Annotated in this window: 45 protein-coding genes, 4 pseudogenes and 2 CRISPR repeat arrays; of the genes and pseudogenes, 21 read left to right on the forward strand and 28 right to left on the reverse strand. The window is 70.9% G+C overall.

What is annotated here, in order from left to right:
• Nucleotides 1-33 precede the first annotated feature (33 nt).
• Entirely contained in the window at nt 34-1473 is a 1440-nt protein-coding gene (locus ACFY9V_RS03590; RefSeq protein WP_391159125.1) for a DUF4041 domain-containing protein, read from the reverse strand.
• Between the two features lie 413 nt (nt 1474-1886).
• Between ACFY9V_RS03590 and ACFY9V_RS03595 the strand changes: the two genes are divergently transcribed.
• Nucleotides 1887-2480 (forward strand): snapalysin family zinc-dependent metalloprotease, encoded by a 594-nt coding sequence (locus ACFY9V_RS03595; RefSeq protein WP_355336457.1) that lies wholly within the window; start codon nt 1887-1889, stop codon nt 2478-2480.
• Between the two features lie 335 nt (nt 2481-2815).
• Nucleotides 2816-5125 carry a YncE family protein gene (locus ACFY9V_RS03600; RefSeq protein WP_391159127.1) on the forward strand — a complete coding sequence of 770 codons (2310 nt, stop codon included), beginning with the start codon at nt 2816-2818 and terminating at the stop codon, nt 5123-5125.
• A gap of 140 nt (nt 5126-5265) precedes the next feature.
• On the opposite strand, the gene ACFY9V_RS03605 is transcribed toward ACFY9V_RS03600, so the two are convergent.
• A complete protein-coding gene (locus ACFY9V_RS03605; RefSeq protein WP_355336455.1) occupies nt 5266-6156 on the reverse strand; it encodes a serine hydrolase in 891 nt (296 codons plus the stop codon).
• 461 nt (nt 6157-6617) lie between these two features.
• Between ACFY9V_RS03605 and ACFY9V_RS03610 the strand changes: the two genes are divergently transcribed.
• On the forward strand, nt 6618-13535 hold the full coding sequence (locus ACFY9V_RS03610) for a glycoside hydrolase domain-containing protein (RefSeq protein WP_391159130.1): 6918 nt from the start codon (nt 6618-6620) through the stop codon (nt 13533-13535).
• A 99-nt stretch (nt 13536-13634) separates the two neighbouring features.
• Here the strand turns inward: ACFY9V_RS03610 and ACFY9V_RS03615 are convergent, their stop codons facing one another.
• The 15 genes and pseudogenes from ACFY9V_RS03615 to ACFY9V_RS03685 all read right to left on the reverse strand — a co-directional run bounded on the left by ACFY9V_RS03615 (nt 13635) and on the right by ACFY9V_RS03685 (nt 29426).
• Nucleotides 13635-14126 carry a hypothetical protein gene (locus ACFY9V_RS03615; protein ID WP_391159133.1) on the reverse strand — a complete coding sequence of 164 codons (492 nt, stop codon included), beginning with the start codon at nt 14124-14126 and terminating at the stop codon, nt 13635-13637.
• Nucleotides 14110-14601 (reverse strand): sigma-70 family RNA polymerase sigma factor, encoded by a 492-nt coding sequence (locus ACFY9V_RS03620; protein WP_391042400.1) that lies wholly within the window; start codon nt 14599-14601, stop codon nt 14110-14112. Before ACFY9V_RS03620 ends, ACFY9V_RS03615 begins: the two co-directional genes overlap by 17 nt.
• A 214-nt stretch (nt 14602-14815) precedes the next feature.
• Nucleotides 14816-15427, reverse strand: a complete 612-nt coding sequence (locus ACFY9V_RS03625) for a class F sortase (RefSeq protein ID WP_391159578.1) — start codon at nt 15425-15427, stop codon at nt 14816-14818.
• A gap of 191 nt (nt 15428-15618) precedes the next feature.
• Nucleotides 15619-15990, reverse strand: a complete 372-nt coding sequence (locus tag ACFY9V_RS03630; RefSeq protein ID WP_355336451.1) for a sortase-dependent protein — start codon at nt 15988-15990, stop codon at nt 15619-15621.
• Nucleotides 15991-16113: 123 nt separating this feature from the next.
• On the reverse strand, nt 16114-16758 hold the full coding sequence (locus tag ACFY9V_RS03635) for a dihydrofolate reductase family protein (RefSeq protein WP_391159134.1): 645 nt from the start codon (nt 16756-16758) through the stop codon (nt 16114-16116).
• A 192-nt stretch (nt 16759-16950) separates the two neighbouring features.
• Nucleotides 16951-18750, reverse strand: a complete 1800-nt coding sequence (locus ACFY9V_RS03640; protein ID WP_391159136.1) for a choice-of-anchor P family protein — start codon at nt 18748-18750, stop codon at nt 16951-16953.
• A 365-nt stretch (nt 18751-19115) separates the two neighbouring features.
• Nucleotides 19116-19172, reverse strand: a pseudogene (locus ACFY9V_RS03645) (hypothetical protein); the annotation flags it as partial.
• Nucleotides 19173-19362: 190 nt separating this feature from the next.
• Nucleotides 19363-20322, reverse strand: a complete 960-nt coding sequence (locus ACFY9V_RS03650) for an SUKH-3 domain-containing protein (RefSeq protein WP_391159139.1) — start codon at nt 20320-20322, stop codon at nt 19363-19365.
• 66 nt (nt 20323-20388) lie between these two features.
• A complete protein-coding gene (locus ACFY9V_RS03655; protein WP_391159141.1) occupies nt 20389-20736 on the reverse strand; it encodes a hypothetical protein in 348 nt (115 codons plus the stop codon).
• A 13-nt stretch (nt 20737-20749) separates the two neighbouring features.
• The gene (locus ACFY9V_RS03660; RefSeq protein WP_391159143.1) at nt 20750-25339 is read right to left on the reverse strand and encodes a DUF6531 domain-containing protein; all 4590 of its coding nucleotides are present in this window, start codon (nt 25337-25339) and stop codon (nt 20750-20752) included.
• A gap of 233 nt (nt 25340-25572) precedes the next feature.
• Complete coding sequence (locus ACFY9V_RS03665) at nt 25573-26076, reverse strand: hypothetical protein (protein WP_391159146.1); 504 nt, start codon at nt 26074-26076, stop codon at nt 25573-25575.
• Entirely contained in the window at nt 26073-26642 is a 570-nt protein-coding gene (locus ACFY9V_RS03670) for a SigE family RNA polymerase sigma factor (protein WP_391043530.1), read from the reverse strand. Before ACFY9V_RS03670 ends, ACFY9V_RS03665 begins: the two co-directional genes overlap by 4 nt.
• Nucleotides 26643-26741: 99 nt before the next feature.
• The gene (locus tag ACFY9V_RS03675; RefSeq protein ID WP_391159149.1) at nt 26742-27257 is read right to left on the reverse strand and encodes a hypothetical protein; all 516 of its coding nucleotides are present in this window, start codon (nt 27255-27257) and stop codon (nt 26742-26744) included.
• Between the two features lie 121 nt (nt 27258-27378).
• The gene (locus ACFY9V_RS03680) at nt 27379-28389 is read right to left on the reverse strand and encodes a serine hydrolase (protein ID WP_391159580.1); all 1011 of its coding nucleotides are present in this window, start codon (nt 28387-28389) and stop codon (nt 27379-27381) included.
• 98 nt (nt 28390-28487) lie between these two features.
• Nucleotides 28488-29426 (reverse strand): IclR family transcriptional regulator C-terminal domain-containing protein, encoded by a 939-nt coding sequence (locus ACFY9V_RS03685; protein ID WP_391159150.1) that lies wholly within the window; start codon nt 29424-29426, stop codon nt 28488-28490.
• 54 nt (nt 29427-29480) lie between these two features.
• On the opposite strand from ACFY9V_RS03685, the gene ACFY9V_RS03690 reads away from it, so the two are divergent.
• Genes ACFY9V_RS03690 through ACFY9V_RS03710 form a run of 5 tightly spaced genes read left to right on the forward strand, consistent with a single transcriptional unit; the run spans nt 29481 to nt 34675 of the window.
• Nucleotides 29481-31055, forward strand: coding sequence for an ABC transporter substrate-binding protein (locus ACFY9V_RS03690; RefSeq protein WP_391159153.1), 1575 nt, complete (start codon nt 29481-29483; stop codon nt 31053-31055).
• Nucleotides 31052-32056 carry an ABC transporter permease gene (locus ACFY9V_RS03695; protein WP_355335820.1) on the forward strand — a complete coding sequence of 335 codons (1005 nt, stop codon included), beginning with the start codon at nt 31052-31054 and terminating at the stop codon, nt 32054-32056. The genes ACFY9V_RS03690 and ACFY9V_RS03695 overlap by 4 nt, the downstream gene beginning before the upstream one ends.
• Nucleotides 32053-32961 carry an ABC transporter permease subunit gene (locus ACFY9V_RS03700; protein ID WP_391126532.1) on the forward strand — a complete coding sequence of 303 codons (909 nt, stop codon included), beginning with the start codon at nt 32053-32055 and terminating at the stop codon, nt 32959-32961. Before ACFY9V_RS03695 ends, ACFY9V_RS03700 begins: the two co-directional genes overlap by 4 nt.
• Nucleotides 32958-33854 carry an ATP-binding cassette domain-containing protein gene (locus ACFY9V_RS03705; protein ID WP_391159155.1) on the forward strand — a complete coding sequence of 299 codons (897 nt, stop codon included), beginning with the start codon at nt 32958-32960 and terminating at the stop codon, nt 33852-33854. The genes ACFY9V_RS03700 and ACFY9V_RS03705 overlap by 4 nt, the downstream gene beginning before the upstream one ends.
• Nucleotides 33851-34675: an ATP-binding cassette domain-containing protein gene (locus tag ACFY9V_RS03710; RefSeq protein WP_391042418.1), complete on the forward strand. Its 825-nt coding sequence runs from the start codon at nt 33851-33853 to the stop codon at nt 34673-34675. Before ACFY9V_RS03705 ends, ACFY9V_RS03710 begins: the two co-directional genes overlap by 4 nt.
• Before the next feature lie 74 nt (nt 34676-34749).
• On the opposite strand, the gene ACFY9V_RS03715 is transcribed toward ACFY9V_RS03710, so the two are convergent.
• Nucleotides 34750-35721, reverse strand: coding sequence for an ROK family protein (locus tag ACFY9V_RS03715; RefSeq protein WP_355335832.1), 972 nt, complete (start codon nt 35719-35721; stop codon nt 34750-34752).
• A gap of 41 nt (nt 35722-35762) precedes the next feature.
• On the opposite strand from ACFY9V_RS03715, the pseudogene ACFY9V_RS03720 reads away from it, so the two are divergent.
• The 3 genes and pseudogenes from ACFY9V_RS03720 to ACFY9V_RS03730 form a co-directional block, all read left to right on the forward strand.
• A pseudogene (locus tag ACFY9V_RS03720) lies at nt 35763-36521 on the forward strand (creatininase family protein); the annotation flags it as partial.
• A gap of 139 nt (nt 36522-36660) precedes the next feature.
• On the forward strand, nt 36661-37788 hold the full coding sequence (locus ACFY9V_RS03725; protein ID WP_355335835.1) for an enolase C-terminal domain-like protein: 1128 nt from the start codon (nt 36661-36663) through the stop codon (nt 37786-37788).
• Nucleotides 37785-38168, forward strand: a complete 384-nt coding sequence (locus ACFY9V_RS03730) for a Rid family hydrolase (RefSeq protein ID WP_391159158.1) — start codon at nt 37785-37787, stop codon at nt 38166-38168. Before ACFY9V_RS03725 ends, ACFY9V_RS03730 begins: the two co-directional genes overlap by 4 nt.
• 418 nt (nt 38169-38586) lie before the next feature.
• Here the strand turns inward: ACFY9V_RS03730 and ACFY9V_RS03735 are convergent, their stop codons facing one another.
• The 3 genes from ACFY9V_RS03735 to ACFY9V_RS03745 form a co-directional block, all read right to left on the reverse strand.
• Nucleotides 38587-39771: an FG-GAP-like repeat-containing protein gene (locus ACFY9V_RS03735; RefSeq protein ID WP_391159160.1), complete on the reverse strand. Its 1185-nt coding sequence runs from the start codon at nt 39769-39771 to the stop codon at nt 38587-38589.
• Nucleotides 39772-39940: 169 nt separating this feature from the next.
• Complete coding sequence (locus ACFY9V_RS03740) at nt 39941-40351, reverse strand: DUF4440 domain-containing protein (RefSeq protein WP_391159163.1); 411 nt, start codon at nt 40349-40351, stop codon at nt 39941-39943.
• 75 nt (nt 40352-40426) lie between these two features.
• A complete protein-coding gene (locus tag ACFY9V_RS03745) occupies nt 40427-40558 on the reverse strand; it encodes a hypothetical protein (RefSeq protein ID WP_391159165.1) in 132 nt (43 codons plus the stop codon).
• A gap of 119 nt (nt 40559-40677) precedes the next feature.
• On the opposite strand from ACFY9V_RS03745, the gene ACFY9V_RS03750 reads away from it, so the two are divergent.
• A complete protein-coding gene (locus tag ACFY9V_RS03750) occupies nt 40678-41106 on the forward strand; it encodes a MarR family transcriptional regulator (RefSeq protein ID WP_391159167.1) in 429 nt (142 codons plus the stop codon).
• A 307-nt stretch (nt 41107-41413) separates the two neighbouring features.
• On the opposite strand, the gene ACFY9V_RS03755 is transcribed toward ACFY9V_RS03750, so the two are convergent.
• The 3 genes from ACFY9V_RS03755 to ACFY9V_RS03765 all read right to left on the reverse strand — a co-directional run bounded on the left by ACFY9V_RS03755 (nt 41414) and on the right by ACFY9V_RS03765 (nt 43274).
• Entirely contained in the window at nt 41414-41812 is a 399-nt protein-coding gene (locus ACFY9V_RS03755) for a DUF4440 domain-containing protein (RefSeq protein WP_391159170.1), read from the reverse strand.
• A gap of 878 nt (nt 41813-42690) precedes the next feature.
• Nucleotides 42691-43089 carry a hypothetical protein gene (locus ACFY9V_RS03760; RefSeq protein ID WP_391159172.1) on the reverse strand — a complete coding sequence of 133 codons (399 nt, stop codon included), beginning with the start codon at nt 43087-43089 and terminating at the stop codon, nt 42691-42693.
• Entirely contained in the window at nt 43068-43274 is a 207-nt protein-coding gene (locus tag ACFY9V_RS03765) for a hypothetical protein (RefSeq protein WP_391159174.1), read from the reverse strand. The genes ACFY9V_RS03760 and ACFY9V_RS03765 overlap by 22 nt, the downstream gene beginning before the upstream one ends.
• A 75-nt stretch (nt 43275-43349) precedes the next feature.
• Here ACFY9V_RS03765 and ACFY9V_RS03770 point away from each other — a divergent pair, with 75 nt between their 5' ends.
• From ACFY9V_RS03770 to ACFY9V_RS03790, 5 genes and pseudogenes are all read left to right on the forward strand, one after another.
• Nucleotides 43350-43757, forward strand: coding sequence for a hypothetical protein (locus ACFY9V_RS03770; protein WP_355335891.1), 408 nt, complete (start codon nt 43350-43352; stop codon nt 43755-43757).
• A gap of 11 nt (nt 43758-43768) precedes the next feature.
• Nucleotides 43769-44260, forward strand: a complete 492-nt coding sequence (locus ACFY9V_RS03775; RefSeq protein WP_391159176.1) for a hypothetical protein — start codon at nt 43769-43771, stop codon at nt 44258-44260.
• A 424-nt stretch (nt 44261-44684) separates the two neighbouring features.
• Nucleotides 44685-44798: pseudogene (locus tag ACFY9V_RS03780) on the forward strand (IS5/IS1182 family transposase); the annotation flags it as partial.
• Nucleotides 44799-45050: 252 nt separating this feature from the next.
• Nucleotides 45051-45800 (forward strand): NPP1 family protein, encoded by a 750-nt coding sequence (locus ACFY9V_RS03785; RefSeq protein WP_391042437.1) that lies wholly within the window; start codon nt 45051-45053, stop codon nt 45798-45800.
• Nucleotides 45801-46167: 367 nt separating this feature from the next.
• On the forward strand, nt 46168-47865 hold the full coding sequence (locus ACFY9V_RS03790) for a protein kinase (RefSeq protein ID WP_391159179.1): 1698 nt from the start codon (nt 46168-46170) through the stop codon (nt 47863-47865).
• 45 nt (nt 47866-47910) lie between these two features.
• Here the strand turns inward: ACFY9V_RS03790 and ACFY9V_RS03795 are convergent, their stop codons facing one another.
• Together ACFY9V_RS03795 and ACFY9V_RS03800 are read right to left on the reverse strand one after the other, a co-directional pair.
• Nucleotides 47911-50772 (reverse strand): hypothetical protein, encoded by a 2862-nt coding sequence (locus ACFY9V_RS03795; protein ID WP_391159182.1) that lies wholly within the window; start codon nt 50770-50772, stop codon nt 47911-47913.
• A 269-nt stretch (nt 50773-51041) separates the two neighbouring features.
• Nucleotides 51042-51344 carry a trypco2 family protein gene (locus tag ACFY9V_RS03800; RefSeq protein WP_355335899.1) on the reverse strand — a complete coding sequence of 101 codons (303 nt, stop codon included), beginning with the start codon at nt 51342-51344 and terminating at the stop codon, nt 51042-51044.
• A 447-nt stretch (nt 51345-51791) separates the two neighbouring features.
• On the opposite strand from ACFY9V_RS03800, the gene ACFY9V_RS03805 reads away from it, so the two are divergent.
• From ACFY9V_RS03805 to ACFY9V_RS03815, 3 genes are all read left to right on the forward strand, one after another.
• A complete protein-coding gene (locus tag ACFY9V_RS03805) occupies nt 51792-52439 on the forward strand; it encodes a winged helix-turn-helix domain-containing protein (RefSeq protein ID WP_391159184.1) in 648 nt (215 codons plus the stop codon).
• A gap of 150 nt (nt 52440-52589) precedes the next feature.
• Nucleotides 52590-52796, forward strand: coding sequence for a hypothetical protein (locus tag ACFY9V_RS03810; RefSeq protein WP_391042443.1), 207 nt, complete (start codon nt 52590-52592; stop codon nt 52794-52796).
• A 473-nt stretch (nt 52797-53269) separates the two neighbouring features.
• On the forward strand, nt 53270-53434 hold the full coding sequence (locus tag ACFY9V_RS03815; RefSeq protein ID WP_391159187.1) for a hypothetical protein: 165 nt from the start codon (nt 53270-53272) through the stop codon (nt 53432-53434).
• Between the two features lie 645 nt (nt 53435-54079).
• A CRISPR array of direct repeats spans nt 54080-54412; the repeat unit is 28 nt; unit sequence CTGCTCCCCGCGCGAGCGGGGATGAACC.
• Between the two features lie 26 nt (nt 54413-54438).
• On the opposite strand, the gene ACFY9V_RS03820 is transcribed toward ACFY9V_RS03815, so the two are convergent.
• Together ACFY9V_RS03820 and ACFY9V_RS03825 are read right to left on the reverse strand one after the other, a co-directional pair.
• Nucleotides 54439-55794, reverse strand: coding sequence for a hypothetical protein (locus ACFY9V_RS03820; protein WP_391159189.1), 1356 nt, complete (start codon nt 55792-55794; stop codon nt 54439-54441).
• A gap of 144 nt (nt 55795-55938) precedes the next feature.
• On the reverse strand, nt 55939-56448 hold the full coding sequence (locus tag ACFY9V_RS03825) for an HAD domain-containing protein (RefSeq protein ID WP_391159192.1): 510 nt from the start codon (nt 56446-56448) through the stop codon (nt 55939-55941).
• A 224-nt stretch (nt 56449-56672) separates the two neighbouring features.
• Nucleotides 56673-57066: direct repeats of the CRISPR family, unit length 28 nt; unit sequence CTGCTCCCCGCGCCCGCGGGGATGGACC.
• Nucleotides 57067-57109: 43 nt separating this feature from the next.
• On the opposite strand from ACFY9V_RS03825, the pseudogene ACFY9V_RS03830 reads away from it, so the two are divergent.
• Nucleotides 57110-57329 (forward strand): annotated as a pseudogene (locus ACFY9V_RS03830) (site-specific integrase); the annotation flags it as partial.
• Nucleotides 57330-57671 lie beyond the last annotated feature (342 nt).

The following is a 57671-nucleotide window of genomic DNA, read 5'->3' on the forward strand; positions in this document are numbered from 1 at the left end:
GCACCCGCGGCGCCCGTCCGCCCCCGGCCGTGGTCACCGGAAGGAGCTGGCCCGCCATTCCAGCGCCTCGGGCTCCTCGGTGAACTCCACCAGGTGCTGTCCCGCGTAGCGTTGGAGGGCGTCCCGCACGTCGGCGGGAGTGACGTAGAAGAACTCCTTGCGGCCGTTGACCTGGTTGACCCTGCGCGAGGCGAAGGTCTGGTGGAGCTGGGCCTCGAGGCCGACGGCGTCCTTGCTGAAGATCAGCGCGTGGACGTCGAAGCGGAACGGGACGGAGGCGCCGCTGAGTTCCTGTACGCGTTCGAGCGGTTCGAGCCGCCGGGTCAGGCCGATCTTGACCATGCGGTCGCCGAAGGCTCCGATGTTGGAGATCACGTAGACGTAGCCCGTGCGGATGTTGGCGGCCCGGCTCTCCACGTCGCGCAGCGCGGCCTCGATCTCGGCCAGCTTGGTCTCCATCTCGCGGACCGCCGCGTGGTCGCCGCGCTCCCGCAGCCGCTGGAGCGCGGCCTCGTAATGGCCCTGCTCCTTGCGCAGCTTCTCCCGCTCGCGGTCGAACTCCCGCTGTGCCGCGGCCTCCTCCTTCTCGCGGGCCCGCAGTTCGCGCTGGGCCTCCTTCTCCTCCTCCTTCTTCTGCAGGAAGTCCGAGGCGAGCTCCAACTCCCGTACGCGGGCGTTGTGGTAGCCGTCCGAGATGCGGATGTGCATCGTCGCGCCGAGCTTCGCGATGGTCTCGCGGCTCTTGTAGAGCCGGTCGACCAGCGAGTTCAGGCGGTGCGGACGCATGGTCCGCACGGCGTAGTCCGCCTCCGCGTTGTAGGCGCGCAGCATGAGCTTGGAGAAGTCGCGGACCATCTTCTGGCCCTCGCGCTTGGAGCCGTTGACGGTCCAGTCGGTGGCGGCGAGGACCGCCCGGTTCGTCCGCGCGAGGTTCTTGATCTCCGCCTGCAAGGAGTCGAGACGGCTGCGATACGCGACGGCGTCGTGCAACTGGTGCCGGTAGGAGTAGATCCCCACCTCCTGGAGCAGCGCCGTCTCGTCGGTGGTGACGATCCTGGCCTGCGTCGCGGCGAGGTGCGCCTGCGCCTCGTACGTCTCGCGGCGGTACCTCTCCGCGTCCTTCTGGAGACGCTGGGTCTCCTTCGCCTGCCTGCGGGCGTCGTCCAGGATCTCCTTCGCCACGTCCCGGGCGTCGCGGTGAACGCCCTCGGCCTCCGCCTCGGCTCGCGCCCTCAACTCCGACGCTTCGGTGCGCACTTGGTGGATGAGCCCGGCCACCTGCTCCGCGTTCGCCCCCTGCGACCTGGCGATCCACGCACGTAACTCCGCGACCTCGGAGGACTCGTCACGTCGGCGGCGGCCGAACAGACCGCCGCGCTGCTGCGGCAGGCTTTCACCGCTCCGCGTGACGTCCGCGTCCGCCTGAGCCCACGAAGGTCTCCTGTTCTCCGGCTGGTTGACAGATCGATCCACCACAAGCCCCTCCGACCCCGCTGCGCGCCGAGGCGCTCACCCTTGACGATCTCCACACCGCCGACACGTACCGGCACCGCCGACACGTACCGGCACGCACCGCTGATACGTACGGTCACGCACCGCTGATACGTACCGTCACGCGACGGCTGCGGAGAGGGGTATCTTCCCGGCCGGCCACCCCCCGATACCGGAAAAGTCCCGGCATTGTGACCTTGTCGTAATTGGTGGGGATGAGCCCGCCCCGAAGCTTGGGCGCGCACCTCGGCCGAGGGCGGAACCTCGCGGTCACGGCCGGGGCTGGGGTGGGATGGCGGAGAAAGGGCGGGAAACGGGTACTTGTGGTGGGGGATGGGGGCGTGGTGCCCTGGGGGACTGCGGGGCAACTGGTTCTGAGGAGGTGGGTGAGTCTCATGATCACGCGAATAGTCGCTGTGGCGGCGCTGATTCCGGCCATGGTGGGCACCGCGTCCGGGGTCGCTTCGGCGCAGGCCGAACCGAAGGCGGCGACGGCGGTCGTCACCTTGACCTATGACGCCAGCCAGGCGGGGCAGTGGGCGGCGGCGATCACGCAGGGGGTGCAGAACTGGAACAGCGCGGTGCACAACGTGCGTCTGCAAGCGGCCAGTTCGGCGGGCTCGGCGAACTTCGTGTACAAGGCGACCAGCGGGTGGCCGCAGACGACGTTGGGGCCGATCGTGCCGGGAGGCAGCAGGGGACAGGTGCAGTTGGGGCAGGAGGCGGTCAACGAGGGGTACGACGTGACCCGGATCGCCGCGCACGAGACGGGGCACATCCTCGGGCTCCTCGACCACTACAGCGGCCCGTGCTCGGAGTTGATGTCGGGGCACGGCCCCGGCACGGCGTGCCTCAACGCCAAGCCGAACGCGGCGGAGGCGGCCCAGGTCGACCGCAACTACGCGGGCCGCGCGGCGGCGGTCCGCCCCGAGCGGCAGCAGATCGTGATCGACATCTGGTCCCCCTCGGCGTCCACCGCTCAGCGCTGACCCGTCACCAGACGCGCGGTACGGGCACGGGCTCCGTACCGCGCGTCCGGCATGTCCTGCCGGAAGGCACGTCCGGCCCCAAGGCACGCGCGGCCGGAAGGTTGTAGGAGCCCAGGGACCGAATCGGGCACGGTACGGCCACCGCGGGGACAAGGCGCCGTGACGGATCGGCGGCCCGCCCCAATACGATGGCCCGCTGTCACAGCCGTGCCCTATCGTGCTCATGGTCAGCGCCGCGAGCAGGCCGGGTCCGCATCGGAACCCGCGCTCGGCGGCGCGCCCGCATCGTGCCGGAGGACGTCCGGCCCCGCACGTGTTCCTGGGGGGAACCCACTTTGCTCACCCGTCATGTGGCGGGCGGGACGGCTCTGTCCGTCCTGCTCGCGACCGCGTCCCTGCTCGGGGTCGCGGCCGAACCGGCCGCCGCCGACAGCGCGGCCACCCTGCCGATCACCTCGTACTCCGACATGGTGGTCGACGGCGCGCACCGGCGCGTCTTCATCAGCACGACCGACAACAAGGTCGTCGTCGCCGACTACAACGGCAAGACCGTCGCTCAGATCACCTCCGAGCCGGGCGCCGCCGGGCTCGTGCTGTCCGCGGACTCCTCGACGGTGTACGTGGCGCTCCCGAAGGCCGACGCGATCTCGGCGATCGACACGGCCACCCTGCGCGAGACGGCCCGCTACCCGCTCGGTGTCGCCCCGCGCCACCTGGCGATGACCAGGCACACGATCTGGTTCGGATACGCGGCGGACGGGTCCGCCGACCTCGGCTCCCTGGACCTCGACCCGGAGACCGACCCGACGACCCCGCCGACGACCCCGCCGACGACTCCGCCGCCGACGACCCCGCCCACGACTCCTCCGACGGACGCCCCGACTCCGACCCCGACGGACCCCGAGTCGACGCCGACCCCCACCCCGACGGACACCACGGCCCCGAGCCCCAGCCCGTCGGACACACCGTCGGACACGCCGACCGATACCCCGACCGACACCCCGACCGACACGCCAACGGACTCACCCTCGGACCCGCCGGTCACCACCTCCCCGGCCCCGGACGCCACCACCCCGGCACCCCCCGCCCCCTTCGCCGCCGACACCCCCACCCGGACCACCAACGGCGCCGTCGTCACCCTCGGCCAGGGCGGCCCCCACACCTGGAGCACCGCCCCGATGCTCGCCTCCTCGCCCGGTAACCCGGACGTGGTGGCGGCCGGGACGCCCGTCCAGAGCCCGATGGAGCTCCAGGTCTACGACGTGTCGTCAGGGCACGCCGAGCCCCAGGCGTACCGGTGGAACGCCAACAACGCGGGGAACATGCAGGACATCGCGCTGTCCGCGGACGGCAAGCAGGTACTGGTCGCCAGCGGCGCCCCGTACTTCCAACAGGCGTACCGGACGTCCGACTTGGCCGACGACGGCCGCTACACCACCGACGCGTACCCGAACGCGGTGGCGGTCGCCCCCGACGGGACGATCGCGGCGGGCATCGACGGCGCCTACGAGCCGGACGTCTACATCTTCCGCCCGCGCTCCGACCACCGCGTCCGCACCTACGACTTCGGCGTCGTCGGAAACCCCGGCACCGCCTCCGCCCTGGTGGCGGGCGGCCTCGCGTGGGCGCCCGACAGCAGCCGCCTGTTCGCGGTCACGGCCGACGTCTACGGCCAGCACCCGACCCTGCGCGTGCTGACCGACCCCACCAAGTCGGTCACCGCCGTCACGGTCAGCGCCCCGTCGACCGCCAAGCGCGCCACGAAGATCACGGTCAGCGGCAAGCTGACCGCCACCACGGCGTTCCCCGCGGGCGCCAAGGTCACGGTGACGCGTACCGACCTCACCTCCCCCAAGGGCACGGTCCTCGGCGCCAAGTCGGTCGCGGCCAACGGCACGTTCAGCTTCACCGACACCCCGACCACCGGCGGCGGCGTCACGTACACCGCCACGTACGCGGGCGACGCCACGCACACCGCCGGCTCCGGCAAGCGCGTCGTCCAGGTCTCGCGCCTGGCCACCGCGGCGAGCGTGAAGACCAACCGCGCCACGTACGCCTACGGGTCCACCGCCACCGTCACCGGGCACCTGGGCAAGACCGGCAAGAGCCGCGTGCTCTCGATCTGGGCCCAACCGGCGGGCGGGCAGAAGAAGTTGGTCAAGTCCGCGAAGGTCAACGCGGCGGGCGACCTGAAGGTGACCTACCGGCTCAGCCGCAACACCACCTTCTGGGCCTCGTTCGCCGGTGACGCCGTCTCCGCGCCGAAGTCGGTGACCCGCTCGGTCGGCACGCAGGTCAGTGTCTCGCTGGCCGTGTCCGGCAACTACCGCAAGGGCAAGGTCGGTTCGACCTCGTACTACTGGTTCCACAAGAAGAAGTCCGCGCTGTTCACCACGCACATGACGTACGCCAACGGCCGCTCGCAGCGCCTGGACCTCCAGGTCTACTACAAGGGCCGCTGGTACTCCTCGGGCAGCGAGTACTTCCGGCTGGCGATCACCGGCACCTCGCGGGTGGGGCTCGCGGGACCGGGCGAGTCCGGCATCCGGGCCCGCGTCCGCGCGGTGTACGTCAAGGGCTCCTCGGGCGACCGCCTGAACACCACGACGTCCACGGGGTGGAAGTACCTGTACTACACCAACTGACGGCGCCCGCCCGCGCCGTACGGCCGAAGGCCCCGCTCACCGGAGACGGCGAGCGGGGCCTTTTCGGCAGAGCGCCCCTTCGTCAGGGGGCCTCTTGATCAGCGGGCCCTTTCGTCAAGGGCTCTCGTCGAACTGGCGCGTCAGCGCTTGAAGGCGTAGTCCATCAGCTTCTTGGCGTCCGTCGCCCGCTGGTTCACCGAGCTGGACGACAGGACGGTCCCGATCACGGTGCGGTTGCCGCGGGTGGCGGCGAAGACGAGGCAGTAGCCGGCCTGCGGGCCCGAGCCCGTCTTGAGGCCGATCGCGCCGCTGTAACTGCCCAGCAGCGTATTGGTGTTGGTCCAGGTGTAGTAGCGGTAGCCGTTGCTCTTGGTGGTGGCCTTGGTCTTGATGGAGCGGGTCTTCACCACCGAGCGGAAGTCGGCGCTCTTCATGGCGGTGCTCGCGAGCTTCGTCAGGTCGCGCGGCGTCGAGTAGTTGTTCCCGTTGCCGATTCCGTCGAAGGAGTCGAAGTGGGTGTTCTTCAGGCCCAGCGCCTTGGCGGTGGAGTTCATCTGGCCGACGAACTGCTTGACCCGCGCGGCGCGCGTGGAGCCCACGCCGTACTTGTCGGCCAGCGCGTACGCCGCGTCGCAGCCGGACGGCAGCATCATCCCGTACAGGAGCTGCCGCACGGTGACCTTGTCGCCGACGATCAGGCGCGCCGAGGAGGCGTTCTTGCTGACGATGTAGTCGCTGTACGCCTTCTGGACGGTGACCTTGGCGTTCAGGTTGAGCTTCTTCTGCCGCAGCACCACCTCGAAGGTCATGATCTTCGTGGTGGAGCCGGTGGACCGCTTGGTGTCGGCGGTCTTGGTGTAGTAGGTCGTGCCCGTCGAGTTGTTCATCACGTAGCCGCCCTTGGCCACGATCGGGGGCGGCGCGGGCGTCGCCGCCTGGGCCGTGGAGCCGAGCGCTCCGACGGTCAGTACGGCGCCCGCGGTGACGGCCACCACGGACGTACGACGAATGGCCTTGCTGCCGGTTATCACGTTGATTGCTCCAAATGCCCCTGCGGCGCGGTCACACGAGAGTGTGCGGCTCGAAGGTGAGACGCGCCACCCGGCCGGATGGATGTGGTGCCCGGCCGGTTCTCACCGAGTCGTTATCCACCGGAGATGTGGCGCCCGGTCCGACTCACCTCACGGCTCCCCTCCAACTCCCGTCCCACACCCCTTCACATCGGCCATGGGGGCCGGTCCGCTCCGGCCGACGGGCCACCGGCCGCATGAGGCGAGGCCACGCCCCGGCCCGTGCGCCCGGAGCGCACCTTCTGTGCGGATTCCGTTTGTCCCCCGTACGCCTTTCCCGTGTCTGATGGTGGACGTCCGTGGGCGCTTGCGGGAATACTCCGGCGTGTCCACCGCCATCTCACTCTGCACGCTCCAGTGTTGGGTTGACAACGTTGTCGTCCCGGGGTCGTGCGTGCGTTCCGCGACTCCGGAGAGGCCACATGCCCATCAGATCCCACGCCCCGACGCCGCGCGTGACGCCACCGGGAGCCGCCCGCGGGCACCACGGCCGCCTGCGCGCCACGGTCGCGGCGCTGCTCACCGGGTCGCTCGCCTTCGCCGCGCTGGCGGGCGCCGGTACGGCCGCGGCGGCACCCTCGGCCAAAGCGTCCAACACGTCCCACACGTCCGGCACGTCCGGCGCGACGAGCGGCACCGACTACACCAAGCTCGTCGACCCCTTCGTCTCCACCGCGGGTGACGACGGCAACGACCTGCCGGGCGCCGAGGCGCCGCACAGCCTCGCCAAGGTCAATCCGCTGACCACACCGGGCCGCAACCACACCGGGTACGACTACAACGAGAGCCGCATCGCCGGGTTCACCGCGACGAATCTCGACGGCGTCGGCGGCTCGGGCGGCGGCGGTGACCTGCTGGTCGTCCCGACGTCCGTGCGCTACGACAAGCGCCCGGCGCCCAGCACGTACGCGCACCAGTACAGCCACAACGACGAGACGGCGACGCCCGGTTACTACCAGGTGGGGCTCGGGTCGGTCTCCGGGACCGCCTCGGCGGTGACGCGGGACGCCGGGACCGTCAAGGCCGAGGTGACGGCGACGACGCGTACGGCCCTGGAGCGCTACAGCTTCCCCGACGGCGCCGAGCCCCAACTCGTCCTCGACCTCGCGAACAACTTCACCAGCCGCACCCGCACGACGATGAAGGCGACGACGCTCCCGAACGGGACGACCTCGATCACCGGCCTCATCGCGGGTTCGTTCAACGGCGCCTCGTACCAGCTCTATTACGCCGCCACGACCAATGTCCCGGTGACGTCGCTGAAGAGCTGGGGCAACGACGGCACGCTGGGTGACGCGACCACGCGGGACGGCTCCGACGCCGGAGCGGTCCTCGGATTCGACACGGCGAACGGGCGCGACGTCGAACTGCGCGTCACGCTCTCGCCGATCAGCGCGGAACAGGCCGTGACCGACCAGCGCAACGAGGTCGGCGACCTCACCTTCGACCAGGCGCGCGCGCGGACGAAGGCGGAGTGGAACAGCACGCTCGGCGCGGTCGCCGTCAGCGCCTCCGCGACGTCCGACCCTGGGTCGACGCTCACCAAGGAGTTCTACACGCACCTGTACCGGATGTACGGGCTGCCGGTGAACGCCACCAGCACAAGCGGGACCTACCGCGGCGCGGACGGCGCGGTGCACACCGCGAACGGCTTCACGTACTACGACGGCTGGTCCACCTGGGACGACTTCAGGAAGTACTCGGTCGAGGCGTACATCGACCCGGCCACGTACCGGGACCTGGTGCAGTCGCTCATCGTGCTCTTCGCCGACGCGCAGGCCTCGGGCAAGAGCCTCGGCAGCCTCACCCACTCGGTGCCGACCGTGCGGTGGGAGCGCTCGGCGGTGGTGATCGCCGACGCGCTGTCGAAGGGCTACAAGAACTTCGACCGGCTGGACGAGGCGTATCCGGCGCTGCTGTCGTACTCCGGGTTCTACACGGGCGCGCAGTTGCGCCAGGGATACGTCACCGGTGATCCCGGTACGACGGTCCAACGCGGTTACGACCAGTGGGCGTTGTCCGTCATCGCGGGCGCGCTCGGCAAGGACGCGGACGCCGCCAAGCTGCGCACGCAGTCGACGATGGCGATCGACAACCTGGTGAAGTCCGGTGCCTGGACGGCCGGTGACGGCACCAAGGTCGGTCTGCTGACGCCGCGCGCGTCCGGCGGCGACTGGCAGAGCGCCGACTACGAGAAGTTCGAGGCGGCCGGTCTCTACCAGGGCACGCTCTGGCAGTACCACTGGTACGACGCCTACGACATGGGCGGCCTCATCAAGGCCATGGGCGGCGCCAAGGCCGGAAAGGCCGCCGTCGACCACATGTTCGGCGAGGACTCCGCCCTCGACAACGGCTCGACCATGCTGCACTCCAACGCGAACGAGATCGACCTCCAGGCCCCGTACCTCTTCAACTACGTCGGCGAGCCCAGCCTGACGCAGAAGTGGGTGCGCGCCATCTACACCGGCTCGACCTGGAACCGGTACATCGCGACGGGCTCCACCAACGAAGCCCCCAGCGGCGGCGGCGAGTTCACTCCGCCGGTCAAGACGCAGGTCTACAAGCTCGCCCCGAACGGCTTCCTGCCGACCATGGACAACGACGCGGGCACCATGTCGACCATGTTCGTCGCGGCGGCCCTCGGCCTGTTCCCGGTGACCGCGGGCTCCAGCCAGTTCCAGATCGGCAGCCCGTTCTTCGACTCCACGACGATCACGTACGCCAACGGCTCGCGCTTCACGGTGAAGGCCGGCGGGGTTTCGCCGACGACCTACTACGTGCAGAGCGCGACCCTCAACGGCAAGCGTTTCGGCGACACTTGGCTGGACTACTCGCAAATCATCGCCGGCGGGACCCTCGACTTCACCATGGGCGCCAAGCCCTCCCGGTGGGGCGTCGACACCAAGCCCGCGTATTCGCTGGACACCGACACCGGCCACGGCGGCACCGGAACGGGCAGCACAGGCACCGTCATGTCCGCCCGCCCGGACACCGTCGCCACCGCCGCCGACGGCACCGTCCACGGCAGCGTGAAGCTCACCCTGTCGGGACCGGCGTCCTTCGCCGCCCGCAGCGGCACCAGCCTCACCAGGACCGGCGCGGCGAGCGTGATCGGCCTGCCCGGCGGCGTGACGGCCGACCTCCGGGTGACCGGCTCGCGTACGGCGACGCTGTCGCTCACCGGCACCGCGAAGGTCGACGCGCGCTACGGCATCACCTTCCGCGACGCGGCCTTCGCCCACGGCGTGCGCGCCTCCACGGTGAGCGGCACGGGCATCTCGGCGACCGACCCGCTGACCGTCTCCGCCGCCGCGGTGTACCGCGCCTCGCTCGGCGCGCTCGTCGACCAGGCGTCCCTGGTGCACGGCGGCAACTACTCCGACGGCTCCTGGACGCTGTTCCGTTCGGCGCTGGAGCGCGCGCGGACCGTCCTCGCGGACACCGCCGCCAGGACGGGCACGCTCATGGCGGCGCAGGACGCGCTGCGTTCGGCCGCCGACGCGCTCACCATCGACGAGGGCGGCTACGCCGTACTCCAGGCCGAGGCTCCCGACCAGATGGAGGGCCCCAGCCTCGTGAAGGAGGCGTACTACTCCGACGGCGACCTCGGCGGGGTCACCGAGGGCGCCTGGGAGCGGTACAACAAGCTGGACTTCGGCGGGGTCGCCCCGCGCAGCGTCGCGGTCCGCTACGCCAACTCGCAGGCCACGAGCGCGAAGCCGAGCAGCGTGGACGTGCACGCGGGCGCCGCGGACGGCCCCGTCGTCGCCACCGTCTCCCTGCCCGGCACGGGCAGTTGGCAGACCTACACCACCGTGCGGGCGGCCGTCACCGACCCGGACGCGCTGCTGGCCGCGTCCGGTGCGACGTTCGTCTTCCACGCGCCGTCCGGCCAGCAGTGGGTGTCGAACTTCGACTGGTACCAGTTCTCGCCCGAGGCGGTCTCCTCATCGCCCTCGACCACGCTCGCCACGCTGACGGCGGCCAACAGCACGACGACCGGCGGCGGTTCGCTGCCGCTCAGCCTCGGCAACGGCATCTTCGAGAACACCACGAACGGCGCGTGGGCCCAGTGGAAGGCCGCCGACCTCAAGGACGGCGCCGACACCGTCACCGTCAGCTACGACAAGCCGCAGTCGCGCGCCGCGTCCGACTCGCACCTCGAACTGCACCTCGGCTCGAAGGACGGCGAGAAGGCCGTCAACATCCCGCTCGACTACACCGGCTCCGGCTGGGGAACGCTCGCCACCGCGACCGTTCAGCTCGACCCGGCGGTCTTCACCGGCGTCCAGGACGTGTACGCCGACTTCGTCTCCAGCACCCAGTCGTCCTCGCAGCCGTACGTGGCCAACGTCTACTCGCTGACCCTGACGCGCACCGCCGACGCCCCGGTGGGCTTCGACGCGACCGCGTTCGACTCCAACAGCGGCGGCGGCCTCAAGAGCGAGCCGGTCGGCTGGACCGGCTCCGGCTCCACCACCGACCTCGGCGGTACGTACAACGGCGCCTGGGCCGGCTACGGCGCCGTCGACTTCGGGTCCGCCCCGAAGAACACCGTCACCTTCACCTACGTCAACAACTCCACGCGCTGCGGCACCGGTTCCGCCGTCCAGCTCTACCTGGACTCCTTCGACGCGGCCGATCCGGGGACGCCGTACGCGACCGTCCCGCTGCCGGTCACCGGAAGCGCGTGGTCGTCGGGAGGCACGACGAGCCTGACGCTGCCCACGCCGGTCACCGGCACCCACACCGTCCACCTGCGGCTGCTGACGACGCCGGACTCCTCGCACCCGTACGTCGCGAATCTGGGCCGGATCACCTTCAGCCATGTCGACACGCCCACCGCGACGGACAAGACCGCGCTGCGCGAGGCGATCGACCGGTACGCGGGACTGTCCGGTGACGCGGCGCGCTACGACACGATCGACTTCGGCGTGTTCCGGCGTGAACTCGCCTCCGCGCAAGAGCTGTTGGCCGCCGACGACGCGGCCCAGCTCGAAGTCGACACGCAGACCCGCAGTCTCACCCTCGCCGCCGACCAGCTGATTCCGCTGCCCCGGCTGCGACTTGAGGGCCTGGTCGGCACGGCGTCGGCCCTCGACAACGCGCGCTACACGGACGCGTCGTGGAAGGCGTTCACCACCGCGCTCGCCGCGGCCAAGGCGGCCGTCGCGGACGACAAGGCGACGGACACGGCCCTCACCGCGCGCTACCAGGCCCTCGACCGCGCGATGTCCGCGCTCAGGACGAAGCCCAAGACCGTTCCGGCCGCGCCCGGCGCGGTGTCGGCGACCTCGTCCGGCGTGAGTGTGACCGTCGCCTGGGCGGCGCCGCAGGACACCGGCGGCTCGCCCGTCACCGGCTACCGGATCAGCCTCGGCGACGGCCACCAGGTCGAGATCCGCGACCCGAACAGCCGCGGCACGGTGTTCACCTCACTGCCCGCGGGCCGCTCGTACACCGCGCGCGTCCAGGCGCTGAACGCCGTCGGCGCCTCGCGGCAGAGCGCCGCGACCGCGCCCGTGGTGACCGGCGGCGGCAAGCCGCAGAAGCCGCACGTGACGGGGGTGACCACGGACGGCGGCCACGTCCGGGTGACCTGGCGGGCGGCCGGAGACGGCGGATTCCCGGTCATCGGCTACACCGTGACCCTCGACGACGGTTCCACCGCGCACCTTCCCGCCACGACCGGCACGGCGCTGCTCACGGTCTCGGGCAAGTCCGAGGGCAAGGCGGAGGGCACGACGGCGGGCAAGTCCGAGGGCAAGGAGGAGGGCATTTCGGCGGGCAAGGCGGCGGCCAAGGCCAAGGTCCACTCGGCCACCGTCACCGCGGTGACGCTGGCCGGGACCTCGGACGACCCGGCCGCCGCTCAGGACACGGCGGCCCCGGCGTACACCCCGTCCCCGTTCCCCGACGAGACGCTGAAGGCGAGCTACGCGTCGGACAAGTGGCCCGCGACCGGCGACGGTTCCGACTACTTCACCAATCTCCTCAGCGGTTTCGACCACCTCCCCTCCAGCGTCCTCGGCGCCAACTCCAAGGTCGCTAAGGGCGTGTCACTCACCGCGGAGAACGACGAGATCGCGGTGCGCGTCAACAACGCGGCCACGCAGAAGGAGGTCGACAGGGCCGAGGTCGACGCGACGCACAGCGCCACCGTCACCCTGGCGGACGGCCTCGGCTCCCGGCTCGGCGCGATCTACAGCGACGCGCTGAGCGGCGGCCAACTGCCCAAGACCAACGCCCTGTTCGGCCGGGTCACCCAGGGTCTCGACACCCACGACGCGGCCAAGGACCACTACGGCTACCTGCGCCCGTACGTCCGGCTCGGCTTCGTCGGCGACGGCGGGGACGTCTACGAGTCGCAGGACGGCTCGTACAGCGGCCTCGCCACCAGCGGCTCGTACCCGAGCGGTCACACGTACGGCGGATACGAGGCCGGGACCGTACTGGCCACGCTCCTGCCGGAGTTGGCGCCGTCGATCCTCGCCCGCACCTCGGAGTACGGCGACAACCGGGTCATCCTCGGCTTCCACTACCCGCTCGATGTCATGGGCGGGCGCATCACCGGGCAGGCCACCGTGGCCCACCGATGGGCCGACCCCGACTTCGCGCACCTGCTCACGCAGGCCCACACCGAGATCGAGAACGTGCTGCTCGCACAGTGCGAGAAGCGGGGATACGGCGACACGCTCGCCGCCTGCGCGGGCGATTCCTACGGCGGCCTCACCACGGCGCAGGACATCGACGTCTACACGCAGCGCCTGACCTACGGCTTCTCCCGTACGGGCAAGGCCGGTCAGCCCCTCACGGCGCCGGCCGACGCGGCGGCCCTGCTGATCACCGCGTTCCCCGACCTCACCGCCGGGCAGCGCACCCAGATCCTCCAGCAGACCGCCACCGACTCGGGCTACCCGCTCGACCTCACGGCGGACGGCGCACCGAGCTGGGAGCGGATCAATCTGGCCGCCGCGATGGCCGCGCGCGTCGTGGTCAACCACGACGGCTCGGTCACCGTCACCAACCACGCCGACGCCACGAAGGCGAGCGTCGCCGACGCGAGTGCCCTCAAGGTCGGGGGAGTCGCCGTCGACGGCTTCGACCCCGAGGTCTCCACGTATGTCGTCGACCTCCCCGCCAACGGCAAGGTCCCGGCCGTCACCGCCGTCCCGGCCCAGCCCGGCACCCGGGTCAAGGTCACCGACGGAAGCGCGGTCGTCTCCTCGACCGCGCCGCGCTCCACCACCCGCACCGTCACCCTGACCTCACCCAACGGCTCGGTGACCCGTACCTACACCGTCGCCTTCCACCGGTCCGCGCGGGGCAACGGGCACTGACCGCCCCCCCGATCCGCCTAGCCCCGCGGGGCCCGACCGCATCCTGGCCGGGCCCCGCGGTGTGTTGCGGGGCTGGCGGACGGAACACCCCTGCGCGGCCTACCGGTTCGAAGTGGCGGGACCCTCCGAGGAACGGTCCGTCGGGCGGGCCGTGGTGGGGGTCGGAGTGGGCGAGGCGGAGGCGGATTTGGAGGGCGGTCCGGTCCGCGTGGCGGCGCTCGGGGACGGGGCCTGGGCCGTGGGCCGGGTCTTCGCCGTGGCGGGGGCGTCGGTCGGCGCGGGGCGCGGCGTCGGGGTGGTGGCGGCGGGCCTGGCCGCGGGGCCGCTCGCGGGCGGCGTGCCGAGCGGGATCGCGGGCGCGGCGGGCGACTGCGGTCCCGCCATGCGCAGCGGCAGCGCGACGAGGACGGCGACGGCGCCGGACAGGCCGACCCCGACGGCGATACGGAGCAGGCGGCGGCGGGCCGCGCCCCGGCGGATCTTCTCGTACCGGCCGGGCGGCAGCCCGAGATGGTCGGGGGCGGGCCGCAGGATGACCGTCAGCGGGTCCTCGGGGTCAAAGTCCTGACCGTCGTCAGACTGTGTGATCAAGGCTTCTCCTCAAGTGGGCGCGCAGCAGTTCCCTGGCGGTGTGGAGGTCGGACATGACCGTCCCCTCCTTGCGGCCGGTGAGCAGGGCTATCTCCCGGATCGGGAGGTCGGCGTAGTAGTGCAGCAGGATCGGCACGCGCAGGCGTTCCGGCAGCGACTGCACCAGCATGCGCAGCGACGGGTCGGTCTGCTCGGCCGGCGGCCGTACCGCGGCTTCCACGGTGGCCCGGCGTACGGCCCTGCGCTCGCGCTCCAGCTTGCGCCAATGATCCCGTACGAGATTGGTCGCGGTGACGTACAGGAAGCCGCGCGGCTCGGCCACCGCCGTCCAGCGCGCCCAGAGCCGGGTGAACGCCTCCGAGGCGATCTCGTGGGCCGTCTCGTCGTCGTCGACCAGGCGGCGGCACCAGCCGGCGAGGCGCGGGTAGAAGGCGGCGAACAGCTCGGACGCTGCCTTCTCGCGGGACCGTTTCAACGCTCTCCATGTCGGGGGCAGGGTGGTGCTGTCGCGGACTTCTTGCGGGTCGTGCGGGTCGTCGCCGACTTTTGGTTTCTTACGGTTCCTCGCGGTCCTGTGCGGTCGCTCGGGGAGGGTCCCGGGCCGCCGACGTACGGGGATCGGCGGCGGCCCGGGACTCGGGGAAGGCGTCAGGAGACCGCCTTGGCCATGGTTCGTCGTGACGCGCCCGCTACGGGATCAGCGAGGCGAAGACGATGACGTTGTCGCGGTAGCCGGTGCCTTCGCGCGGGCCGCCGCACGTGATGAGCCGCAGCTCGGGACGGTTCACGTCGCCGTAGACCGCGTCCGTCGGGAAGTCCGACTTGGCGACCGTACGGACGTCGGTGACGGCGAACCGCGCCGCCTCGCCGTTCTTCAGGCGTGCCACGATCCGGTCGCCCGCGCGCAGCCGCGAGAGGTGACGGAAGACCCCGTCCCCGTAGGCGCCGACCGTGACGTGGGCGAGGATCACCGAGGGGCCGGTCTGACCCGGTGTCGGCGAGCCCCGGTACCAGCCCGCGCGGTCGTGCGCCGTGATCGGCGGGACCTCGACGGTGCCGTCCGGGGCCAACCCCAGTTCCATGACCGGGGTGTTGACCCCGATGGCCGGGACCTCCAGCCGCACCGGGACCGAACGCGCCAGCGCGCGTACCGACTTCGCGGCGGGCCGCGAAGAGGGCGGTGCGCCGGTGGGACGTTCGGTCACGGCGGTACGGCTGGAGGTGTCACCCGAGGCGTCGCCCGCTGCGTGGCCCGCGGCGTGATGGCCGCCGCAGCCGGTGAGCAGGAGGGCGGCCGTCACCGCGGTGACGAAGGCGCGCCGGGGGCCGGTGAGTCGGAAGCCCGCGGTTCGGTCGCCCGCGGTCCGATCGCCCGCGGTTCGGTCGCCCTCGCCGCGGTCGCTCACGTCTCGGAAGCCCGTGTCTCGGAATCCCGCGCCGCGGTCGCCCGCGCCGCGGTCGCCCGCGCTCCGGTCGCCCGTGCGGCCGGAGGTCACGCCCCGGTCGCCCGCCGGCGGCGTACGAGGAGGACCGCCCCGCCGCCGAGCGCGAGCACCGCGGCCGCGCCTCCGCCGATCAGGCCGCCGTCGTTTCCGCCGTGCGAGGCCACCGGCGCCTCACCGGTGTTCGGCGCTCCCTTCGGCACCGCGGGGACCTGGCCCGACGTCGCCTTGGTCGGCGCGGGGGACGCGGAGGGCCGCGCGGACGAGGTGGCGTCCGAAGGCCCGGTCGACGGCGCGGCCGACTGCGTCTTCACGCTGGTCGGGGTGGGGGTCGGGGACGCCCCGTCGGCGAACGCGGGCACACCGCTCGCCAGCACGGCAGTGCACGCGAGTGCCACGGCGCTCAGAACAGTTCGGCGCATGAATCGCTCTCTTTCGTCGGCCCGCCCGCGCGGTCACGCGCGGGCTGAGGTGCGGATCGACTGAAAAGACGAGACGCGGGCGGAACGGATTGTAAAGAGCTGGCAAAGCCGCCGAACGGTGCTTCAGGCGCCCTGCCCGGCGTCGCGGTCGACCGCGCTCATGTCGCCGGCGCCGGGGACGCCGTCGGCGCGCGCGTACCGCAGGTGCACGGTGCCCTTCGGGCTGGCCACGGGCGGTGCGAGCAGGGTGACGTTCGTGGGGACCGCGCCGCCGTCGAACACCTTCTTCCCGACGCCCAGCATGATCGGGTGCACCCAGAGGTCCAGCCGGTCGAACAGCTTCTCGCGCAGCAGCGTCTGCACCAGGTTCAGGCTCCCGACCACCTTGATGTGCTCGTGCCGCTCCCGCACCTCGCGCACCGCCGCCACCAGATCCGGCCCCAGGTGCGTCGACCCCGCCCACGACAGATCGGGCGTACCCCGCGAGGCCACGTACTTCGGCACGCTGTTGAAGAGCGTGGCGAACCCCCCGTTGTCCCCGTCCTTCTGATGCGGCCAGTACCCGGCGAAGATGTCGTACGTCCGCCGTCCGAGCAGCAGCGCGTCCGTCCCCTCGTACGCCGCGTCCACCTGCGCCCCGGCCACCTCGTCCAGCATCGGCACCTGCCACCCCCCGTACGAGAACCCCTCCGGATCCTCCTCCGGCCCCCCGGGCGCCTGCCCCACCAGGTCCAGCGTCGTGAACAGCTCGATGTGAATGAGACCCATGACGTACTCCCGATCGGTGTCTTTTCCCCGTCCAAGAGGTAGACCCCCACCACCCCCCGAACTCATCGCCCGGCTTCGGGCCGCTGCCGGCTGACCGGGTCCGGTCCGGGGGCCTTCTCTCGGCGTGGAGCCGCCCTGCCCGGGGGTGTCCGCGCGGCCCCGGGCAGGGCGGGTGGGTCGGGTCGGGTTGTGTCAGGTGGCGGGGCAGGGGTCGGTGGAGGTGAGGAGGGCGGCGGTGCTCTGGGCGATCGTGACGTGGACGCCGGTGAGGAGGGTCAGGGAGAGGGCGGTGACGGTGATGCCCTTGCCTCCGGCGACGGTCGTCTGCTGATTGATGACGAGGGAGCCGACGAGCGGCAGGGCGATGGTGGTGTTGGGCGCGGCGTTGGCGGCGACGGTGACACCGGCGACGCGGAGGTTGGTCAGGACGGTCGAGCCGGTAGAGGAGACCGGTCCCGGCCCGGTGTCGGTGAGGGACTGCCGCGCCCGGGCCGAGGTGCCGACGAGGTCGGCGGTGATCAGGCCGCCGAGGAGATTGACGCCGGTGGTCTGGGCGTGGGCCGCGGCCGTACGGGTCCCGTCGCTGTCGACGGTCCCCGAGGCGTCGGTGGTCAGGACACCGAGGTTGCCGACGGAGCCGAGCCCGGCGCTCACCACGGAGTGGCTGTCGCTGCCGGGCAGCGGCGTGCAGGAGTGGGCGGACGGCGCCAGCGGCCCGATGTCGAGCAGCGGCGAGGTGAGCCGTACGCCGTGCGCGCGGGCGTCGAAGACGGGCGCGGTGAAGGTCACCGAGGCGCAGCCCGGCAGGTCGACGCCGACCGGGGCGGTGATCGACGAGCCGCAGATCTGGTACGTGCCACCGTCGTTGGAGGTGAGCTTGACGGTCGCGGTGCAGGACTGCTGACCGGCGGCGAGGTCACCGCTCACGGTCACCGTGCCGTCCGCCGCGTTCGCGGTGGCCGTTCCCGTACCGCAGTCGGTGGTCGCGCTGCTGCCGTCCAGCCGCAGCCCGTCCGGGAGTTGGGCGCCGAAGGACCAGCCGTTCTTGGCGGCCAGCTCACTGGTGTTGGTGACGGTGAAGGTCAGGGTGGTGGGCGCGCCCACGGGCAGGTGCGCCGGTGCGAAGCCCTGGTCGAGCTGCGGAGTGGCGTCCAGCAGACGGACGTTGTCGATCGCGCCGTCGTTGCCGTTGCCGCTGGCCTGCTCGTTGACCAGCCGGATACCGGCCGAGTCGCCGCTGAACAGCACCGAGCCGTTGCTGGCGTACGTACCCACCGAGGTGCCGCCGATCACCGAACCGGGGTTCTGGCACGGGTCGATGGGGGAGGTGAACGCGGCGCGCGCGGTGCCGCCGTCGAGCAGGTAGAAGGCGAGCAGGGGGTGGCTGGCGAAGCAGTTCTGGGCCGCCGCGTCCACCGAGAAGGTCAGGAACCGGTGGTTCGCGCTCAGCGGGATCGGCCGTACGGTCTCCAACTCGGTGCGCCCGGCGCCCGGATCACCCGAGGTGTAGGCGGTGAGCGAGTGGTTGGTGGACGCGTTGCCGCCCGCCCACGTGCCCAGCGCGACGGCCATCTGCTTGTTCGCGTTCCAGAAGCCGCCGCAGTTGACGCCCGGCGGGGGACTCGCGGGGCCCTGCTGCGAGACGAGCAGACCGTTGCAGGAGGTCAGCCACGCCGGATCGGCGGTGTACGTCTCCGCCAGCGGCGCCGCGCCCGTGTAGTCCGGCAGCGTCGTCACCGCCGGGCCCTGACCGTTCTCGAAGTCCTCCGTGAACACGCTCGTCGGCGCGCTCGGCGTACCGGGCTGACCGGGCGTGTTCGCCTGCGCCGGGCCGCCCGCGACCAGCGATCCCGTGGCCAGCACGGTCACCCCTAACAGCGCCGTGGCCACCCGCCTGCGCCACCGCCGGTCCGCCCGGCCACTGGCCCCGCCGCTCCCTTCGCCGCGCCGTCTTCCGTCGATACCGGTATCTGCCAGGCCGAAGCCTCTCATCGACAATCTCCTTCGTACGGGCACGCCGGTGCGCCGTCCGATCGCTCGTCAACAGGCCCGCCGTGCCGACGCGTTGCGCGTCTGCGGTCACCCTCCCCGCCCCCCGCCCCTGCGCACATCGGCGCGCGCCGCCCCGCTTGATGCACACGAGGTCCCGTACGCCGCACAAGCCGGTGCGTACTGCCGCAAGCCCCCGGTCTGTGCCCGGCCGACCGATTCGGGAGGTTTGCCGAGCCGTTTCCCGGCGGTCACGCGGTGACGAGCTTGCGGCCCGTCCGGCCGCCCGCGACCTCGACGCTGTTCCACGGCTCGGTACGGCACCGGAAGCCGATCGCCGCGAGCAGCGGCACCCCCCGCGCCTCGCCGACCGCCCTCACCCGCGCCCGCGCATTGATGCGGTCCTTCGCCGCCGGCCCCGGCACCGAAGTGGACCCGACGTGGACCCGACGTGATCGACCCCCGACGCGTGGTCACCCAGCGCCTCCCGCAACCGCCCCGCACGCAGCTCGAACTCCCCCGGCCACCGCGACCGGTACTCCACCGCATCGACCTGACCGCGCTCATCGGGAAACGGCACGTCGCGACACGCTACCGCCGAGGTCCCGGTGCCGTTCAGGCACTGCCCTCGATCAGCTTGTTCAGCGCCTCGTCGCCGGACCCGGCCAGCCGGTAGGGGTCGTCCATGCCCGTGAAGACCGCGCCGGTGGGCGCCATGCACAGGTAGGCGACTCCGCCGTCGACCGAGCCGAGAGGGTAAAGGCGCTCTCCCGCCTGTTCGCTGAGATCGTCGAAGATCTCGGACTCGTAGAGCGCCGCCAGAGGATCGAGGCGGAAAGGCGAACGGGCCATCGTCCGCCCGGGCCCCCGCTGGACGATCTCCAGGCCGCCGAATTCGCCGAGGAACCGCCGGGCGGCCTCGTGCATGACGAAGCCCTCGTCGTCCTCGCGGAGCCGCCGTTCCCAGTCGGCCGTGGACACCTCGCGCCCCGGACGCCAACCGCCGCGCCGCAGCGCCCAGTCGGTCTCGGCCGACCAGCGCGTGCCGATCTCCGGCCGCCGGTCCTGCTCCGGATCGCGCGGGAACACCAGGTGATCACCGTCGAGGACGAACGGCAGAGGCGCGGCGGTGTGCCGCTCCATGACGAGTTCCTCGATCGCCGCGTACGCGTCGTCCGCCAGCGGCTCCGGCCGGTCCGTGCCGATGTGCACGGTCCCGTCGACGGCCACGGCGAGAACGCTCTCGCCGCCGTCGGCGAGTCCGACGGGACACAGATCCGCGCCCGACTCCCCGCTGATCCGGGCGAACCGCTCGAGCTCCGCCCGCCCCGCGCCGGGGTCGAACCGGAACGGCGACTGCGGCATGACGGGTCCCGGCGTCCACGTATCGGTCCGCAGCCCGCCGAATTCGCCCAGGAACCGCGTCGCCGCGTCATGCAGGCGCACCCCCGCGCCGAGCAGCGCGCCTTCCCAACGGCCGACCGGCACCGCGCGTCCCGGATACCACCCGGCCGCCCGCGCGACACGCTCGGTCAGGGCGGACCAACGCGGCGGGACGGGCCCGCAGCCCGGCACCGGCCGACGCCGGTCGCCCCCCGTGGATCGGCCTCTCCAACGCCCGGCCCCGTGTTCCGCGAGCGGTCAGTCGCCGAAGTGCTGGGGCAGGTCTCCGGCCTCCCAGAGCGCGTCGAGCTTGGCGAAGAGCGATTCCAAGTCCTTCAGGAGGATGTCGCGCGCCGCTTCGGGGAGTTGGAGGAGCGGGTCATCGAAGCTCGGCCCGGCGTCGGGGCCCGTCCATCCCTTGTGGCGCCGACAGGACGCGCACCACATGTAGGTGATGCGTACGGTGCGGTGGGGTCCCACCCGCCGGTAGACGTACGTCCGCACCGCGACGGCTCCGCATGCCGGGCAGGCGCGCTCACCGGGTTCATCGACGAATCTCGGGCCGGCCAGTAGCTGCTGGACCTGCTCCGCATCGAATTCCCGCACCGCTCGCCCCTCGTCAGCCTGTCCTGGACTTGAACAGCGACAGCATACGTTGGCCGTATTCCTCCGCCGCGTCCTCCGTGCCGCCCCAGATATGACTGGGCGCGACGGTCTCGCCCCACAGCGGCTTCGAATTGAGCGACAGCCGGAACTGCTGATGGTGGTAGATCTCGTGGAAGACGGTGGCGACGCCCTCGTCCATGCTGCGCAGACCCAGGTCGGAGATCTGGATCAACGGCAGCCCCCGGGGACCGAGTTGGGGCGTGCCGGACACCAGGTGCGGGCTGTTGCCGAAACCGAGTCCGGTCGGCGTGTGGATCTCGGGAACGTGCACGATGTCGTAGTGGCTCACGGACATGTCCGCCTTGCCCAGCGCCATGCGCAACTGCCGGATGCTGATGGGCGCACCGAGCTGGCCGCCGGGAAGGCCCTGCGACGGGCCCCGGAACACGTTGATCAACGAGGAACAGGGTGAGAGGCCGAGCGGATCGGCCAGCACCGTGGGGTTGATGACATCGGCGTAGTCGTCGGGCCCCGGAGCCAGACCGAGCGGATCGGGGCTCAGGTAGCGTCCGGTCTCGGGGTCGAAGTAGCGGTGGTAGTTGTAGTCGAGGCCGGTCTCGGGGTCGTGGTAGCGGCCCGGACTGCGCAGCGGGCAGTCGACCGGGTCCCCGGCGGCCGTCTCCGACGCGGCAGCCGCGGTTTCCTCTTCCGCCGTCCGCGTGGTCTCCGGCAGCCACGGATGACCGCGTCGCCGCCAGGCGACGGTGCCTTCAGGACCGACGAGTTCGGTGGGAGCACCGGCCAGGTCCGTGATGACGGCGAGGAACCGGCGGTCGATCTCTTCCTGCGGCAGGTCCGCCACCGCCTCGGCCGTACGCCTGCTGTGCACCTGCGCGACCGCGCGCGGGCCCTCTCCCAGCAGGCACTCCCAGGTGGTGACCGCTTCGTGGGACCCGGTGACCACGGTGTCCGCCGCCGCGGCCGGGACGCGCACCTGCTCCGCGAGGACCTCTCCGTCCCAGGCGAACCGGACTTCCCCGGCCGCACTGCCGTCCGCCGTCACCAGCTTCTTGGACGTACGGCGTCCCAGCGCGTCGTAGGCGTACGCGGCGACACTGCCGTCCGGGTTGGTGACCGACCGGAGCCGGTCCTCCGCGTCCCACCCGAAGGTCCAGCGCAGCCGACCGCCGGACAGCAGCATCCGGGTCTTGACGGCGACGCGGCCCCGCTCGTCGTACGTGTAGCGGACGCGGCCGGAACGCAGCACCCGCGATCCCGACACCTCAGGAAGCGGCGGACGCCGGTCGTCCGGCCCGGCACCGCGGGGATCACCGGTGTCGACGTCAGTGATCCGCCCGGCGGCATCGAGCGTGAACCGGTGCGTGCCGCCGACGAGTTCGGCGATCTCCGTCGGATATCCGTCGGGCCGGTAGCGGTACCTGCGCTCCTGGACCGGGCGCCCGCTCGCCTCGTCCACAAGGGACTGGACCGTCAGACGGCCGACCGGGTCCCAGCTCTGCCGCAGCCGGGCCGCCTGCCCCAACCGCCGCTCGGTCTCCCGGCCGTCGCGGTCGTAGGTGAACTGGAGCGACTGGTCACCCATCCGCAGGCCCACCGGTCGGTTGCCCTCGTCGTAGGTCCACGCACTCTCGACGCCCGAGGGAGTCCGGCGGCCGATCCGGCGTCCCATCGCGTCGTAGCGGCTGGTCATGACCAGCCCGTCGCAGCTCTCGGCGACGAGCCGACCGCCCTCGTCGTAGGTGAACTCCACGACGGCGGAGGCGTTTTCGGCGCGCAGCATGCGACCTGTGGCCGAGTAGGCGAAGACCGCGTCGCCGTCGGGCGTGACCATCCTGGTCACTCGTCCGCCCGAGTCCCGCTCGTAGCCGGTCGTCCCCCCGTGGGCGTCGACACTGCCGATGAGCTGCCGCGCGGCGTCGTAACGGTGCGTGCGCGTACGCCCGTTGAAGTCGGTCTCACTGACCAGGTTGCCCACGGCGTCGTAGGTGTACGACCAGGTCAGACCGTCGTCGTCGCGCACCTCGGTCAGTCGCAGCTCGGTGTCGTAGGTGTAGCGCAGACGTGATCCGTCGGGTGCGGTCCGCTCGGCCGGGAGACCGAAGTGCGTCATCGTGAAGCGGTGCACACCGCCCGCCGGATCGCGGTAGGCGACAAGGTCGCCCTCGGCGTCGTACTCCCACTCCTCCGCCGAACCGTCCGGCCGCCTCCGCCACAGCGGCCGGCCCTCGGACGACCACCCGGTCCTGACGGACTGTCCCGTGTGATCGGTGACCTCCGCGACACGGCCGAAGGCGTCACGGACGTACGCGGATTCCCCGCCGTCGGGGTCCACGACCGCCACGGGCAGCCCGGCCGCGTCGGTCCGTATGCGCCGGGTCGCACCGAGAGCGTCGGTGACCGACGTCAGCGCGCCGCGGTCGTCGTACGTGTACGCGGTCGTCGCACCGGCCGCGTCCGTGGTGTCCAGCAGATTCCCGTGCGCGTCGAACCGCTGGCCGACCCGCGCCCCGTCCGGATCGACGGCCCGTACGGGAAATCCGAGGCCGTCGTACTCGATCCGTGCGACGGCGCCGTCCGGATAGGTGATGCCGGTGCAGTGGCCCAGGCCGTCGTACGTGTAGCGCGTCGTGCGTCCCAGCGGATCCGTACGGCTCAGCAGCCGGTCGTAACGGTCCCACGCCGATGTCGTGCTGTGCCCGAAGTGATCGGTCTGCCGGATCAGTTGGCGAGCGACGTTGAACTCGTAGGTCGTCGTGGCGCCGACCGAATCGGTGGCCACCGTCGTCCCCGGCGCGCTGTCGTAGACATAGCTGTAGGCGAGGACGCCGTCGGTTCCCCCGGTGCGGACGCAGCGGCCCCGGTCGTCGTAGGCGTACGTGTACCAGGTGTCGTTGCGGTCCTGCCAGCGGGTGATGCGGCCCCGGTCGTCGTAGCCGAAGGTCAGGGGCACGCCGGAGGAGTCGGTGACGGCGGTGAGGTGGCCGTCGGTGTAGCCGAACGCGCACAGGGCGGGCCGGTCATCGGCGGAAGCCAGGTGGAGGGCGGTGATCCGGCCGTCCGCGGTGCTGACGGCGACGCGGTAGCCGCCGCTGTGGGTGACGTCGACGGGGGCGCCGAGGTCGTCGTACGTGATCACGATCCTGTTGGCGTTGCGGTCGGTGATCTCCGCCAGGGCCAGCCCTCCGCGCGGCTGCGCCCGGAAGCGCAGGGTTCGACCGGTGTCGGGCTGGGCGACGGTCATGGTGCTGCCGGGGGTGCCGTCCCAGGTCAGGGGCCAGCGCGGGCCCTCGACGGGGAGCAGTGGGTGGCCGGGCTCAGGTACCGGGTAGTGCAGGACCATGCCGTCGGCGGTGGTGAACCGCACGCCCTGGTCGTCGAGGACCAGCCGCTGGTCCAGCGTGGACGCCCAGGTCGGCCCGAACCACCGGCCGCCGCGGAACCCGGTGCGATGGGCGCGCTCCAGCAACAGCGGGAGGATGCCGGGCAGATGCACGTCGGTGGCGGACATGACCATCTCACCGGTGGCCATGTCGATGGGGTCGCCCGAGGTGAACAGGCCCTTGATGGTGCGGCCGGCGTCGCGTATCGCTCCCGCGCCCTTGCGGACGCTGTTGGCGATGTTCTCCAGCGCCCGCCCCGACTTCAGCAGCGCCGGGAGTTCACGGGCCATCTTCAACAGGCCGCCGGCGGTGGTGAGGCCCTTGAACATCGGGATGCAGTCCAGCGCCGCGAACAGCACGTCCCACAAACTGGCCTGGCCCTTGAGATATTTCATGACGGTGTCGGCCAGGACGAGGACGGCGGCGGCCAGGACCAGCCAGGCCAGGGGGCCGCCGATGATCAGGACGACGATGCCCAGGACCGCGACGATGACCTTGCAGACCGCGATGATGTCGTCCCAGTGGTCCGCGACCCAGTCGACCGCCTTCTCCCACCAGTGCTTGTTCCTGATCCCCGCATCCGACGCCTCATGCAGCGCGTGCTGCGCCGTCGAGGCGGCATCGTCCCTGAGCTGGGCCGCGTCGGCCGCCAGCTGCTTGGCCGCGTCCAGCTTCGCCTGCGCACTGTGGACAGCCGTCGAGGCGGTGGTGTGGGCGCTCTGAGCGTCCGTGGCATTACGGGCCGCCGCCCGCACCTCCTCCGCCGACGGCGGCGGCACGTCCGGCTTCGGGTCCTCCTGGTAGGACTTCGACTTGTCCTGCGCCCGCTTCACCCACGCATCAGCGTTCGTGAGCTGCGACTTGGCGGTGTCCAGCTCCTGGCGCGCCGTGCGCCCCTGCGCCAGCGCCCGGTCCGCGTCACCCTGCGCCGTCTCCAGCTTCGGCCAGTAATCATCCAGAGCACCCGACGCCAGACGGTAGGACCGCTCCAGCTTGTCCAGCTCACCGGGAAGATCCCCGAACTGCCGCCGGTAGGCGTCCCCCGACAGCCCCGCCCACTCCTGGACGACGGTGTCACCGCTCAGACCCCGCACCGACCGCAGCGCCGAGGCGACATCATCGGCGAAATCCCCCAGCTTCCGCGCGAGTTCCTTCACCTCGAACGGATCACCCGGCACCGGATCCCGGTCCAGATCCAGCACATCCCAATCCGTCGGACGCCCCGTCACCCCGCCAGCACCCCCATCAGCCTCGGCGAACGCCCCCATCCTTCCAACGGCCCGCAGCCCTCGAAAGACGCCCCTGCTCACTCCGACGTCCCACGGGCAACTCATAGTTCCCGGCGCCCCGGCCCGAGCCGGTCGCTCCGTAGCATGGGGCAGGGGTGGTGGCCCCGGTATCGGCGGGGCCACCACCCCTGTGACGATCTGTCAGGTCACCCCGCGCAGAGGGTCAGATTGACGGTGTCGCCCTTGTGGACGACGGTCGGGGCGTGCGGGGAGACGGCGATGACGGTGCCCGGCTTGCAGCCGGGGGAGGCCGTCTTGATGACCCGGCCGATCTTGAGCTGGGCCTTGTCCACCAGGACGGGCCTGGCCAAGTCGAGCGTGAAGCCCGCCAGTTGGATGGGGATCTCGCTGTACTGCACGGTGGTGCGGTTCTTGTCGGTCGTGGCGGACGTGTGGGCGGCGGGCCGCGAGTCGTGCGAGCCGCCGGTGGTGCCGATGGCCAGGGCGGTGCCGGTGCCGGCCACGACGAGGGCGGTGGCGATACCGGCGATGGCCGTGGCCCGCTTGCGACGGGCCCCGCGCGCGATGGCCGCGGTGTCGAAGTGCGGCGCCTCGGCGCCGTTGACGAAGTCGTTCATGGAGTTCACCAGTTCCTGCTCGAAGGGTGTGTAACCCGTGCAGCCGGAAGGCCGCGAACCGTGTGACGTCATCGTGTTCCTTCCGTGGGCTGCGGCGGCGAAGGGGCGGAGGGCGCGGGGAACCGGCCTCTGAGCTTGTCGATTCCGCGAGTGAGCTGGGACCGTACGGTGCTCACCGAGATCCCCAGATCGGCTGCGATCTGGGCGTCCGACAGGTCGTGGAAATACCGCAGCACCACGACCGTCCGCATGCGCATCGGCAGACCCTGAAGAGCGCGGACCAACTGGTCCCGGGTGTCCACCTGTCCGTACTGGTCCCCCGGAGCGGCCCTGTCGACGCCGTCCTGATACGGGACCGTACGGCGGAATCTGCGCCATCTGTCGTTGGCCAGATTCACCATGATCCGCCGTACGTACGCGTCCGGGGAGTCCTTGGCGGCGATGGTGCGCCACTTGCGGCACGCCCGTTCCAGAGTCTCCTGGACCAGGTCCTCCGCCGTCTGCCGGTCTCCCGTCAAGACGAGCGCGCCGTGGAACAGTACGGCCGACCGGGCGACGACGAAGGCGTGGAAGTCGTTCTCCACCGGCTCGGGTCCGCTCAGTTCCGTACGCGGTATCCGCTCGGTTGCCAGTTCCAGATCCACACGCTCCTCCCTTCCTGTCACCCCTCCTTGACGTGGAAGCGGCCCCGTCTGCTGCACGGCCCCGGTGTGACCTGGACCACAGGCGTGTGGGACCTACGTGGTGGGGGTGCCGGCGTCGAGGGTGTTGGTGTGGCGTTCGGTGAGGGGGCCGACGCGGAGGTCCTCGCGCATGAGTTTGCGCATGTCGGCGGCGGCTTTGCCGCGTGCTTCCCAGCGGGCGCGGTCTTCGGTGCTGCCGAGGGCGGTGCCGTCGGCGTAGCCGTCGCAGATGCGGCGCAGGCAGTGGAAGACGTTGTTGGAGGCTTTGACGACGGGTTCGGGTGCGATGAGCCACATGCGTTCCGAGGCGGTGGCGATGCCTGATTCCCGGAAGGCTTCGCGCAGCGCGAACGCCCGTGCGTCGTCGGAGGGGTGGTCCCGTCCGGCCAGGGCCCGCAGGGTCTCGCCGAGCACTTTCACGGTGCTGGTGTACTGCGTGTAGATGTCCAGCCGCAGCCGGAGGGCTTCTTTGTCGTCCTCGCGCTTCCAGCGGTTCCGGTCGGCTATGAGGGTGGCGACGATGCCGATCGCGGCACCGGCCAGGGTGGAGAGCAGTGGCAACCAGTCCATGCGGGCCACCTTGGGCCATCGCGTGACGGCGGCGCCAGAGGACGCCGGGACCGGACTCGTTGGCCGTCCGTAACGCGCCGCCGTCCGTATCGCGCCTGTCGTACGGGGAGTTGACGGCCCGTCACTCCACAGTGGCCGCCGCCGTGTGGAAGGCGTGGCGGACGGCGGTGATGCCGTCGGCGGTGCGGGAGGGGTGGACGCGGTTGGTGAGGAGGACGGCGTAGCGGGCGGTGGCGGGGTCGATCCAGAGGCTGGTGCCGGTGAAGCCGGTGTGGCCGAAGGAGTCGGGGCCGGGGGAGGGGCCTACGGGGGAGCCGACCGGGTCCTGGCCCTGCCAGGCGAGGCCGCGGCGCAGGGCGAGGTGGTCGGTGTGGGGGGCCGTCATCTCGGCGAAGGTCTCGGGGCGCAGCAGTTCGCGCGCGCCGCCCGCGAGCGACCGGCCGAGCCGTTCCACGTCCGCGAGAGGGGCGAACAGCCCGGCGTGGCCGCCGACTCCGCCCATGACCACGGCGTTCTCGTCGTGCACCTCGCCCGCCACCACGCGTCCGCGCCAGGGGCAGTCCTCGGTGGCGACGGCCCGCGCGCGGCCCGCCTCGTCCGGGTTGAAGCCGGTGTCCTTCAACCCGAGCGGCGCGCAGACCAGTTGGTCCACGAGTGCGTCCAGCGGTTCGCCCGCCGCGCTCTCGGCGATGAGGCCGAGCAGGATGAAGCCCTGGGAGGAGTACTCGACCCGGGTGTCGGGCGCCGAGCGCGGCGGCAGGAGGCGCAGCGCCTCCAACAGGGCCTTGCGCGTGGGGTGTTCGCGGTAGAGCTGGACCTGGCCCGGCAACCCCGAGGTGTGCGTGAGCAGTTGCCGTACGGTGAGGTCTGCCTTGTCGCCGCCCCGGTAGGCCGGAAGATACCGTCCGACGGTGCCCGCGAGGTCCACCGCCCCGCGGTCGACCAGGGCCATCACGGCGAGGCCGACGACGGGTTTCGTCACCGACGCCAGGTCCCACAATTCGTCGCCGGTGAGCGCGGGTCCGTCCCAGGCGCGGGTGCCGGTCCAGCCGCGGTCCAGCGGACCCGCCGCCGTACCGACGGACCAGGCGGCGCCCGAGTACGCGCGGCGCGTACGCCCGGCGGCGACGATCTCCCCGAGCGCGCTCCCGACGCCAGCTCCGACTCCGACACCGGCCCCGTCCCCGACTCCTGCGTCAGCCCCGCTCCCGGCCCCGCCCCCGACCCCGCTCACGCCAGCTCACCCGCCTCGGTGTCCACCACAAGAAACGGCGTCGCGGGCACGCTGCCCAAGATGCCTCCCGCCGCGCCGACCGGGCCCCTGCCCGACACACCGCCCGAGCCGCCCACGCGACCCGAGCCGCCCACGCGACCCGGGCCGCCCACACCGCCCAGCCCCCCCGACACCGTCCGCGCCGCCGCCCGCACCATCGGACCGAACATCTCCGCACTCCGCTCGTCCAGCGTGAAGGTCAGGCCGCGCACGCCGATCGCGCCCACCACCCGCCCCTCGCCGTCGAGGACCGGCGCGGCCACCGACCGTACGTCCGGCTCGTCGTACTCGTCGTCCACGGCGTAACCGGTGCTCGCCGCGTCCCGCAGCAGCGCGCGCAGCTCCGCGGCCTCGGTGAGGGTGCGCGGGGTGCGCGCGGCCAGCGGCCCGGCGTCCAGCAGCGCCGCCGTCTCGTGCGGCGGCAGCGCGGAGAGCATCGCGAGCCCCACCCCGCTGCTGTGCAGCGGGACCCGGCCGCCCGGCCGCCCGCTCATCCGGTACTCGCTGGCGGGCTCGGACTCCGCCAGCAGGACGGCCTCGTCGCCGTGGCGTACGGCGTACTGCGCGAGCAGTCCGGTGCGCCGCCGCAGGTCGGCCAGGACCGGGCGGGCGAGCGCGAGGTCGCGGCTGTCGTGCAGCGCGGCGGCGGCGAGCCCCAGCAGCCGGGGTCCGGCGCGGTAGCTGCCGCCCTCGGCGGGCTGGGCGAAGCCGTACTCGGCCAGCGTTCTCAGATGGCGGTGGACGGTCGGTTTGGTCAGTCCTGTGCGTCGTGCGAGATCGCCCAACCGGTGCGGGCCACCGGTCTGTACGAGCGCTTCGAGCACCTCCATCGCCTTGTCGACGGGACCCTTCGCGGGCTCTTGCTCGCTGGCTCGGGTGTTGACCGCTTTCGACATGTCGCTTAGCTTAACCCAACCGCATTCCATCTGCCGGAACGGATGTGTTGTTCAATGGAACGAATACGTCAAGGGCGGGCCGTGGACCGCAGCCGTCCGCGCCGCCGCGACGTCCTGCGCCTCGGCGGCCTGCTCGTGCCGGCCATCGCCGCGCCCGGGCTGCTGACGGGATGCGGCGCCAACCCGGCGAGCGGCGCGGGCAACGTCCTGCGGGTCTCGCAGCCGGGGGACCCGGTGACCATGGACCCGCAGAAGCAGGGCGACATGGTCTCGATGAACGCCCTGATCAACATGTTCGACACCCTCACCACCCGCGGGCAGGACACCACCCTCCACCCGCGGCTCGCGCTGACGTGGACGGCGCGCGACGAGCGCACCTGGCGGTTCACGCTCCGCCCCGGCGTGACGTTCCACAACGGCGAGGTGTGCGACGCGGCGGCGGTCAAGTTCTCCATCGAGCGGCTGCTCGACCCCAAGACCAAGTCACCGATCGTCGAACTGCGGTACGTGAAGAGCGTCTCGGTGGTCGACCCGCTCACCATCGACGTCCACACCACGCTGCACGACCCGATCCTGCCCGACAAACTCTCCCTGTTCGGCGGCGTCGTCGTGCCGCCGCGCTACCTCGCGGAGGTCGGCGACCGGGGCTTCGCGGCCCACCCCGTCGGCACCGGGCCCTTCACGTTCGTCAGTTGGCAGCGCGACCACGAACTGCGCATGCGGGCCTACCCGAAGCACTGGTCAGGCCGCCCGCACGTGGACGAACTGGTCTTCCGCCCGGCGCCCAACGCCTCGTCCTCGCTCGCCGCACTCCAGAGCGGCGGCGTCGACCTCGTCGCCGGACTCACCCCCGACGCCGCGCAGCAGCTCGACGGCTACCCCGGCGTCACCCTGGACGCCTACACCGGCATCCGCACCTCGTACCTGTCCCTGAACACCCTGGAGAAGGGGCCGCTCAGCGACCGGCGGGTGCGCCAGGCCCTCAACCACGCCATCGACGTACCCCTGTTGATCAAGGCGGTGCTCGGCGGCAAGGCGCGCGAGGTGCCCGCGATGATCCCGCACGGCGCCTTCGGCTTCGACCCCTCGGTCAAGCCGTTCACCCGCTCGGTGGAGACCGCCCGCGCGCTGCTCGCCGACGCCGGATACCCGCACGGCTTCAGCACCACGCTCACCGCCTCCAACAACGACTCCAACGTCGCCGAGGCGCTGTCCGGACTCCTCTCCAAGGCCGGTGTACGCGCCAAGGTCAGCCTCCTCGACCCCGGCACGTACGCCAGCCGGCTCACCTCCACCAACCACTCGGCGCTCGGCCCGATGTACCTGGCCGCCAGCACCATCTGGACGCTGGACGGCGAGAGCATGATCCAGTCGAACGTCCGCAGCGACCGCAGGCAGAGCCGGTGGCACTCGAAGGAGGCGGACCGCCTCGTCGACATCGAGGAACTCTCCGTCGATCCCGCCAAGCGCACCCAGGCGTTCGCCGACCTGCAACGGCTGATGCAGCAAGAAGCGCCGTTCGTCTTCCTCTACCAGCTCGACAACATCTACGCCCGCAACCGACGGCCGCGTTGGAAGCCGGGCCCCGCAGGCGTCCTCGACATGTCGAGCGCGGAGGTCTCCCGATGACCGACATCTCCCTCCAGCGGCGGCCGTCCGCCGCCGACGGCGAGCCGCGGGAACGCACCCGCGACCGCGCGGGACTGCGGCTGCTGCGCACCGTCCTGCTCAGGCTCGGCACCGCGCTGCTGGTCCTGCTCTGCACGGCGACCGTCTCGTTCTTCCTCGTCCGGCTCTCCGGCGACCCCGTCAAGCTGCTGCTGCCGCCCGACGCGACGGCCCAGCAAGAAGCCGTGCTGCGCGGGTCGTTGGGCCTGGACCGGCCGCTGTTCACCCAGTACCTCGACTTCCTGTGGGGGCTGCCGCGCCTGGACTTCGGCAACTCCCTCTTCTACAACGAGCCGGTACGCACCGTGCTCGCCGACCGGCTGCCCGCCACGCTCCAACTGGCCGCCGCCGCACTGGTGGTGACGCTCGTCGTCGCGGTCCCCGCGGGCATCTTCGCGGCGATGCGCCGCGGCCGGGCCTCCGACCGCACCGTGATGACCGGCGTGCTGCTCGGCCAGTCGACCCCGCCGTTCTGGGTCGGCATCCTGCTGATCCTGGTCTTCGCCGTCGGACTGCACGCGCTGCCCGCCTCCGGCTACGGCACGTTCGCCAACCTCGTGCTGCCCGCGGTCACCCTCGCCGTGTACTCCGTCGCCGTCGTCGCGCGGCTGCTGCGCTCCTCGCTGATCGACGTCCTGTCCTCCGACCACATCCGCACCGCCCGCGCCAAGGGCTTCGGCCCGGTCAAGGTGGTGCTCACCCACGGCCTGCGCAACGCGTCGCTGCCGGTGGTGACCGTGGTCGGCCTGGAGGTCGGCAGCCTGCTGGGCGGCGCGATCCTCACCGAACAGGTCTTCTCCTGGCCCGGCGTCGGACAGCTGACGATCGAGGCCATCTCGCACCGCGACTTCCCGCTCGTCCAGGCCACCGTGCTGTTCTTCGCCGCCACCTTCGTCGTGGTGAACCTGCTCGTCGACCTCTCCTACAGCTTCCTCGACCCGAGGGTGAGGACGTCCCGATGACCGTCACATCACCGGCCGTCGCCGCACCGGCGACGACGGCGGGGCCCGGCCCGCGCGCCGCCGCCCTGCGGACCCTGCTGCGCAACAAGCTCGCCGTCGTCGCGCTCGCCGTACTCACGGTCATGCTGGTCTTCGCGGTCTTCGCACCGCTGATCGCCCCGCACGACCCCAACGCCCAGGACCTGCTGCTCCGGCTGAAGCCGCCCGCCTGGCAGTCCGGGGGCAGCGGCGCCCATCTGCTCGGCACCGACCAGCTCGGCCGCGACATGCTCTCCCGCGTCATCTACGGCACCCGGATCTCGCTGCTGGTCGGCGCGGGCGCGGCGCTGCTCGCCGGAGTGATCGGCACCGCCGTCGGACTCGCCTCCGGCTACTTCGGCGGCTGGCTCGACCGGGTGCTCATGCGGCTCGCCGACGTCCAACTGGCCTTCCCCTCCATCCTGCTGGCCCTGGCCGTCGTCGGTTTCCTCGGCTCCGGGCTCTGGTACGTGATCCTCGTGCTCGGCTTCACCGGCTGGGTCTCGTACGCCCGCGTCGTGCGCTCCGAGGTGATGTCGCTGCGCTCGCGCGACTTCATCACCGAGGCCCGCGCGATCGGTGTCACCGACGGCGCGATCATGCGCCGCCACCTGCTGCCCAACGTGATGGCGCCGCTGGCCACCATCGGCACGCTGCACATCGCGGCGGCCATCGTCGCCGAGGCGTCGCTGAGCTATCTCGGACTCGGCGTGCCCAAGGAGACCGTCACCTGGGGCTCGATGCTCGCCGACGGCCAGCTCTACCTCGGCACCTCCTGGTGGGTCGCGGTGTTCCCGGGCATCGCCCTGATGGTCACCTCGCTCGCCGTCAACATCACCGGCGACGCCCTGCGCGACGTCGCGGACCCGAAGGCGTACCGCCGATGACAACCGACCGCACGAGGCCGAGCGACCGCACGAGGCCGAGCGACCCTACGAGGCCGAGCGACCGTACGACACGGGCCGGGGTCGCACCCGCCCGCCCCGAACCCGTACTCGACATCATCGATCTCAGCGTCGACTTCAGGCTCGACAGCTCCACCGTGCATGCCGTCCAGGGCGTCAGCCTCCAGGTCGGCGCGGGCGAAACCCTCGCCGTGGTGGGGGAGTCGGGCAGCGGTAAGACGGCCACCGCGCTGTCGGTGCTCCGCCTCAACCCCGAGCCGCCGTGCGTGTACGCGGGCGGTGAGATCCGCTTCGGGGGACGCGACCTGCTCGCCGTGAGCGAGAAGGAACTCCGCGCGGTCCGCGGCCACGACATCGCCATGATCTTCCAGGACCCGATGACCAGCCTCGACCCGCTCCAGCGGGTCGGCGCCCAGGTCGCCGAAGTGCTCAGGCACCACAGGGGCGTCTCCCGCGCCGAGGCCAAGGAGGCGGCCGTCGCCGCGCTGGACGAGGTCGGCATCCCCGACCCCGAGCGGCGCTACCGGCAGTATCCGCACGAGATGTCCGGCGGCCTGCGCCAGCGCGTGATGATCGCGACGGCGCTGGTCGGACGGCCGCGCGTGCTCATCGCCGACGAGCCGACCACCGCGCTCGACGTGACCGTGCAGCGGCAGATCCTCGACCTGCTCGTCGCACTCCAGGAACAGCACGGCATGGCCGTCGTGCTGATCACCCACGACCTCGGAGTCGTCGCGGAGACGGCCGACCGGGTCGTGGTCATGAACGCGGGCCGGGTCGTGGAGAGCGGGGACGTCATGGACGTCTTCGACCACCCCGCCGAGGACTACACACGGCGGCTGCTGGACGCCACCCCACGATTGGAGTCGGCATGACGCTGCTCGAACTCGACGGACTGCGCAAGGAGTTCGGCGGCAGGCCGGTCCATGTGGCGGTCGACGACGTCTCCTTGACCGTGACCGAGGGCGAAACCCTCGCCCTTGTGGGCGAGTCGGGCTGCGGCAAGACCACCCTGACCCGGCTGCTGCTCCGGCTGATGGAGCCGACCGCCGGAAGCGTCCGGTTCGACGGCCAGGATCTCGCCGCCCTCTCCCCGGCCCAACTGCGGTCCGTACGGCGCCAGATGCAGGTCGTCCTCCAGGACCCGTACTCCAGCATGAACCCGCGCATGCGGATCTCCGACATCGTCGCCGAACCGCTGATCACCCACGATCCGGACGCCCGCGGCAGACGCGGCCGGGCACGTACCCGCGAACGCGTGGGCGAGCTGCTGGAGTCGGTGGGCCTGCCCGCGACGATCCAGGACCGCTACCCGCACGAGTTCTCCGGCGGTCAGCGCCAGCGCGTGTCGATCGCCCGCGCGCTCGCCCTCGAACCGAGGCTCGTGGTGCTCGACGAACCCACCAGCGCGCTCGACGTCTCCGTGCAGGCGCAGGTGCTCGACCTCCTGGCGGAGCTGCAACAGCGCCTCGGCCTCACCTATGTCTTCGTCTCGCACAACCTCGCCGTCGTCCGGCAGGTCGCCGACCGGGTCGCCGTCATGCGGCACGGCAAGCTGGTGGAGGTCGGCGCCGCGGCCGATGTCTTCGGCGATCCGCGGCACCCGTACACCCGGCAGCTGCTGGACGCCGTGCCCGTACCCGACCCGCGCCGCGCCCGCCGTACGCGGTCCCGCCCCCGTACGGAGGCGGTCTAGAGGTGGGGTCCGAAGCGGGACCTGAGGTGCGGCGTGTGGTGCGTCCGGAGGCGGGTTCGGCGACGGGGCCGGGCCTAGAGGTGGGAGAGCACCAGCCCCGCGCCGCCCAGCAGCGCCACATCGTCCACGGCCGCGCCGCTCACCAGCACCTGCGGCAGCTCGGCCCCCGCGGAGGCTCCGGCCGAGGCGACGTCGGAGCGCAGCCGTTCCTCGATCAGCGTCCGGAACCGTTCGCCGCCCTCGCGCGCCTCGCCGTGCAGGACGAACAGCCCGGGCGCGAACAAGTGCTGGACGTTGATCAGCCCCAGGGCGACGTTCTCCGCGTACTCCTCGACCGTCCGGCGGGCCGCCTCGTCGTCGCGCTCCACCAGCGCGGCGAGGGTGGCGCCGTCGCCGAGCCCGGCCGCCCGCGCGCGCTCGCGCAGCCAGCGCGTGGTGGCCACCGTCTTCCAGCAGCCGCGCCCGCCGCAGGTGCACGCCTCGCCGCTGGCCGACACCGTCATATGGGCGCCGCTGCGCCCGCCGGCCGGGGCCAGCACCTGGCCGTCGTACAGGATGCCGACGCCCAGCACCTCACCGGTGGACACCGACGCGAACGTACGGCGGCCACGCCCGGCGCCGAACCACCGGTCGCCGAGCACCTGGAGCCTGGCCCGGTGCTCGACCCGTACCGGGGCGCCGGTCAGCGCCGCGAGCCGGGCGGTCACCGGATAGCCGTGCAGCGCCGGTACGTCGTTGACCTCGGTGATCAGACCGGCGCCGGGATCGACGATCCCGGCCGCCGCCACGCCGACCCCGACCGGTTCGTACCCGGCGAAGACCTCGGCGGCCAGCGCGAGCGCCGCGTCGATGTCGGCGGGCAGGGCCGTGGCGGCGTCGTACGACGCCTCGGCCCGGCGCAGCACCGCGCCGGACATCGTCAGCACCGCCGCCCGGACCCGTCCGGGCACCAGTTCGACAGCTCCGAGCGTCCGCGGCGGCCGGGGCGCGACCGTCCCCGGCGCGGGCTCGGGCACCAGCCGCAACGGAGAACCTTCATGGACCATGCGCCGACTCTGCCACGACACGGTTTCCGGGAGGTAGCGCTGTGAGAGATCTGACCCGGCTGACCTGGCGCGAAGTCCGCGGGGCCGGGGCGACCGGAATCGCCCTGGTGCCCATCGGATCGCAGGAGCAGCACGCCGCCCACCTGCCGATGGGCACCGACACGCTCCTCGCCGAGGCCGTCCTCGACGCCGCCGCCGCGCTGCTCGACCGGGAGCCGACGCCCTCGGAGCTCGTACGGCTGCCCGCCCTCCCGTTCGGCCACAGCCCGCACCACCTGTTCGCCGCCGCCGTCTCGCTGTCCGCCGCCACGCTCGGCGCCGTACTCGACGACGTCCTGGACTCCCTGGTGACCAGCGGTTACCGGCGGATCATGGTCGTCAACGGGCACGGCGGCAACGACGAGATCATGCGGCTGGCCGTGAAGCGCTTCGCGCTGCGCGCCGACGTCACCGTCGCGGCCTGCTCGTACTGGACGGTCACGTCCGGTGACGGCGAGCCCGACGGGGGCAGGCCCGAGGTGACTCCGGGGCACGCGGGCTGGTTCGAGACCTCCCTGATGCTCGCCGCCCACCCGGAGCTCGTCCGTACCCCGGTCGCCGCCCGCGCCCCGGTCGATCCGCCGCCGCTCTTCGACAACCCGCCGTATCCGGGCCTGACCGTGGAGCGCCACGGCGAGTGGGCGCGGGTCGGCGGATCGACCGACGACGCCTCCGGCGCGGACGCGGGGGCCGGGCGCCGGCTGCTGGCCGACCGGGCGGTGGGGCTCGCGCGGGCGATCAGGGCTTTTGACGAGGCGACGGCGGGGGTTTTTGACGAGGCGACCGCGGGGGCTTTTGACGCGGTCACCGTACCCGCGGCCGACGACGTGACCACTGTCCCCGCGGCCGACGCGGCCACCGCTGTCCCCGACGCGGCCACCATCCGAGCTGAGGAGAAGAATGAAGATCACTGACGTCGACGTATGGGTGGTCAATCTGCCCCTGCTCAACCCGTTCACCAGCTCCTTCGAGACCAAGACCGGGGAGACCAGGACGGTCGTGCGGATCCGCACCGACGACGGTGTCGAGGGCTGGGGCGAGACGATGTGGGGCCGGCCCGTCGCGGCGATCGTCCGGGCGATGGCCGACGATCTGATCGGCACCAGCCCGTTCGCCCTGGAGAGCTTCCATCGCAAGCAGCACATGGTGCCCTTCTTCCACGGCTACCTCGGGTACGCGGCGATCGCCGCCCTCGACGTGGCCTGCTGGGACGCCATGGGCCAGGCCACCGGCCAGTCGCTCACCGACCTGCTGGGCGGTCCCGTACGCGACGAGGTGCCGATCACCGCCCTGGTGACCCGCGCCGACGCGCCCGGCGCGAGCGCCGCCGCCCTGCCGGGACAGCTCGCCGAGCACGCGACGCGGGTGGTCGAGGAGGGCGGCTTCAGCGCCGTCAAACTCAAGGGCACCACCGATGTCGCGGGCGACGTGGCCATCCTGCGGGCGCTGCGCACCGCCCTGCCCGGCATCAATCTGCGGGTGGACCCGAACGCGGCCTGGTCCGTACCGGACTCGGTACGCGCCGGGATCGCCCTCGAGGAGCTGGACCTCGAATACCTGGAGGACCCCTGCGTCGGCATCGAGGGCATGAGCCAGGTGAAGGCGAAGGTCCGGATACCGCTGTGCACCAACATGTGCGTCGTACGGTTCGAGGACTTCGCCCCCGCGATGCGGCTCAACGCGGTCGACGTCATCCACGGCGACGTCTACAAGTGGGGCGGTATCGCCGCCACCAAGGCGCTCGCCGCCCACTGCGAGACGTTCGGGCTCGGCATGAACCTGCACAGCGGCGGTGAGCTGGGCATCGCCACGGCCGCGCATCTCGCGGTCGTCTCCAGCACCCCCGTGCTCTCCCGCGCGATCGACAGCATGTACTACCTGCACGCCGATGACATCATCGAGCCGCTGCACCTCGCGGACGGCCGTCTGCGCGTACCCACAGGGCCCGGCCTGGGAGTCAGCGTGGACGAGGACAAGCTGCGCCACTTCGCCGAGGCCAACGAGCGGGACGGGGATCTGACCGGATGACCAAGGAAGCGGTACACACCGCCCACGCGCCCCAGCCCGCGGGCGCCTACAGCCAGGGCGTCGTCGCCGGCGGCTTCCTCTACACGGCCGGCTTCGGCCCCAAGGACCCCCTCACCGGCGAGGTCCCCGAACTCGTCGGCGACCAGACCCGCCAGGTCCTCCGCAACCTCACCGCGGTCCTCGCCGAGCGCGGCCTCTCCCTCGACGACATCGTCAAGGTCACGGTCCACCTCCAGCACCTCCACCGCGACTTCGCCGCCTTCGACGCCGCCTACCGCCCCTTCTTCACCGCCCCCTACCCCGTCCGCACCACCGTCGGCTCCGACCTCATGAACATCCTCGTGGAAATCGACGTCGTCGCCCTCCTCCCGACCGCCTGAGCCGCCCGCTCCGACGGTTCTCCGCGGTCCGTCGCGGCCGATACGGGGATCCCTCCCCCGGCCGCGGCGGAACCGTCCGGGGCGCCGGCGGCCGAAGCCGTACGCGCCGCGCTGAGCGGTGGTCCGCGTAAAGAGCGACGCGGGGTTCGACTCCCCACCGGACAGCGCAGCTCAGCACCGCGTAAAGGTAACGGCGTACGTCACCCAGCACATCACCACCGTGCAGATCCGAGACCGCGAGGGCGGGTTCGGGGCTTTCCCCTCACCTCACCAGGGACCCCGCTGCCCAACTCACCGGCGCCGTCCTCCCGGGAACGCCATCCGGACTCGTCGCCCCCCGGCCCGCCACGCCCACCGTCGGACCCGCCCCAACCTCTCGGGAGGGCCTTCGCCCCGAGGCGAAGACCCTCGCGGTCGGTCAGAAGGCGCCGCTGTCCAAGCCCCACCAACTGGCGTTGTACCGCTCGGCGGCGCGCAGACCGCCCGTGCCCAGCCCTCGGTATTGGACCAGCCAGTCGCCGCTCGTCGCGAGAAGGTCGGCACGACCATCAGCCGACCAGTCGCCGACAGCGATGAGAGAACTCATCGCGTTCCAGCCGCCGGAGCCGATCAGCACACGCGACCCGACAGACCCGGTCCTGCCGGGGTAGAGCCACAACTTGCCGGTGGACGCCTCACGGGCGATCAGGTCGGGGCGGCCGTCACCGTTCATGTCACCGGCACCGACCAGGGCGTTCACGCTGTTCCAGCCGCCGGTGCCGATGAGCTTGCGCGTGCCGAGCCCGCCGGCGCTGGTGCCGGGGTAGAGCCACAACTTGCCGGTGGCCTTCTCCACGGCGACAAGGTCGGCCCGGCCGTCCCCGGAGAGATCACCGAAGGCGGTGATCTTGGTCATGCTGTTCCAGCCGCCGGTGCCGATCAGTTTGCGCGTGCCGAGCCCGCCGGTGCCGGTGCCGGGGTAGAGCCACAGCTTGCCGGTGGACGCCTCACGGGCGATCACGTCCTCGCGCCCGTCCCGGCTGAAGTCACCGTGCCGGGTCAGGGCGTTCATGCTGTTCCAGCCACCGGAGCCGACCAGGCGCCCAGTGTCGTCACCAGGCAGAAACCACAGGCGTCCGACGGGATCACGGACCAGGAGGTCCGACTTCCGGTCGGCATTCATGTCTCCGAATCCGGACAGCTTCGGCGCCGTCGCCGCGTCCCAGTACGGATAGGCGGGGCCCTCGCACTCCCGCAGCGTGCGGACGAGCTTCAACGAGCTGATGTAGGGGCGCATGCCCGTGGGGTAGCTCTGTCGGGGCGCCCAGAATCCGTAGCCGTGCGCGACCCCGTAGTTCGGGTCGTCGAACGTGCAGGCGATCAGGGCCGAGCGGTTGATGACCAGGGCGAAGCTGTTGTTCCAGGTGCCCAGCGTCGCTTTGCTCGTGTTCGTCTTGAACATCGGCCCTGTGCCCCTGTCGTCCTTCCAGGCACAGAAGTACCCCGAGGGGCAGTCGCCGACCGCCGCTTGTGCGGGCGCGGCGCCCGCCGCCACCAGGCCGAGTGTGGAAAGCCCCAGCGCAACGGCCGCAGAAGCCGCCCGGCGAAGCAGTGTGGTGCGCATTCGTTCCCTCCCCTGTCGCGGCCCGCACAGGTTCTTCCCGGCAAGCCGCGAAGATGACCGTATCCGCGCCCTGCCTCACCGCGCCAAATGATGGAGCCGGTCGCGGTCGAAGGCGGCCGTTGTCGCTGACCGAGGGGGCCGGACGGCTGAGCTTCGGCTCCTACGAGGCTCACGCCGGCGGCAGGTCGGCGTGGCCCAGTTGGCTGTCCCCGCCGTTACCGCTTGCGTCACGGTCGGCGAGGACGGCGACGACGGTGACGCGGAAGTCGCCCCCGGCGCGTTGGCCGCGGTGCGCGCAGTCGTGGCGGGCGTGGCCGATTCCGATCACGGTGTCCCCGTGTACGCGGATGGAGTCGAGCGTCCAGCCGAACGCGTACGTCACGAGGTCGCCGCCGCCGTAGCGATCGAGCCACTGCCCGCGGTCGAGGACGAAGCCGAACGGTCCGACCATCGTGAGGTCATCGGTGACGAGCGCGGCCAGGGCGTCGGCGTCGCCGGTACGTTCGACGTCGGCCCAGCGGTCGGTGAGTTCGGTGAGTTCGGTGAGCGACGCGGCGGGGTCGCCCGTTGCGGTCGTCATGACACTCTCCTTCGTACGAGTACGAGTACGGGTACGGGCGTGGGCGCGGCGTCGACGGGTCGGTGACGGACGCCGTCAGAGCCAGTACGTGCCGTGACGGCGCATGAACTCGTCGCGCTCCGCGTCGCCCAGCGGGTCCTCGGCCAGGGTGGCCAGCCGCTCGAAGTACTCCTCGCGCGGAGCGCCCGGTGAGAACAGCAGCAGCATCGAGGCGGCCTCGCCGGAGTCGTTGCGGAAGCCGTGGACGCCGCCGGGCGGGATTAGGATCTCTAAGCGTTGGATATCAAACGATTAGGTCAGCAAGGATCCGTTGTAGACTCGCGGCCATGCCAGCGCCGCAGGGCCCGCCGTTCGGGACGCATCTCACCCGGGTGGCGAAGGTCGTCTCAGGACAGTTCGACGCGGCGCTCACCGCTGCCGGTGGGTCGCTGCCGGTGTGGCTGATCCTGATGTCGCTGGAGACGACACGGTTCGGCAACCAGCGCGGTCTCGCCGCCGCCATCGGCATCCACGGCGCGACCCTGACCCACCACCTCAACGCGATGGAACGCGACGGCCTCCTCACCCGTCGACGTGCCGACGACAACCGCCGCGTCCACGTCGTCGAACTCACCGAGACCGGCCACGCGCTCTTCCTCCAACTCCGCGACGCCGCCGTCGACTTCGACCGCCGCCTCCGACTCGGCTTCACCCCCGCCGAACTCGCCGCCGTCTCCGCGGCCCTCGACCGCCTCGCCTCGAACGTCACCGACTGACCACCCGCCGCGCGGTTCCGTGCCCCCGCCGCCATGACGGGCCGACGCCGTATTGCCCGGTGAGAGAGCAATGGCGGAGGACACGAGATCCGAACTCGTGGAGTGCTGCCCCCGCACGCTTTCCCACGGGCCACTGCGTCGTTCACGAGGAAGCACGGGAGTTCCGACCTGCGGCGGGTGCTGGGTGGAGCGACGGCCGAGCAGACGTTACCTGCTGAGCGGACGGCCGCCCGCGACAACGGCGAACGGGGCATCGGGGTCCGACGAGGGCGCGTCGCCCGCGAGTGCGTGGCCGATCCGTAAGCCCCTACCCGAGATCCGGTACGGCGCTGGCGTGGGCGGCCAGGACGCGCCAGGTGCCGTCAACGTGGATCCAGGTGCGGGTGTAGCGAAGGCGCGCCTTGAACGGATGTCCGCCGGCGGTGCCTTCAAGCCCGGCCAGTACGCGGGTGATCCCGGTGGAGTCCACCACGGTCACGTCCAGGTCCTGCTGCTCGAAGACCTCGACGGCCAGGGCCCCGGACCTGTGCGCCCCCAGGTCCTCCTCCTTCGTCACGGTGCTGCCGTCCGGCCCCGTGTAGACGACACGGTCGTCCAGGAGCACGTCCAATGCCCGCGCATCACCTGATCGAACAGCGGCCTGCAACCTCTGCTCGGCATCGTGAAGAGCGGCTTCCAGAGCCACCTGATCCATCCCCATCCCCATCCTCCTCGCCCTGCCGACCTGCGAATCCTCCGCCGATCGCGACGGTACCCACCTCGCCGGATCCACCGGTCACAGCATCGAGGGGCTGGCGGAGACTGCTGGAACGGTCACCGCCGCCGTACGAGATCCGCCCCAGCCTGATCCCGGTCGATTCGCGTCGTGGCCGGCGAGCCTTCTGGAGGATATGGGTTTCGAACCGGTGAGGGGTTGCCTTCAACACGCTCTCCGACGTTCTGCTTTGGTGTGCGCCGGGGCGTGGATGGTCTGAGCTGGGCCGGGGTGGTGGCTCCAGGGCTTGCTGGACGCTCGTGGACGGGGGCGACCGCCCCCGACCTGCAACCTTCGGGGGTGCGGGCGCTGGCCCTGTCAAGCCGGTGTGTCGGGTGATGGGCTGGGTTCAGCAATCTGGGTCTGGGGGAGGTGTGGGTCTCATCCCTGCTGCTTCTGCCGGCTGCGCTCGTGGCTTGGCCGTCTGTAAGTTGGTGCGGCCAGCGCGGGCAGGTTCGCGTAGCCGGGCCCCTCGTGGTGGCCGTAGGCTGGGCGACTGCGTGTCGGCCCGGGGCGGCAATACGTGTTTTGCGGCTTTCTCTGAAGTTGGTTCTGTGCGGCCTGCGTCCACGCAATGACTGCAGGTCAGGCAGCCTGTTCCCCGCGCGAGCGGGGATGGACCCGCGGTGTCGGCGGTGCGCGCGTCGCGGACGGTCTGTTCCCCGCGCGAGCGGGGATGGACCCCGGAACCGGCCGCCGCACCGCAGCGGGACGTGCTGTTCCCCGCGCGAGCGGGGATGGACCCCGATCTGGAGTTTCCGCCAGGCAAAGGCGACGCTGCTCCCGCGCTCGCGGGAATGGGCCCGCCACCTCCCTGCACAGCGCGGTGATCAAATACCGCTCCCCGCGCCCGCGGGGATGAGCAGCCGGATCTCCGGCGTGCCGTTGACCAGCGTCAACTCCTCGTTGTGCGCGGTGGAGCCCTGCATCGGCACGAAGCCGCAGATCTTCGCGGACTCGCTCTCCAGGTGGTCGCCGACGCGGGTGAAGGCAATGGAACGGGTCAGGCCGCGCATCCGCAGCGGCACCACCAGGCGGCCGTCGGGCTTGAGTTGGTCGATCCACGTCGGCGGGACGTCCCAGGCGTCGACGGTCACCATCAGGACGTCGACCTTCCCCAGGCCGGGAGAGGGCTGGGCGGCGTCGGCCGTGACGACGGTGACCCGGCTGTAGCCGTGCGCGTCCAGCGGCAGGCGGGCCCGGTCGGTCACGACGGGTTCGATGTCCACCGTGGTGACCTGGCCGTCGGCACCGCCGCGTACGGCTCGTACGCCTTCCTCACGCTCACCTCGGGGGTGAACGTGTGCCGGGAGACGGCGCGCATCACGGCCTCGACCTCGGGAGTGGTGATCCACCCCTCCGCACAGAGGGTGTCCGTGACGAAGCCGGACCCCGGCTCCGCGCGATGCTCCACACGCGAGAGGCATGGGCATTGGCCGCGCTGGGCAGGACGGCCGCGTTCAACCTCGCTACGGAGCAAGCTCGGCACGTGCTTGCAGCCGCCGGTCTCGACGAGCCGTACTGGATCGGCTACTTCGATCAAGCGGAACTCGCCGGTGTCACCGGCGGTCGCTTGCTGGAACTCGCCCGGCGCGACCCTCGGCTCCACACCGGGCATGCCGAGGAACAGAGCCGCACCGCGCTCACCCGTCGGGGTCCGGAGGCCGGGAGATCGCACGCGTTGGACCGACTTGGTCTGGCCGAGGCCTATTTCCACTCCGGCGACCTCACGGCGGCCGTTGCGGAGACCCACGCAGCCTGCGACGTCGCGGAGGGCGTCCACTCCGGGCGCGTGCGAGAGGGCATGGCGGAGCTGTACGTCTACACGGGGGGTCACGGAACTTCGGCACCCGTACGGGAGGCGCGCGCTAGGCTCCGCGAGCAACTCGCCGACTGACAAGGAACGCTGTGACCATCCTCGCCGTGACCGGCCACATGGACCTCACCGATGCTTCTGTCCCCCTGGTTCGAGCAGCCCTCGGCGAGTTGATGCGTGACGTGGCGGACGGTGAACTGGTCGGCGTCTCCTGTATCGCCGCCGGGGCGGACTCCTTGTTCGCCGAAGCCGTCCTCGACGCCGGCGGAAGCCTCGTCGCCGTGATCCCTTCCCGCGACTACCGCGAGACGAAGGTCAAGGATGCGCACGCCGCCCAATTCGACCGGCTTTTGGCTGCCGCCACCGAGGCGGTGGTGATGGATCACGCCACCGCCGGTCGCGACGCGTACGAAGCCGCCAACAGCGAATTGCTGCGCCGGGCCGACCGTCTTGTCGCCGTCTGGAACGGCATGCCGCCCGGCACCGAAGGCGGCGGCACCGCCGACGTCGTCGAAGAGGCCCGCGCCCTCGGCATTCCCGTCACCGTCATCTGGCCGACGGGAGCGGCACGGCGTATCGCGTGACCTCAACGCGTCCCTACTGTCGCTCCCAGCACGCGAGTTGCGAGTGGCGGGGCTACTCGGTTCGCCACCAGCCGTGTCCCGTGTGCCAGTCGGTCGCCCAGGTCAGGACGTCGCCTGCTTGCTGATCCTGAGGTGCATCGGCGTAGGGCGCGGCGCATCCGTCTCTGAGCCACCAGACCTGGCCGCGTTGCGGCCCGGCCACCACCAGGGTCCAGTACGCCCCTGGTCTGCCTTTGCCCAGCAGCGCCGAGCCGTGCAGGTAGGTCTCGTGGAGCAGCGGCGAGTGGAGGGTGTCGTCGGAGTAGTCGTACTCCTACTGCCACTCCTTGGCGAGGGGGAAGGCGATGCCGGGCACCCGTGCGGCGGCGCCGTCGAACGACTCGGGGCTCATCCAGCAGTCCGCCTCCCAGACGAACCAGCTGCCACCGGTCTCAGACGACCAGCCTGCGGGGCACTTACCCCCACCCGGCGCACCGTCAACCGAGCCCTCGCCCAGGCACGTACCCCCGTCGAACGCGGCATCGCACGGCTAAAGTCCCCTTCCGCTATAAAGCTCAGCGTTACCTCAACGCTGTTAAGCCCGCAGATCCGCGGGTGGTGAAATGTGATTGTCCCAAGGCGCCTTGGGAGAAATCCCGCGGATCCAGCAGATTCGCGTGAGGCAACGACTCTGAGCCCAGGGAGGAATTCAGTGGAAGGTTCTAGCGCAGTCGAACGGACCGAGGGGTCGGCTCCCAGACCTCGAACGCGGCGCGCGCCACGTGGGCGGTGGGGAGCAGCGGCGGTAAGCGTGTTCGCCGCAATCGCCTTCATCCTGGCCCTTTCGGCGCCCGCGCAGGCCAATGTGATCAACAAAATGCCGCAGAACGCAGACGGCACGGAGCAGGCATTCTCTCCCGCCTATGACTACGACGGGGACGGCTGCTACGCGACAGCGGCGATCAGCTCTGACGGATACGTCAATCCGGGACTGAAGCCGGGCGGCGCCACAAATGGGCACTGCCACGACTACGGTCAACTCGACCAGTCCAACACCTATTCGCGCAAGTGGTGCAACCACGGATGGTGCGCGATCATGTACGCCAGCTACTTCGAGAAGGACCAGGTCTCGGCATGCGTTTCCGGCGCCTGCGCTGGCCACCGTCATGACTTCGAGCACGTCATCGTCTGGGTCCAGAACAACCAGATCCAGTACGTCTCGGTCTCGCAGCACAAGGGCTGGGAGACCCACGACCGCAGTCAGGTTCGCTTCGACCCCGGCGGTCACCCGAAAGTCGTCTACCACAAGGACGGCGGCTCAACGCACTGCTTCCGATTCGCCAACAGCGGTGACGACGCGGTCGAGAACGTCACGGGCAACTGGTTCTTCCCGCGCCTGGTCGGCTGGAACGGCTATCCCAGCGTCGCTTTCCGGAACAAGTTCATCTATCACACGAGTTTCGGCAGCGCCACGATCAAGCTCGGTACCGGCACATTCGGCGACCAGCTCAACCAGGCCAGGGGAAACCGGTACATCCCCCTCGACCTCCAGGGCGCATGACGCCTGCCGCCCACGCGGAAGCGCCCCGTTAACCACGGTGCGCTCCAGAGTGGTCACCCCGGCCAGCCCTGACTACCACGACGCCCCCGCCGACGCGGGGGCGTCGTGCGTGTCGGTCCGTTGTCGAACCCGCTGGCGGCGCGGATACCGGAACCGCCGCTCCCACTTGGGCAACAGCGGCTCGATCCGCTCCCACGGCGCATCCGATACGACTCACGGCGAGGCTCCCCCGACCAGCCCAACGCCGAACTCGGAGGCCGGACTTAGGCAGCCGCAGAGGTGGCGCATATGTGCGGTCAGCCATACGAGGTGACCTATCCTGCCAGACCACGGGACAGGGCGGGACATCGGAGCGCGGGGGATAGGCATGGGCGGACAAGACGTCGTTCTGCGGAATCGGTATCGGTTAGTGCGGTACGTCGGTTCGGGGGCGATGGGTGAGGTGTGGCGCGCACGGGATCTTGTGCTGGGACGCGAGGTCGCCGTCAAACTTCTTCACTCAGGCCTAATGAACAGTCCCCGGTTCTCCGAGCGTTTCCGGGACGAGGCGCGCATTCTGGCGAGCCTGAAGCATCACGGCGTCGTGACCGTCCACGACTTCGGCGAGAGCGACGACCCGCGTGCCGCCTTCCTCGTGATGGACCTGCTCGACGGGCGTCCCCTGAGCGAACTCACGGACTTGGCCGAGCCGCTGGGCGTCGTCCGCACGCTGACGATCGTCGTGCAGGTCCTCGACGCCCTTCGGGCAGTGCACGAGCGCGGGATCACGCACCGGGACCTGAAGCCGGCGAACCTGATGCTCGGTGACGGTGACAAGGTGATTGTCACCGACTTCGGCGTGGCCCGGGCGGTGGGAGCGGCCCGGCTGACCTCCCACGGCATGGTCATGGGCACCCCTCAGTACAGCGCCCCGGAACAGGCCGGGCCGGGCGAGGTCACGGCGTCAGCCGACTTGTACGCGGTCGGGGTCATCGCGTACGAGTGTCTGTGCGGTCAGCCGCCCTTCTACGCGGAGGACCCGGAGTCCTACGTCGCCCTGCACGCCTCGGCCCCGGTACCGGACATGCCCGAGGGGATCCCGGACGCCGTGCGGAAGCTGGTGCTGCGCGCGCTGTCCAAGGCTCCGGAGGACCGGTTCGCCGACGCGGCGGAGATGGCGGACGCCGTTCAGGCCGCTCTGGTCGGCCTCGGCGCCGATGGCGTATCGCGGTGGCGAAAGGGGGATGGCACTGCGGACCGGGCCTCCCGCACCGCGCCCGGTCGCCTCGCCGCCGTACTGCGGAACAGGGCCCAGGCCGGCCGGGGCGGCACGTCGGTGCCCAAACAGCGCCCCTGGCCCACCCCGTCGGTGTCCTTGGGCGCGGAGCCGGGTCGCCGCAGCGTGCGCGCGATTGTGCTCACGGCGGCCGCGGTGGTGCTCTGCGTCGGCGTGGCGGCAGTCCTGACGACGCCCCAGCACCACCGAGCGCGTCCGAGTGCGTCCGGCCCGCCCTCGCTCCCCGCTTCTGCGAACTCGGCCCCCACGGCCGGGGGCCCGCTGTCCACCGCGCCCCATCCGTCCCGTTCGCCGCGCCCGACGCACCACGGCGCGGCGGGCGGCCCCGCCGTCGGACCCGGTACGGAGGCCACGGGCGGCCCTCCCACGGGGGGCCCTGCCACGACCGACCCCGCCACGACCGGCCCCACCACGCCGTCGACGGTGCCCACCCGGGCCCCGACCACTCCGGCGGGCGGCCCGTATTCCATCACCGCTTCTGTCACCTGCGACTCGGGAAAGCCGGTGGACGACGGCCTCTACGTGCAGGCGGACACGGGGAGGGGGGAGGCCACCAAGGTCGTCTCGGGCGGTGTGACGACGTGGCGGCGCACGCTTCCCAAGAGCGAGTACTACACGATGCACATCGGCTGCGGCACCGACGCGAACCGTGAATGGGAACCCCTGATGTCGGACGGGACGCGAGGTCTGCACACCGAATGGGTGACCGGCACCTACCACGCCTTCGCCTGTCACGACGTCCAAGGGGCCGCGGGATACGGCAAGTGCGAGGAGCGTCCCGGGGCGTAGCCCGGCATGGGGGCATCTCCAGCGAGGCCGGGACGCCGACGGGCGTCACGGCGCCGGTGCGGACCGACGGGCCGGGGCTGCGGTGCGAGGCGGACGGCGTGCGGAGCAGGTCCAGCGGCAGGTGACGCGCGGACGCTCGCACACGGGGCTCGTCCACCGACGCAGGGCGCTCCCGAACCGGTGCTCCGTCTCTCGGTCGTCGGGGGTGAGCGCCGAGAGGTGCTCGCCGATCCGGTCGGCCCCCTTCGGCCATCGCCCCCTGACGTTCTTTTGGAGCCGGAGGAGGGACTGGAGGATCTCGATCCGGTCATCGGTGTTGCGGAAGGCGAGCATCCCGTGGATTCCCGCCGCGCGGTCGAGGTCCCGCAGAGCGGGGCCGTACCGGTCAAGGTGGGTCAGCGTCCCGCATCGGGCCACCAGGATGTCGGCGAAGCTGGTGCGGTAGGTGTCGGGGAACCGTGCGGCGAGGTCCTCGCGGAGCCGGACGGCTCTGTCGAACGCCTCCAGAGCCTCCTCGGATCTCGACAGTGCGGTCAGGCACCGCCCCTGAATACTGAGCATCTTCGCCAGGCTGGCCCGGGTGTCGGGGAGGACGTCGCGGAACTGCTCCTGGATGCCGATTGCGCTGCCGATCGAGGCAAGGGCCTCCGGGTGCCGTTTGAGCCCGTGGAGGTACGCTGCCCGGTTGCGGAGGGCGGACGCCAACTCTGCCTGCCCGTCAGGGCTAGAGTCGGCCAGCTTCCTGTGGATCGCGATAGCGTGATCGATGACACGGAGTGCTTTCCCCCGTCGGCGCACGCAGTTCAACAGCGTCGCGCGGGTCCTGAGCACCGAGGCGTACAGGGACCTCTCCTCATCTGTGGCCCTGGCCCGCGTCAGTCGTTCGAGCCTTTTCTCGGCCCGGTCGGCGTACGCGAGACCGTCACAATACCGACCCGCGTCGAACAGCCTGAACGCGACCTCGCTCTCAGCCCGTGCCAGGTCCGCGAGACGTGTGCGGCGCTGAAGCGAACGGATCGAGCCGTGGCGACTGTACGACCGGCGGCGGTCGGACACCTGGCGGAGCGCCGCGGACAGGGCCAGTTCGGCGAGCATTTGCGTGCTCTGGGGAATTGCCTCAAGAAGAGCCGTCACGGCCCGGGCGTCGGTGAAGGATTCCATCCGCACCTCCCGGAGGGCCTCGGACAGGACGCGGCTCGTCCGGGAACGGAGCGCCACCTGGACAGCCGGTCGGGCGAGCCGCTCCGCGTGCTCGGCGATCAGCTCCCGGACAGGGCCTTCGAGGAGCGGAGTCTCGTCGGCCAGCGGGCCGAGGATTCCCAGGGCGCGCCCTGCCTGCCGGTCGCTGACGGCGGGAAGGACTCTGGACAGCAGGGCGCGCCCGTCGAGCTCCTCGGTGAGCGCCTTTTTCAACCAGTGTTCCGCGAGGCTGTCCGGTTGCAGGCTGCCCCAGTACTCCTGCCCTCCGGAGGACGGGTACAGGTCGCTGATCGTGGCGGCGAGGCGGCGGCGATCGGCTGTGGCGGCGGGGCTCGGTCCGGTGTCCTCCAAGGCGGCAAGGGTGCGTTCGGCCTCGTCCCTGTCTGCGGCCCCCACCAGGAGGGCGGCGGTCAGCGCGGTCACGGGCGGCTCGTGACCGAGACCCCGGGACTCGGCCATAGACGCCCAGTAACGAGTCTCGTGGGCCAGGATGACGTCCATGGGCGCTTTCCCGCCAGTGGTTCTCCCGTCGACCGACGCCGCTTCAAGCACGGCGGCCAGCGCGGCGTTGTAGAGCGTCAGCGGATGACCGTCACGCAGCACATCCGGGGAGGGGGCGTCGAGCGGCAGGGGATCGAGGTCGGTGTGTGCGTAGCCCTCGACGCTCCGCAGTGCCGCCGCGAAGCACTTCACGGCCTCGGCGTAGGTCTCGGCGCGGTCCGCTTCCGCGAGCGGGCCCAGTTCGAGGGGCGGGTGCGAGAGGACCTGGTATTTGTCCTCTTGCTGAAGTTTCTGCCACCATTCCCCGTCGCTGCGAGCCAGCATGAGGACACGGACCTGGCTCAGCGGTGTGTCGAGGGCGAGGGTGTTGATCAGCGCCCGCATCGCGGTGACGTTCTTCTCGGCGTAGTCCACGACCAGCAATACCTTGGAGGTGGTGCGGGCGACTGCCTCCGCGACGTCACGCGACCCTGCCTCAGCGGGTGCGGCGCTGGCGGCCGCGTGCTCCGGGGTGCGGAGACGGCCGACGGTCCAGCCCTCGCTCAGAAGTTCCGCCGCCAGCTCGCGGGCCAGCCGGGTTTTCCCCTGGCCGCCTTTCCCGATCACCAGGCGTCCCGAGAGGGCTCCGTCGGCCGCGCACCACTCCCTCAGCTCGACGAGTTCCGCGCGCGACCGGAAAGGCACCGTCTCGTATTCCGGTCGGAGCAGGCAGGCCGGGGTCCTCGGGCGGATGTCGAGGTGCCAGGGGGCGAGGTATCCCTGGAGCTCGGCGGATTCCAGCATGAGGGGGCGCCCGGTCGCCTCCTCCACGAGCGCGCGGAATTCCGCACTGCGGGCCATGACGTACACCGGCAGCACACTCAGCCGTCTGCTTCCGAAGTTCTTCCGATCCTCGATGACGATGCCGCACACCAGGCGGCCGCAGGTCACCGCGGCCCCTGACATGCCGGCCCATCCCGAGCCGCCGGACGGGTCCCGGTCCGGGGCGATGACCAAACCCAACTGATATCGCTCCGCGCGTTGCCCGGCGAGGGGGCCGATGGACCCCTCGACCTGATCGGAATCAACGCCGCTGTCGGGATGACGGCGCACACTCGCGGGCAGCCCAACCGCGCTGACACGTACGGGTGAACTCCCGCTCAGCACACCCCACCTCAGCTCGGCGGTGACATCGGGCGGCCGCCAAGCGCTGTCGGCGGATTCCACGACCCGCAGCACAGCGGCGTCAAGGTCGCCGTCCCCCAGCCAGGCGACGGCGGCGCGGACGAGGCCGGGGCGGTTCAGGAAACGCACCGCGACGGTTTCCAAATGCCGCTCCTCGTCCAGCAGTACGTGCCGGGCAGTGAGGATCAGGTTTCCCCCGATCCACGTCCCGGTCCCGATCCGCACCTCGCCGCGCCGCAGGGGCTCCGCGAAGACCTCCACCACGCGACTTGTTCCACTGCTTTTCATGGCGTCCCTTCCGTCGGCTCGGCCTAGAACTCCGGGATCGCGGGGAGGGTGCCGTTCACCAGGATGTCGTGGCCGCGATCGTCCAGCGGGGAGAGCGTCAGCTTCAGGCGGTGCGTCACGGTCGAGGTCCGGTCCACCTTCCCGCTGAGCACGTAGACCTTGGCCCCGGCCCCGCCCGACCGGACCACGGACACGTCGAATTCGAGTTCCACCGGCCCGACCCTGAACCGCAGGTCCTGCCCCGCGCCCTCAGCCATCGCCGCCTGGAGTTCGGCGCGCACCCCGAGCACCGCCGCCGCGAGGCCCACGCTCGCGTCAGTGTCCACGAATGTGCTCCCAGGCAGGGAAGCCATGTCCATGGAGCGGTGCGGCCACACCGCGGGGGAGGGCCGGAGCCGCATCGAACTTCGAGATGTTCGAGTCGTTGCAGGCGCACAGTGACGCGACTCCCAGCAGGAAGATCGCGCAGCCCAGAGCGCCCCTGCGCCTGGTGTTCCCCGGTCCGCGGCTTTTCTTCTTGTTCATGTCCTCGGCAGCTCTCTCTTCGGCGAGGGGGCCCGATCAGTGCGTGTCCCCCCGTGGTTTCCTGCGGTGCCGGCCGCGCCGGAACCGGCCACTTCGAGCAGCCCCCGACGTGGCAGTGTTGCGTTCCCAGCTCACCACGACATGACCGCGGGGCACCTCCCGCGTTGAGCTGACGATGAGCTTCGGCGTGGTGTTGACTGACCGTCATGAAGGTGTTGCTCACAGGTCCCGTCCGTCGGCACAGGGAGATGGTGATCCTCCTGCAGCCGATGGGGTTCGCCCTTCTCACGGTGCCGCGGATCGACCAGCTGGCGCTGGCGGGCCACTGGCCGGACGTCGTTCTGCTGGAGTGCGACACGATCAACAATCCGGTTCTGGGAAAGTGCGGACGGCTGCGTGCCGCCTGCGGCGCCCCGATCGTCGCCATCACCCGGCACGCCGACACGGATGCCTGGAAAGCCGGGCGCGAGGCGGGGATCGACGAATTCCTCGTGGAGCCGTTCAGCCTGGATGAACTGGTCGCACGGCTGCGCATCGCGGGACACCCGGCCCCGGCCGTCACGACGGGAAACAGCAGCTCCCACATCGCCTACGGACCGCTCCGGATCTCCCAGGAGTCCAGGAGGGTGACCGTGCGCGGGACCGAAGTGGAACTGCGGCCGATAGAATACGAGTTGCTCGTGACGCTGGCCCGTCGGGCTGGCCAGGTGCTGAGCCGGGACCATCTCGTCAACTGCCTGTCACGCAACGGTGCGAAGGACCCGGAACGGGCGCTCGAAGTGCATATCCACGAACTGCGGTCGAAACTGGCCGTCCCCGGCCTCATCGCGACGGTGCGCAACGTCGGATACCGCCTCATCACTCAGGAGAGTTACCGGCGCCTGGAGGGGAACTGAACACGGTCGGTGTCCCACAGGGAGTGGCCGCAGAGCCACGGCCGCCGAGATCGCCGGACTGGTGGCGATCATCCAGCACCACCCCGGTGACCAGCGCGACCCGCTCGGCCACTCGCGTCCGCTGCGGACCACCAAGGCGCGCTTCGTTCTGTGGCCGACGCCCGCCTGATCGCGGAGCGCATCGACGGGAGTCAGGCCGCCGACACGTGGTTCGGCCACCCGCTCCAGAAACACCACGTCCACTTCTCGCAGGCGTTCACCCTCATGGGGCGTAGGCGCGAGGCCTACGCCGAGCAGGAGGCGGCGCTGGATCTCACCGCATCGCCGCCCGTGATGACACGGGCGATGCTGGGATAGGGACGCCGCCACCTGCCTGAACGCGGACGGCGACCCGATGGGGGCAGCCGACAAGGCCATTGATATCTGGGGACGGCTGCCGCCAGCGTAAGGCGACCGGCTCGTCCGCTCGCGTGCTGAAGCCCTGTACCAGTCACTCCCGGGCGCTGCCCACGCCAGGCTCGGAGAGACGCTGGCGAGCTGACGTCGGCGCGGACTGCGCGCCAACACGCCGGATACGTCGTGGGCCCGCTGCGGACAGCGGGGCCCCACGAGTCGTGCCCGGTGAGGCACTAGCGGAGGATACGAGATTCGAACTCGTGAGGGGTTGCCCCAACACGCTTTCCAACGGGCCACGAGGCCATGGACGACGGGGCGCAGAGATTCTGACCTGCGGCGGAGCAGGCATCTGGGCGGCTTTTGGACGCCCTTGGGCACAGCTGAACAAGACCGGAACTGAGACCGGCGATCCGCTCGTTCTTGCTGGTGGGAGGATGCCTCCGGCTCGACACCCGCAGGCGGCGCGTGACGTGACCACGGTCGCCGACGGCGCCGAACCTCCGGGCGCCCACGTGAGCAACGTCGAGGAAACAGCGGCTCCGGTCGGCCGCGCCGATATCGCCGAAGATCCCTCGGCCATGTGCCCGGCCGAACCGTAGGTCTTCACCCGAGATACGTGATGGCGGTGGCGTGGGCGGCCGGGGCGCGCCAGCTGCCGTCGGCGTGTGTCCAGGTGCGCGTGTATCGAAGGCGCGCCTCGAACGGTGTCCTGCGACGGTGCTTTCGAGTCGGGTCAGTACGCGGGTGACGCCGGTGGAGTCCGCTACGGTGACGTCTGGTTGCTGCTGGTCGAAGACCTCGACAGCTAGTGTTCGGGACCCGAGCGCACACACGTCTTCCTCTTTCGTCATGGTGCTGCCGCTGGGCACCGGCGTTGGTTCCAGGGCTTGTTGGATGCTCATGGCCGGGGTGACCGTCCCCGGACTGCAATCCTCGGGGATGCGGGGCGCTGGCTCTGTCGAGTCGAGTTGTCGGCCGGCGGGGACTGGGTTCAGCAAGGCTGGGTCTGGGTGAAACGTGCACCTCGTGGTGCTCCTACTGGCCGTGGCTGTGGGCTGACCGTATGGAAGTGGGTGCGGATCAGGATGGGCAGCTTCGTGTAGCCGGGGCCCGTCTCGGTGGCCGTAGGCTGTTTGGCTGGGCGATTGCATGTCGACCCGAGAGTAAAAATGCGGTTTGCGCGGCTTCCTCTGAAGTTGGTTCTGTGCGGCTCACATCGATGCAATGACTGCAGGTCAGTCAGACTGCTCCCCGCGCGAGCGGGGATGAACCCGGGCCGTAGACCGCATGGAATTGGACCGTCTGCTGCTCCCCGCGCGAGCGGGGATGAACCCGACCACCAGCGCCGTCGTCGCCGTACACCAGCCTGCTCCCCGCGCGAGCGGGGATGAACCCAGCTCGCTCGCCGAGACGTGAACCTTGCCGTTCTGCTCCCCGCGCGAGCGGGGATGAACCAGCGGGGTCCGCGTCGGCGAGCACGTCGAACCACTGCTCCCCGCGCGAGCGGGGATGGACCCTGCGCCCAGACCAGGTTCGACGTGCCGACGACCTGCTCCCCGCGCTCACGGGGATGACCGGTCAGTAGCTGTGTCTGCCCTCCAGTTCACTCGCCCCAGAGCCGGATGGCCATGACGGTTCCATCGGCGCGGACGGACACCGCGTTCCACTGCTTCGATGTGCTGTGGTCCGGCCACTGCCCGCGCAAGTCGTGTACCTCGCGTCGGTATTCGTTGACGCGCCCATGGTGGAGGTGCAGGTACAGGCTCCTCCGGAGGCCGGAGAACGCCTCTGCTCGGGTGCCGTTGAGGCGATAGATGTGATCGGTGCCGACGAAGTCGATGCCGTGGATGGTGTGCTCTGCGTCGCGCAGCCTGGCCGTGTTGGCGTAGGCGTCGTGCTGGAAGTGGCGTTTCCCTTGTTCCTTGGTCAGATACTGGACAGTGGGCTTGCCGCCTCCAGTGAAGGCCATGAGAGCGGCTGCTTCCGTCAGTGCCAGCACGGAGCTGAACCAGGCGAAGGAGTCGCGCATTATCTGGAATCCGGGGACGGTCGTCTCCCCGTGACCCGCGGGCCGTACGGTGTCGGCCGCGCGGTTCTCCTGTTCCAGGTAGAGGTCGAGATCGGGCGCCGATGGCTTCCCGGGCGGGCGGAGAGCGGTGGCGCCCGGCACCTCCAAAACGTGCACGGCGAGGCTTTCCTTTGTGGGGATCTCGGTGCCGATGAGCAGGTACGGGACTGTGCCGTACGGTCCGATGTGCACGGACTCCACGTGGGCGCTGGCCGTGCTGAGCTGCTTGTGCACCTGACGAACGCTGCTGTGTCTGCCCTTGGATGCGAGCAGGAGGACGTGGGACGGCTGCCCCGGTTGCCAGGCTTCGACGAAGAAGTGGGGCCGTCGCTGTAGCGCCTCCGGGCGGCCGTCGGTACCGGAACTGCGCAGAGTCCAGCCGGCCTTGAGGGCGACATCCGCCGGGATCACAGAGACCGAGTGGTCGGGGTACCGGGACCTGACGATGTTCTCGGCCAGCAGCGAAGCGAAGCCGGTGCCGATTTCCCCGGATTGCGTGGCCTTGTAGAAGCGCAGGAGATCGCGTCCCTCGGACGATAGCTGCAGGTAACGGCCCCGGTTGGCTTCCATGGCCTGGCTGTAGCGGAGGCTGCCCCAGTGCTCGGCGAGCCCTCGCCCCGCGCCCTGGCGGGCCGCGGCGGCACCGAGGCCGATGGCGTGGATGACCTGCCACGGCGTGAGTGCCAACGATTGCGGAGCTGTCCGAACGGCTCGGTAGTCGGTGCGGCGGCGCAGCGGACCCCGCCCGTCCTCCAACCGTTTCTTGTCCTCCTCCGCTGCTGCCTTGCTGACCTGGTCGGCGAGTTCGGCGGATGAGCGGACCTGGACATGGGAGGTGGTGCTCAGCTCTTCGAGGATCTCGGCGATGGCTTTGGACTCGTCCTCGTTCACCGACAGCCCTTCCGTTGATGTCATATGACGTGAGCCGGAGGGCGGTAGGAGGAGGCGGGGGAGCGCAAGCAAGTGCGCATAGGTCGGCGCAGGTTGGTATTCGGCCAGACTGTGGCTCTGTCAGTGACCGCCGGGCGGGGACCGCTAACTGCCGTGCAACCACATCGCAACAGCGGCGAGGTCCGTGTCGGTGAGGCCGTGGCGGTGGTCGACGCGGTGGAGAAGGGTTCGTGCGGGGTGGTGCGCCTGCGCCCACGTGCGGTCGGCGTCGGAGATCTCGTCGTCGAGCCAGGCGAAGGGGCGCTCGGCAGCCCAGTCGAGAAGAGTGCGCGTTTTCCAGTGCAGCCCGGACGGATTGCGTTCCTCTGAGGGTTCCGGCCAGGTGACCACGGGGAGTTGCGCCAGCCCCAGGAGCGGCGCGAGGCACTCGTTGGCCTCGGCTTCCCACGTGGTCGCCCACACCAGATTGCAGGGCAGCGCCAGCAACTTGCGCCCGAGAGCCGGATCGACCCTGGCAAGCAGCGGATTCGCACCGGCTTCCTGCGGCACGTACGTCGGATATCCGTCCGGGTACTCCTCCCGTGTCGCCCCGAAGGGAATGAGTGGTCCGTCGACATCGAGAAAGAGGAGGGGCCGGGGCGGGGGAGCGATCACACCCGCACCGTACGGGCAGACAGGTTGTCCCGGAAGCGGATCGCCGACTGTGCCACATGGTGTGCGCGCCGTTGGTGTGATGCACCCGCCAGGTGCCTCGCTTGCCGTCCGTATTCTGTTTGCTGGACGACTAGGTGTCGGCCCATGGAATGTTCTTTTTGCGGCTTTCTTTGAAGTTGATTCTGCACGGCCGACATCCACGGAACGACCGCAGGTCAAGCAGACTGCTCCCCGCGCCCGCGGGGATGGACCCGGCCGCCCCCGGTCCTCCTCCCGTGCCCTCAGCTGCTCCCCGCGCCCGCGGGGATGGACCTTCCACAGCAGGGTGAGCGTGTGGGAGCCCGATCTGCTCCCCGCGCCCGCGGGGATGGACCCAGGCAGCCCCTCAGGGACGACAGCTCTCCTAACTGCTCCCCGCGCCCGCGGGGATGGACCCGGCCCGTTATCCGGTCCATGTTCTTGGCGATACTGCTCCCCGCGCCCGCGGGGATGGACCCTACACCGCGCTCGTTGCCGAACCCGCGGGATCCTGCTCCCCGCGCCCGCGGGGATGGACCCCAGGGGATCGGCCAGCGTCTCGCGGTGCCCGACTGCTCCCCGCGCCCGCGGGGATGGACCATATCAACGGGGGCCGACGCTCTGACCCCGGCCAGGGTGAGGGTCAACTTACGTGTTCACCAAACCGCTGGGCGGCCCGCTGAGTCCGAACACGGATTACCACGACTGGAAACGGCCCTTGGTGGGAGCCGGGCACGTCGGCGAGCACGCGGGCGCGGTACCTGCATGTGCCGGACGCAACGCTCAAGGACGTGGCGCGGAAGATCGCCGGTGCCATCTGGGGCCACCCGGGAATGCCCGCTGCGGGCAAAAACCAGGACAACGGGGGCTGGGAAGACACCGCTGGCCCCCACCGCGAACGGTGGGGGCCATCGGCATATTGCCCGGTGAGAGCAATGGCGGAGGATACGAGATTCGAACTCGTGAGGGGTTGCCCCCAACACGCTTTCCAACGGGTCATGAGGACGTACGCGGCGGGGCGCGGAGATTCTGACCTGCGGCGAAGCAGGCATCTGGGCGGCCTGCGGACGCCTTTGGGCGCGGCTGAACGAGACCGGAACTGAGACCGGCTAACCGCTCGTTCTTGCTGGTGCGAGTGGTTCCGGCTCGGACAGCTGCGGGGATTTTTTCTCGCGCACTGCGGAGCGTGGCGGGACCACGGTCGC

The organism is Streptomyces sp. NPDC008317, assembly GCF_042955955.1.
Classification (GTDB): domain Bacteria; phylum Actinomycetota; class Actinomycetes; order Streptomycetales; family Streptomycetaceae; genus Actinacidiphila.

Excerpts from the sequence above, each read along its gene's own strand:
- ACFY9V_RS03630 (WP_355336451.1), bottom strand. The coding sequence starts at position 15,990 with ATGCGCCGAACTGTTCTGAGCGCCGTGGCACTCGCGTGCACTGCCGTG.
- ACFY9V_RS03790 (WP_391159179.1), top strand. The coding sequence starts at position 46,168 with ATGGGCGGACAAGACGTCGTTCTGCGGAATCGGTATCGGTTAGTGCGG.
- ACFY9V_RS03710 (WP_391042418.1), top strand. The coding sequence starts at position 33,851 with ATGACGCTGCTCGAACTCGACGGACTGCGCAAGGAGTTCGGCGGCAGG.
- ACFY9V_RS03715 (WP_355335832.1), bottom strand. The coding sequence starts at position 35,721 with ATGGTCCATGAAGGTTCTCCGTTGCGGCTGGTGCCCGAGCCCGCGCCG.
- ACFY9V_RS03685 (WP_391159150.1), bottom strand. The coding sequence starts at position 29,426 with ATGTCGAAAGCGGTCAACACCCGAGCCAGCGAGCAAGAGCCCGCGAAG.
- ACFY9V_RS03695 (WP_355335820.1), top strand. The coding sequence starts at position 31,052 with ATGACCGACATCTCCCTCCAGCGGCGGCCGTCCGCCGCCGACGGCGAG.
- ACFY9V_RS03675 (WP_391159149.1), bottom strand. The coding sequence starts at position 27,257 with ATGGACTGGTTGCCACTGCTCTCCACCCTGGCCGGTGCCGCGATCGGC.
- ACFY9V_RS03755 (WP_391159170.1), bottom strand. The coding sequence starts at position 41,812 with ATGGGGATGGGGATGGATCAGGTGGCTCTGGAAGCCGCTCTTCACGAT.
- ACFY9V_RS03635 (WP_391159134.1), bottom strand. The coding sequence starts at position 16,758 with ATGGGTCTCATTCACATCGAGCTGTTCACGACGCTGGACCTGGTGGGG.
- ACFY9V_RS03815 (WP_391159187.1), top strand. The coding sequence starts at position 53,270 with ATGCCTCCGGCTCGACACCCGCAGGCGGCGCGTGACGTGACCACGGTC.
- ACFY9V_RS03700 (WP_391126532.1), top strand. The coding sequence starts at position 32,053 with ATGACCGTCACATCACCGGCCGTCGCCGCACCGGCGACGACGGCGGGG.
- ACFY9V_RS03595 (WP_355336457.1), top strand. The coding sequence starts at position 1,887 with ATGATCACGCGAATAGTCGCTGTGGCGGCGCTGATTCCGGCCATGGTG.
- ACFY9V_RS03610 (WP_391159130.1), top strand. The coding sequence starts at position 6,618 with ATGCCCATCAGATCCCACGCCCCGACGCCGCGCGTGACGCCACCGGGA.
- ACFY9V_RS03740 (WP_391159163.1), bottom strand. The coding sequence starts at position 40,351 with ATGACGACCGCAACGGGCGACCCCGCCGCGTCGCTCACCGAACTCACC.
- ACFY9V_RS03725 (WP_355335835.1), top strand. The coding sequence starts at position 36,661 with ATGAAGATCACTGACGTCGACGTATGGGTGGTCAATCTGCCCCTGCTC.
- ACFY9V_RS03690 (WP_391159153.1), top strand. The coding sequence starts at position 29,481 with ATGGAACGAATACGTCAAGGGCGGGCCGTGGACCGCAGCCGTCCGCGC.
- ACFY9V_RS03665 (WP_391159146.1), bottom strand. The coding sequence starts at position 26,076 with ATGACGTCACACGGTTCGCGGCCTTCCGGCTGCACGGGTTACACACCC.
- ACFY9V_RS03730 (WP_391159158.1), top strand. The coding sequence starts at position 37,785 with ATGACCAAGGAAGCGGTACACACCGCCCACGCGCCCCAGCCCGCGGGC.
- ACFY9V_RS03705 (WP_391159155.1), top strand. The coding sequence starts at position 32,958 with ATGACAACCGACCGCACGAGGCCGAGCGACCGCACGAGGCCGAGCGAC.
- ACFY9V_RS03735 (WP_391159160.1), bottom strand. The coding sequence starts at position 39,771 with ATGCGCACCACACTGCTTCGCCGGGCGGCTTCTGCGGCCGTTGCGCTG.
- ACFY9V_RS03745 (WP_391159165.1), bottom strand. The coding sequence starts at position 40,558 with ATGCTGCTGCTGTTCTCACCGGGCGCTCCGCGCGAGGAGTACTTCGAG.
- ACFY9V_RS03750 (WP_391159167.1), top strand. The coding sequence starts at position 40,678 with ATGCCAGCGCCGCAGGGCCCGCCGTTCGGGACGCATCTCACCCGGGTG.
- ACFY9V_RS03640 (WP_391159136.1), bottom strand. The coding sequence starts at position 18,750 with ATGAGAGGCTTCGGCCTGGCAGATACCGGTATCGACGGAAGACGGCGC.
- ACFY9V_RS03805 (WP_391159184.1), top strand. The coding sequence starts at position 51,792 with ATGGTGATCCTCCTGCAGCCGATGGGGTTCGCCCTTCTCACGGTGCCG.